Annotated in this window: 35 protein-coding genes; 10 read left to right on the forward strand and 25 right to left on the reverse strand. The window is 47.9% G+C overall.

What is annotated here, in order from left to right; all coding sequences use genetic code 11:
• Positions 1 to 229 precede the first annotated feature (229 nt).
• Entirely contained in the window at positions 230 to 781 is a 552-nt protein-coding gene (locus tag CIK98_RS02615) for a porin family protein (protein WP_094382734.1), read from the forward strand.
• Positions 782 to 1095: 314 nt separating this feature from the next.
• On the forward strand, positions 1096 to 2517 hold the full coding sequence (locus tag CIK98_RS02620; protein WP_094382735.1) for an ATP-binding protein: 1422 nt from the start codon (positions 1096 to 1098) through the stop codon (positions 2515 to 2517).
• A 92-nt stretch (positions 2518 to 2609) separates the two neighbouring features.
• Here the strand turns inward: CIK98_RS02620 and CIK98_RS02625 are convergent, their stop codons facing one another.
• A complete protein-coding gene (locus CIK98_RS02625; RefSeq protein ID WP_094382736.1) occupies positions 2610 to 4763 on the reverse strand; it encodes a helix-turn-helix domain-containing protein in 2154 nt (717 codons plus the stop codon).
• Between the two features lie 145 nt (positions 4764 to 4908).
• Between CIK98_RS02625 and CIK98_RS02630 the strand changes: the two genes are divergently transcribed.
• The 3 genes from CIK98_RS02630 (at position 4909) to CIK98_RS02640 (ending at position 8713) form a co-directional block, all read left to right on the forward strand.
• The gene (locus tag CIK98_RS02630; protein WP_094382737.1) at positions 4909 to 5436 is read left to right on the forward strand and encodes an RNA methyltransferase; all 528 of its coding nucleotides are present in this window, start codon (positions 4909 to 4911) and stop codon (positions 5434 to 5436) included.
• A 93-nt stretch (positions 5437 to 5529) separates the two neighbouring features.
• On the forward strand, positions 5530 to 7035 hold the full coding sequence (locus tag CIK98_RS02635; RefSeq protein ID WP_094382738.1) for a succinate CoA transferase: 1506 nt from the start codon (positions 5530 to 5532) through the stop codon (positions 7033 to 7035).
• Between the two features lie 25 nt (positions 7036 to 7060).
• Positions 7061 to 8713 (forward strand): RluA family pseudouridine synthase, encoded by a 1653-nt coding sequence (locus tag CIK98_RS02640; RefSeq protein WP_094382739.1) that lies wholly within the window; start codon positions 7061 to 7063, stop codon positions 8711 to 8713.
• Between the two features lie 218 nt (positions 8714 to 8931).
• Here CIK98_RS02640 and CIK98_RS02645 read toward each other — a convergent pair whose 3' ends face one another.
• The 5 genes from CIK98_RS02645 to CIK98_RS02665 form a co-directional block, all read right to left on the reverse strand.
• On the reverse strand, positions 8932 to 10512 hold the full coding sequence (locus CIK98_RS02645; protein ID WP_253249618.1) for a S41 family peptidase: 1581 nt from the start codon (positions 10510 to 10512) through the stop codon (positions 8932 to 8934).
• Positions 10513 to 10554: 42 nt separating this feature from the next.
• Positions 10555 to 12507, reverse strand: a complete 1953-nt coding sequence (locus CIK98_RS02650; RefSeq protein WP_094382740.1) for a DNA topoisomerase IV subunit B — start codon at positions 12505 to 12507, stop codon at positions 10555 to 10557.
• A 36-nt stretch (positions 12508 to 12543) separates the two neighbouring features.
• Positions 12544 to 13695 (reverse strand): N-acetyltransferase, encoded by a 1152-nt coding sequence (locus tag CIK98_RS02655; protein WP_094382741.1) that lies wholly within the window; start codon positions 13693 to 13695, stop codon positions 12544 to 12546.
• Between the two features lie 88 nt (positions 13696 to 13783).
• Entirely contained in the window at positions 13784 to 15037 is a 1254-nt protein-coding gene (locus CIK98_RS02660; RefSeq protein WP_094382742.1) for a class I SAM-dependent methyltransferase, read from the reverse strand.
• The gene (locus tag CIK98_RS02665; RefSeq protein ID WP_094382743.1) at positions 15034 to 17550 is read right to left on the reverse strand and encodes a DUF3943 domain-containing protein; all 2517 of its coding nucleotides are present in this window, start codon (positions 17548 to 17550) and stop codon (positions 15034 to 15036) included. Before CIK98_RS02665 ends, CIK98_RS02660 begins: the two co-directional genes overlap by 4 nt.
• Positions 17551 to 17671: 121 nt before the next feature.
• On the opposite strand from CIK98_RS02665, the gene CIK98_RS02670 reads away from it, so the two are divergent.
• Entirely contained in the window at positions 17672 to 18040 is a 369-nt protein-coding gene (locus CIK98_RS02670) for a thioesterase family protein (protein ID WP_094382744.1), read from the forward strand.
• A 7-nt stretch (positions 18041 to 18047) separates the two neighbouring features.
• On the opposite strand, the gene CIK98_RS02675 is transcribed toward CIK98_RS02670, so the two are convergent.
• Complete coding sequence (locus tag CIK98_RS02675; protein WP_253249619.1) at positions 18048 to 19844, reverse strand: heparinase II/III family protein; 1797 nt, start codon at positions 19842 to 19844, stop codon at positions 18048 to 18050.
• A gap of 234 nt (positions 19845 to 20078) precedes the next feature.
• Between CIK98_RS02675 and CIK98_RS02680 the strand changes: the two genes are divergently transcribed.
• Complete coding sequence (locus CIK98_RS02680) at positions 20079 to 22100, forward strand: ATP-binding protein (protein WP_094382745.1); 2022 nt, start codon at positions 20079 to 20081, stop codon at positions 22098 to 22100.
• 32 nt (positions 22101 to 22132) lie between these two features.
• Here CIK98_RS02680 and CIK98_RS02685 read toward each other — a convergent pair whose 3' ends face one another.
• The 12 genes from CIK98_RS02685 to CIK98_RS02740 all read right to left on the reverse strand — a co-directional run bounded on the left by CIK98_RS02685 (position 22133) and on the right by CIK98_RS02740 (position 38129).
• On the reverse strand, positions 22133 to 23047 hold the full coding sequence (locus CIK98_RS02685) for a glutaminase (RefSeq protein WP_094382746.1): 915 nt from the start codon (positions 23045 to 23047) through the stop codon (positions 22133 to 22135).
• A 157-nt stretch (positions 23048 to 23204) separates the two neighbouring features.
• Positions 23205 to 24254 carry a hypothetical protein gene (locus tag CIK98_RS02690; RefSeq protein WP_094382747.1) on the reverse strand — a complete coding sequence of 350 codons (1050 nt, stop codon included), beginning with the start codon at positions 24252 to 24254 and terminating at the stop codon, positions 23205 to 23207.
• Positions 24255 to 24312: 58 nt separating this feature from the next.
• Positions 24313 to 25413, reverse strand: a complete 1101-nt coding sequence (locus tag CIK98_RS02695; RefSeq protein ID WP_172409788.1) for a TlpA disulfide reductase family protein — start codon at positions 25411 to 25413, stop codon at positions 24313 to 24315.
• A 28-nt stretch (positions 25414 to 25441) separates the two neighbouring features.
• Positions 25442 to 27037, reverse strand: coding sequence for a PKD-like family lipoprotein (locus tag CIK98_RS02700; protein ID WP_094382749.1), 1596 nt, complete (start codon positions 27035 to 27037; stop codon positions 25442 to 25444).
• Between the two features lie 42 nt (positions 27038 to 27079).
• Positions 27080 to 27862 (reverse strand): DUF4843 domain-containing protein, encoded by a 783-nt coding sequence (locus CIK98_RS02705; RefSeq protein WP_094382750.1) that lies wholly within the window; start codon positions 27860 to 27862, stop codon positions 27080 to 27082.
• A 20-nt stretch (positions 27863 to 27882) separates the two neighbouring features.
• Positions 27883 to 29307 (reverse strand): RagB/SusD family nutrient uptake outer membrane protein, encoded by a 1425-nt coding sequence (locus tag CIK98_RS02710; RefSeq protein ID WP_094382751.1) that lies wholly within the window; start codon positions 29305 to 29307, stop codon positions 27883 to 27885.
• Between the two features lie 18 nt (positions 29308 to 29325).
• A complete protein-coding gene (locus CIK98_RS02715; RefSeq protein ID WP_094382752.1) occupies positions 29326 to 32658 on the reverse strand; it encodes a SusC/RagA family TonB-linked outer membrane protein in 3333 nt (1110 codons plus the stop codon).
• 66 nt (positions 32659 to 32724) lie between these two features.
• Positions 32725 to 33714, reverse strand: a complete 990-nt coding sequence (locus CIK98_RS02720; RefSeq protein ID WP_094382753.1) for a FecR family protein — start codon at positions 33712 to 33714, stop codon at positions 32725 to 32727.
• Between the two features lie 27 nt (positions 33715 to 33741).
• The gene (locus CIK98_RS02725) at positions 33742 to 34275 is read right to left on the reverse strand and encodes an antiterminator Q family protein (RefSeq protein ID WP_094382754.1); all 534 of its coding nucleotides are present in this window, start codon (positions 34273 to 34275) and stop codon (positions 33742 to 33744) included.
• Between the two features lie 229 nt (positions 34276 to 34504).
• Positions 34505 to 37048 carry a TonB-dependent receptor gene (locus tag CIK98_RS02730; RefSeq protein WP_141210372.1) on the reverse strand — a complete coding sequence of 848 codons (2544 nt, stop codon included), beginning with the start codon at positions 37046 to 37048 and terminating at the stop codon, positions 34505 to 34507.
• 4 nt (positions 37049 to 37052) lie between these two features.
• Positions 37053 to 37634, reverse strand: coding sequence for a FecR domain-containing protein (locus tag CIK98_RS02735; protein ID WP_094382756.1), 582 nt, complete (start codon positions 37632 to 37634; stop codon positions 37053 to 37055).
• 6 nt (positions 37635 to 37640) lie between these two features.
• Positions 37641 to 38129 carry a sigma-70 family RNA polymerase sigma factor gene (locus CIK98_RS02740; RefSeq protein WP_094382757.1) on the reverse strand — a complete coding sequence of 163 codons (489 nt, stop codon included), beginning with the start codon at positions 38127 to 38129 and terminating at the stop codon, positions 37641 to 37643.
• A 191-nt stretch (positions 38130 to 38320) separates the two neighbouring features.
• Here CIK98_RS02740 and CIK98_RS02745 point away from each other — a divergent pair, with 191 nt between their 5' ends.
• The gene (locus CIK98_RS02745; RefSeq protein WP_253249621.1) at positions 38321 to 39274 is read left to right on the forward strand and encodes an SPFH domain-containing protein; all 954 of its coding nucleotides are present in this window, start codon (positions 38321 to 38323) and stop codon (positions 39272 to 39274) included.
• 1 nt (position 39275) lies between these two features.
• Here CIK98_RS02745 and coaD read toward each other — a convergent pair whose 3' ends face one another.
• From coaD to pnp, 3 genes are all read right to left on the reverse strand, one after another.
• A complete protein-coding gene (gene coaD / locus CIK98_RS02750) occupies positions 39276 to 39710 on the reverse strand; it encodes a pantetheine-phosphate adenylyltransferase (protein WP_094382758.1) in 435 nt (144 codons plus the stop codon).
• Positions 39711 to 39756: 46 nt separating this feature from the next.
• Complete coding sequence (gene ruvB, locus CIK98_RS02755) at positions 39757 to 40791, reverse strand: Holliday junction branch migration DNA helicase RuvB (protein ID WP_094382759.1); 1035 nt, start codon at positions 40789 to 40791, stop codon at positions 39757 to 39759.
• Between the two features lie 152 nt (positions 40792 to 40943).
• Positions 40944 to 43301 carry a polyribonucleotide nucleotidyltransferase gene (gene pnp, locus CIK98_RS02760; RefSeq protein ID WP_094382760.1) on the reverse strand — a complete coding sequence of 786 codons (2358 nt, stop codon included), beginning with the start codon at positions 43299 to 43301 and terminating at the stop codon, positions 40944 to 40946.
• Positions 43302 to 43535: 234 nt separating this feature from the next.
• Here pnp and CIK98_RS02765 point away from each other — a divergent pair, with 234 nt between their 5' ends.
• A complete protein-coding gene (locus tag CIK98_RS02765) occupies positions 43536 to 44567 on the forward strand; it encodes a family 43 glycosylhydrolase (RefSeq protein WP_094382761.1) in 1032 nt (343 codons plus the stop codon).
• Between the two features lie 58 nt (positions 44568 to 44625).
• Here the strand turns inward: CIK98_RS02765 and nhaD are convergent, their stop codons facing one another.
• From nhaD to CIK98_RS02785, 3 genes are all read right to left on the reverse strand, one after another.
• Complete coding sequence (gene nhaD, locus CIK98_RS02770) at positions 44626 to 45969, reverse strand: sodium:proton antiporter NhaD (RefSeq protein ID WP_094382762.1); 1344 nt, start codon at positions 45967 to 45969, stop codon at positions 44626 to 44628.
• 345 nt (positions 45970 to 46314) lie between these two features.
• Positions 46315 to 47319 (reverse strand): bile acid:sodium symporter family protein, encoded by a 1005-nt coding sequence (locus CIK98_RS02780; RefSeq protein ID WP_253249622.1) that lies wholly within the window; start codon positions 47317 to 47319, stop codon positions 46315 to 46317.
• Between the two features lie 250 nt (positions 47320 to 47569).
• The gene (locus CIK98_RS02785; RefSeq protein WP_094382764.1) at positions 47570 to 48523 is read right to left on the reverse strand and encodes a S9 family peptidase; all 954 of its coding nucleotides are present in this window, start codon (positions 48521 to 48523) and stop codon (positions 47570 to 47572) included.
• Positions 48524 to 48884: 361 nt separating this feature from the next.
• Here CIK98_RS02785 and CIK98_RS19000 point away from each other — a divergent pair, with 361 nt between their 5' ends.
• Positions 48885 to 49262, forward strand: a complete 378-nt coding sequence (locus CIK98_RS19000; protein ID WP_094382765.1) for a hypothetical protein — start codon at positions 48885 to 48887, stop codon at positions 49260 to 49262.
• The last annotated feature ends 291 nt before the right edge of the window (positions 49263 to 49553 follow it).

Consider the following 49553-nt stretch of genomic DNA (forward strand, 5'->3'; position numbering starts at 1 on the left):
TTAAAAGCGCGGCTGAATCTTCTTCTTGCCATTTAATTATTTAACTTTTTTAGAAGTGGAGAGTCAGCTTATTTCAGTACAAGACAAAACAAAATTAACTATATATTAGAAACAAAAATTTTAGTAAATTTTCTTGCATAAATGGAATATATATATTATCTTTGCACCCAGTATAAATAATGATGCAACTTTAGTAAACTTATTATCAATAATTTTAAAAAAAAAGATTATGAAGAAATTTATGATGATGGTTGCAATGGCATTTGCAACACTTACAGCAAGCGCACAGGCAGAGGCTGGTAAACTTACTCTTAAGCCTCTCGTTGGTATTAACGTTGCCAATATCACCGATGGTGATGGTGATGCAAAGGTTGGTCTTGCAGCCGGTGCAGAGCTTGGCTATCAGCTTAACGAGTCTTTCGCCGTTACCGCTGGTGCTATCTACTCTATGCAGGGTGCAAAGTCTGAAGGAGTAAAAATGAATCTTGATTACATCAACATCCCAATCCTTGCTAATTACTATATCACAAAGGGATTGGCTGTTAAGGCAGGTATTCAGCCCGCATTTAAGGTAAAGTCTGAGGCTAAAGTAGATGTTGTATCTGTAGATATGGATGGTTTTAAATCATTTGATTTCTCAATTCCTGTAGGTCTGTCTTACGAGGTTTCAGATTTCGTAATCGATGCCCGCTACAACTGGGGTATGACCAAGGTGCTTGAGGGATTCGACAGCAAGAACACTGTATTCCAGTTCACTGTTGGTTACAAGTTCGCCCTCTAATTTGATTATACATCAACACAATAAGGCTGCACCCAAATGAGTGCAGCCTTTATTATCTTATGAAAAACTATGTGACTTCTGAATGATTAGAAGAAGAGGTAGCGGTTGTCAACAACCTTGGCCTTCATGTTATAGTGATTCAGAATCTTATTATCGACCGCAAAGTTAGCAAAAAAAAAAGACGAAAGGGACAGGTCCCTGTCTCGTGACAAAAATCGTTAATAAATCAGCGGAAACACAAAATATCTATTAGTTTCCGCATGTTTTTGCACGAAAATCATTAACTTTGCACCATATTTTTAGACATTACGACAATGCTTATAGGTAGAGACAAAGAAAAACAACTACTGCAGAACGCTCTTTCTGAAGAGTATTCACAGTTTATTGCTGTGTATGGAAGACGTCGTGTAGGTAAGACCTTTCTTATACGAGAAGCTTACGGGTACAAATTCGACTTCCAGTTTACTGGTGCAGCAAAACTGACAGCAAGAAAGCAATTGGTAAGATTCCGCAGGACATTAAAAGAACATGGTCAGAAAGATACACCAGAATTAACCAATTGGGGGGATGCTTTCAGCGAACTTAAGCGTTTCATCATAAACTTTCCGGAAGGTAAGAAGGTGATATTCCTTGATGAACTTCCATGGATGGATGCACCGCGTTCTGGTTTCTTGTCAGAATTGGAGTCGTTTTGGAACGATTGGGCATCTGCTCGCAAAGATATTGTTTTTATAGTTTGCGGAAGCAGTACATCGTGGATGGTCAAGAAGATCATCAAAAACAAAGGAGGTCTGCACAATCGCTTGAATCATCGTATATCTCTCAAGCCATTCCCGTTGGGATTGTGTGAGAAGTTAGCACAGTCCAGGGGTCTCGTACTAAATCGCAAGCAGATGCTTGAAGCCTATATGATATTCGGTGGCGTACCTTATTATTGGAGTCTGTTACAGAAAGGAGCAAGCATCACCCAAGAGATTGACAGACTGATATTCTCATCTGATGGGGAACTGCATGATGAGTTTGAGATGCTGTATGCTTCTCTGTTCAAGAAACCAGAACCATACATTAAGGTTATAGGATTGCTGGCAAAAAAGAAGATGGGCATGACTCGACTGGAGCTTCTTGAAGCTGGTGGCTTTGATGATAACGGAGCGTTTACTGAAATTCTGAATGATTTGGAATGGTGTGGGTTTATCCGCAGTTACACCATGATGGGGTATAGAACCAAGTCGGACATCTTCCAGTTGATAGACCACTACACCCTGTTCTATTACGAGTTTATTGATGGGTCACGTCAAGGCTCAAACTATTGGAAGACAATGCTTGGAAGTCCCAAATACAATACATGGTGTGGTTTGGCTTTTGAACGTGCTTGCCTCTGGCATACGGATCAGATCAAGAAAAAGCTGGGCATCAGTGGAATATTGACTAATGAGTATGCATGGCGTTGTCTCCCTAATGAAAAGGAGAACAGGCGTGGTGTTCAGATTGACCTTTTGATCGATCGCAGTGATGGCATTATCGATGTTTGCGAGATGAAATACTCGAAGGAGCCATATTCAATAACATCCGATTATGCAGAGGAACTTGCACGAAAGCGAAATGTTTTCCAAAGCGTGACAGGTACTAAAAGCGCTGTTCATTCTATTATGATCACTACTGATGGACTGGTGCAAAACGAGCATTGGGGTGAGGTACAAGCAGATATACAATTGAACGATTTATATGAACTCTAAGCAATGGCAAACTACGGAACAATACTCGTTGTAGAAAGGGGACACGGACAGGTCCCCTGTCCTGGTTAATTAAAAAATTAAAGAATTAAAAATTAAAGTTTAAAAGTTAACAAGACATTTTCAATCTCATCGTATGTAACATCGGCAGGACAGAGGGCCTTTATGGCACCACGTCCATCGGCAGTGCCAGCCTGTTGTATGGCTTTGCGTATTATTGAGATATGTTCGGGCGAGACAAGCTCTTCAAGGGCTATCTCGCCCGTTTGAATATAACGTCCGAGATGACCTGAAATGGTGGAACGGTTTAGGCCGCGGATGGCTGCCACTTCTTCAACACTATTTCCTTCCTTATATAATTTGAAGCTTGTGACCCAGGTCTTTTCCTTCTCCTCCTTTGGTTTCTTCTCCCTTTCCCTTTTTTTCCTCTCTGGCTTCTCCATCGCCATCACCTGTGCCATCTGTTTCTCCTTAAGGTAAATCTCGATGGAAAAACCTTTTTGCTCGATGGCTTCAAGCAGCAGCATGTGAAAACGGCAGAGCAAGGTTAGCGTAGACAGTGTGTCGTCATATCGGCGTGTGGCTTCTTTATTGTTCGACTGCAACTTTTTCGACACCTCAAGCAAGTGGTCAAACACCTCTTCAATTTTCTTGCGGAAATAGTTCGCACTGTTTCTTACCCTGTCGAGCAACGGCTCGCTCGTTAGTTTCTCGTAACTCATGGAGGCAAGGCCTGCGGTCCATTTGGCGGCTATGTCTGCAATGTCTGTACGGAAAGTCTCCACTGTCTGGCGGTGCATTTGCAACAATTCCGGATTCATCGATGAGAAAAACTCCATCATAAGCCTCAACATGTAGCTCTCGGTAGTCTGTAGCCTTGTAAAGTCGAAAAGCTCCACTATCAGCTTCCGGTAGTAGTCTCTTTTCAGGTCGGGCAGTTGGGCTATGCTTCTTTCTGCCTCAATCTCCTGCCTGTCGATATATCTATCCACTGTCTCGTCGCTGATGATGGCCGACGGTGTAATTTTCGACGCTATCACCACCCCTTGCAGACTTCTGCATCGGCTGAGCGCCACATACACCTGTCCCGGGGCAAACGACCGGCCTGCGTCTATTATTGCCCTGTCGAAGGTCAGTCCCTGACTCTTGTGAATGGTTATTGCCCAAGCCAATCGCAGCGGATATTGACGGAATATTCCCATCACCTCGGTTTTTATTTCCCGCGTCTTCTCGTCTATCGAATAGTGTGCGTTTTCCCATTCCAACGGTACAACTTCTACAGGAGTCTCTTCGCCGGTACACACTACCTTCACCGAATCCTCGTCAAGTTCCACCACCCTTCCAATCTTTCCATTGAAGAACTTCCCGTCGGTGTCGTTTTTCACAAACATCACCTGAGCTCCCACCTTCAGCGTAAGATATTCGGCCGTAGGATATGACATTTCAGGGAACGAGCCCTCTATCTCAGCCCTGTAGGTGAACGGTTTTGTGTTGAGTTTCTTCATCTCGGTGTCGTTATAGTCGTCTGCCATCCTGTTGTGTGTGGTAAGTCGTATATATCCCTCTTCCACCTTCGGACTGAAGGCAGGATTATACCTTGAGTCGAGCATTCCCATGTCTTCTGCCGTTGGCACACCGTCGCGTATATGGTTGAGTATATTCACGAAGGCGGCATCTGCCTGTCGGTATATTTTCTGTAATTGGATGGTCACATAATCAATCTTCTGCAACGCCTTGCTGCCAAAGAAGTAAGGTGTGTCGTAATATCCGTGCAGCATCTCCTCGTCTTCGGGAGTCACCACAGGCGTGAGCTGTGCCAAGTCGCCTATCATCAGCAGCTGGACACCGCCGAAAGGCTGTCTTCCATCGCGGTATCGTCGCAATACGTTGTCGATGGCGTCGAGCAGGTCGCTCCTCACCATACTTATCTCGTCGATAATGAGCAAATCGAGCGAGGCGATAATCTTGCGTTTTTCCTTGCTGAAATCATATTTCTGCTTCATCTTTGCACCAGGAACGTATGGCGAGAGAGGCAGTTGGAAGAAGGAGTGAATGGTCACTCCGCCGGCATTAATGGCAGCTACACCAGTCGGTGCCACTACCACCATCTGCTTTTTGCTTCTCTCCACCACGGTTTTGAGGAAGGTCGTCTTTCCCGTTCCTGCCTTTCCTGTAAGAAAAATACTTTTTCCTGTATGCTCGACAAAGTCCCATGCCTGCCTGAGCTGCTCGTTTCGTTCTTTACTCATAAAAATATAATCTGGGCTTCTCATGCAAAGGTAATGAAAATCATCAACAAAAGATTAGTAATACAAGAAAAAAGACAGTTCATATAACATTATTTAGCATTTATGTTTCTCCATCTCGTTTTTTCTTTGTACTTTTGCAACCGATATGGCACACAACAGAAAACTCCGAACCGTCGAGATGCAACGTCTGACGGTAGAACAATTCCGCGAGGCGGGCAAGACACCGCTTGTGGTAGTACTCGACGACGTCCGCTCGATGTACAACGTGGGCAGCGTATTCCGCACTGGCGACGCTTTCCGCATAGAGGCCCTTTACCTCTGCGGCATAAGCGCGACTCCACCAGCCACAGAGATTCACAAGACTGCCCTCGGCGCCGAGGACAGCGTGGCATGGCGACACTTTGACAACGCACTCGAAGCAGTAGAGCAACTGAAAGGCCAGGGCTACGAGGTGCTGGCCGTAGAACAATGCGATGGAAGCACCAAGCTCAACGAGTTCATTCCCCAAAAGGGGAAACCCTATGCAGTAGTGCTCGGCAACGAGGTAAAGGGCGTACACCAAGAAGTGATAGACCGATGCGACGGATGCCTCGAAATACCACAATTCGGCACAAAACACTCGATGAATGTAAGCGTCACGGCAGGTATTATTATGTATAAGTTCGTTTTTTGAAAGAAAAAACGGAAAATATTTTGTAAGTAGACCATTTTTGACTAATTTTGCAACGTTTTTTTATACAAGCAGTAAATTAACAACGATAATATTATGGCATATACACGTATGACCGCTGCCGAAGCCGCAGCGCTGATCAAGAACGGAGAGAACATTGCCCTTAGCGGATTCACACCATCAGGTGCCGCCAAGGCCGTGACTAAAGAGTTGGCCAAGATTGCCCTCGCCGAACACGAGGCAGGCCGCGAATTCCAAGTGGGCATCTTCACCGGTGCCTCAACAGGACAGAGCACCGATGGTGACCTCGCCAATGCACAGGCCATCCGCTACCGCGCACCTTATACCACAAACCCTGACTTCCGCAAGCACGTGAACATGGGCGAGATAGCCTATAACGACATCCATCTCTCACAGATGGCACAGGAACTGCGTTACGGATTTATGGGACAGGTGGACTGGGCCATACTCGAAGTGTGTGACCTTGAGGAAGGAGAGACCACATGTAAGGCTTATCTCACCTCCGCAGGAGGCATCAGCCCTACAGCCGCACGTTTGGCAAAGCACGTCATTCTCGAACACAACCACTTCCACAGCCCCGATGCCAAATACCTTCACGACGTTTATGAACTGCAAGACCCTCCATATCGCCAGTGGATACCAATCACCAAGGTGGACGACCGCATCGGTACTCCATACGTGGAAATTGACGCATCGAAAATCGTTGGTGTCGTAGAGTGCAACATTCCTGACGAAGCCCGTGCGTTCAAAGACCTCGACCCCGTGACTACACAGATTGGAAACAACGTGGCAGAATTCCTTGCCGCAGACATGAAGCGTGGCATCATACCTTCTACATTCCTCCCGCTACAGAGCGGTGTGGGCACAACGGCTAACGCCATACTCGCAGCCCTGTCGATGGACAAGAACATTCCTGACTTCAACATCTACACCGAGGTGCTTCAGGACGCTGTTGTAGACATGATGCTAAACGGCCGTGTAAAAGTGGCTTCTGCCTGCTCACTCACCGTGACCAACCCAAGCCTCATGAAGGTATATGAGAACATCAACTACTTCAAGGATCATCTCACTCTTCGCCAAAGCGAGATATCCAACTCTCCTGAAATAATACGTCGACTTGGCGTCATCGCCATCAACACCGCACTCGAGTGCGACATCTACGGCAACGCCAACTCAACCCACATCACAGGAACAAAGATGATGAACGGTATTGGAGGTTCAGGCGATTTCGAACGCAACGCCTACATCAGCATCTTCACATGTCCTTCAGTGGCCAAGGGCGGAGCCATCAGCTCTATCGTGCCGATGGTAAGCCACCACGACCACACCGAGCACGATGTCAACATCATCGTCACCGAGCAGGGAGTGGCCGACCTTCGTGGCAAGAGCCCAATCCAGCGTGCAGAGTGTATCATCGAAAACTGCGCTCATCCCGACTATCGTCAACTATTGTGGGACTATCTGAAGATTTCCAAAATGGGACAGACACGCCACAACCTTCCTGCAGCCTTCGCATTCCACGACACTCTCATACGAAAAGGCGACATGCACCTCACCGACTTCGCCGAATACGTGAAATAAGGAGATTAAGGAGTTAACATATTGAATGACAGACACAAAATTTCATAAAATCATAATCTCAGGAGGCGAAGGACAACTACCTTCGCCTCCTGAACATTTTAACAACCCTTTCGACTACAATCCCCATCCCCTTTGCCTGATTGCAGCCGAACAGACTGCCTCATTCATCAATAACAACAATGAATGGAACACCACGCTGTCAAAAGGGAAGATGCTCGGAGTGCTGGTAGTGGAACACCAAGGACAGACAGGATTCCTCGCGGCTTACTCCGGACAAGTGGACATCGCCGACACGACAGGTTTTTTCGTGCCTCCCGTGTTCGACTATCTCCAGCCCGACGGTCATTTCAAGCGCCACGAGGCAGAGATAAGCCTTATCAACAAAAAGATATCCGAACTTGAGAGCAATCCCAAACGCCTGCAGCTGTTCAGGGATATACAAAAAGCCCAAGGCGACGCCCTTCACGAAATAGACGCTTATCGACAGGTGATGTACAAGTCGAAGGCCACACGCAATTTCCTCAGACAGCAAAATCCGAGCGAAGAAGAACTGCTGCGACTTGAACACGAAAGCCAGCACGAGAAGGCCACCTTTGTACGCATAAAACAAAAATGGAAAAAAATCCAGGCTGAACTCGATGCCCAAATGGCAGATAATGACTTAGAGATAGAAAACCTTAAGCACGAGCGCCAACAACGGTCAGAAGAACTTCAGACATGGCTCTTCCGCCACTTTATTATAAGAAACTGTCGAGGCGAGGAACGCGACTTGATGGACATCTTCAAATATTCTCCCACAGGCATGCCTCCCTCGGGTTCAGGCGAATGCTGCGCTCCCAAGCTCTTGCAGTATGCCTTCACCCACGACATGAAGCCGCTCTGTATGGCAGAGTTCTGGTGGGGCGAATCACCCAAGAATATCATCCGCCGCCATTTCGACTTTTATCCCTCGTGCCGCGGCAAATGTTTCCCCATACTCTCTTTCATGCTCGACGGCATGATGCTGGAAAACACTAATGTCAGATACCGCAAAGTGAAAGACATTGAGATTATTTACGAAGATGAGAGCCTATTAGTAGTGCTTAAGCCGGCAGGATTGTTGTCTGTACCAGGGAAAAACGACAGACTATCATTGTTCAGCTTGCTTCTCGAACGTGGATACACTCCGAAGGTCGTACATCGTCTTGACATGGACACCTCCGGCCTCCTTGTCGTGCCTCTCACTGTAGAAGCCCACCACAACCTTCAGCGTCAGTTTTTCAACCGTACGGTCAAGAAGCGCTATGTGGCGATTGTGGAGCCAATGATAGGCATTACACTCGAAGAGGGCGACCACGGCACGATCGACCTCCCGTTGTGTCCCGATCCTTTCGACCGTCCCCATCAGATGATAGACTACGAGTACGGCAAGCGCGCCATCACCGAGTGGCGTGTTGTCAGTCCTCAGCCTTCTTATCTTGGCAGCGGCGAAGTGATGCTTTCTCTCGTGCCTCACACAGGCCGCACCCACCAGCTTCGTGTCCATTGCGCCTCCAGCGAAGGTCTCGCCTCTCCCATCAAGGGCGACCCTCTCTATGGTCATCGTGCCGAGCGCATGTATCTCCACGCCGAGTATCTGGAGTTCTCCCATCCAGTCACCGGCAAGCGAATGCGTTTCACCAGTCCTCCCGGGTTTTAGCTAACTCAACTTTCGTAGGAAAGGGAAGTTAAAGAAGAAGTTTCCTTGAGCGAAGCGAAAAAAGGAAGTTAAAGAAGTTAAGGAAGTTAAAGAAGTTAAGGACGTATGTCAAAGCCCAGAGAACTCCCGAAAGGAAGCGAAAAGACTATTGTCTTTAACTTCCTTAACTTCCTTAACTTCCTTAACTTCTTTAAATACTATAAAAAGGGTGGGAAACCTCAATTCGTTATTTCCTCAATACCTTTTTTCACGATTTCGCTTTCCTCGTTGATTATGGCGAAATATTCGCTCATGTCCCACAGGTCTCGGGCAACGAGGGCTTTTAGCTGTAGTTTTAGTCGAGGCATCGACTTTTCAAGCTCTTCATCGTCCTTTGGCTTTAGATTTTGCTTTGCGGCATCGGCCACCATGCGGTCTATCTCCTCCTGCGGGAACTCGTAGTTCTGCTTGAAGTCGTTGAAGTCAGAGAAACGCTTCTGCAGTGCCTTGCGATTAGCGTCGACATAACGAAGGTTGGTGTTGATGATGAAGCTACGGGCTGACAGCTGACGGTGGAAGTTAGTATATGTCGTAGTGTCAAGTGGCACGAAATGGTCGGGCATGATGCCTCCTCCGCCATACACTGTGCGATGCTTTCGCAAGGTGTAGCACTTCAGCGAGTCGGCAAAATGTATGCTGTCGGCATTGGTAAGCTCACCGTGTTTCAGTCTATTGAGAACGTCCATGGCATAGTCTTCGGCCTTTCCTTTCTCGTATGGCTTTTGTATGCAACGTCCTGAAGGGGTGTAGTAGTGGGCTATGGTGAGACGTATCATCGAACCGTCGGGCAGGTCGATGGGTCGTTGCACGAGTCCCTTTCCGAAGGTTCGTCGTCCTACCACCACTCCGCGGTCTTGGTCTTGCACTGCACCAGTGACGATTTCCGCAGCCGATGCTGTGTATTCATCCACGAGCACAACGATTTTTCCATCCTGAAGTATTCCGTTGCCCTTTGCCCTGTATTCCATTCGTGGCACTCTCCGTCCTGTTGTGTAAACGATGAGGTCGTTTTTTGGCAGCAGTTCGTTTGCGATGTCCACTGCCGCCTGTAGATATCCTCCACCGTTTCCCTCGAGGTCGAGTATAAGGTCGCGCATGCCCTGTTTCTCGAGTTTCATCAGGCTTTCCACAAATTCACGGTGTGTGGTTGCTCCAAAGTTTCCGATACGAATATATCCCACGTTGGGACGAATCATATAAGTGGCGTCGATGGAGTTTACAGGAATTTTGTCGCGTGTGACCTTAAAGGCGAGAGTATCGCTGATGCCTCTTCTCACCACACCGAGCATAACCTTTGTTCCCTTAGGTCCTCTCAGTCTCCTCATGATTTCCTCCTTAGGCATTTTCACGCCGGCAATGGCGGTATCGTTGACACTGACAATTCTGTCGCCGGCCACGATGCCGACTTTTTCTGAAGGACCTCCAGTGACAGGCTGGATAACGAGAAGAGTGTCGTCTATCATGTTAAACTGCACACCGATGCCTTCGAAATTACCAGCCAGTGGTTCGTTCATGGCTTTCACTTCTTTCGGTGTGGAATAGGAGGAGTGAGGGTCGAGTTTTTCGAGCATTCCTCTTATTCCGTCTTCCACGAGTTTTTTTTCGTCGACGCTGTCGACATACAAGCTTTTGATAGCCATTTCTGCAATCTGCAGTTTTCTCAACTGGCTGTCATCGCCAAAATTTAATCTCATCTGTGCCATTGCCGAGATGGAAGTCATCATCATCATGGCCAAACAAAAAGTTTTTATCTTATTCATATTTAATTATTTACATAATTTAAGTTTCGCAAGAAAGGGAAGTTAACTCCCCATCTCCTCCGGCATATCCTCCTCAATCACCAGATTGTCGATGATGAAGTTTTGGCGTTCCATGGTGTTCTTTCCCATGTAGTATTCCAGGAGTTTCTGCACTTGGTCAGTTTTGTGAAGCGTGACTTGTTCGAGACGCATGTCCGGACCAATGAAGTTTACGAACTCTTCAGGAGATATTTCTCCAAGACCTTTAAATCTGGTTATCTCCGGTTCTGGTCCGAGCTGCTCTATTGCCTTCAGTCTTTCCTCTTCGCTATAGCAATATCGTGTTACGAAGTCGCTTTTTTTCTTGTCCTTGACCTGTGCCTCAGCCACTACGTTCTTGTTTTTTATTTTTGTCTTCTTGTTTCTTACTCTGAACAATGGTGTCTGCAACACATAAACGTGTCCTTTCTTTATAAGTTCCGGGAAGAACTGCAGGAAGAATGTGATGATGAGCAGTCTGATGTGCATTCCGTCTACATCGGCATCCGTTGCCACAATCACCTTGTTGTATCTCAGGGTGTCGAGTCCGTCCTCAATGTCGAGTGCAGCCTGAAGCAGGTTGAACTCCTCGTTTTCATACACCACCTTTTTTGTCAATCCGAAGGAGTTGAGTGGTTTTCCGCGCAATGAGAACACAGCCTGAGTGTTTACGTCTCGGCTTTTTGTGATGCTTCCGCTTGCCGAGTCTCCCTCGGTTATGAAAATGGAGCTTTCCTCCTTGCGTTCGTTTTTTGCGTCGCTATAGTGTATGCGGCAGTCGCGTAGCTTTCGGTTGTGCAGGTTAGCCTTCTTTGCCCGTTCCCGAGCCAGTTTTGTGACTCCAGCCATTGCCTTACGTTCCTTTTCGCTTTCCTGTATCTTCTGCAGCATTACGTCAGCCACTTCCTGATTTTTGTGTAGGAAGTTGTCGACTTCGGTTTTTATGAAGTCACCCACATATTTGTTTATGCTCACACCACCTCCAGGAGTCATGGTGAGAGATCCCAGTTTTATTTTTGTCTGACTTTCGAACATCGGTTCCTCCACGTTGATTGCTATTGCCGCAACGAGTCCGTTTCTGATGTCTGTATATTCGAAGTTTTTACTGAAGAATTCCTTTATTGTCTTTGCGATATGCTCTTTAAATGCGCTTTGGTGAGTGCCTCCCTGTGTGGTGTGTTGTCCATTGACAAACGAGTGGTATTCCTCTCCATACTGGTTTGCGTGGGTGAATGCGATCTCGATATCCTCTCCTTTTAAATGGATGATGGGATAAAGTCCGTCGCCCGTCATGGTGTCGTTGAGCAAGTCTTTGAGTCCGTTTCGGCTTAGTATTCTCCTTCCGTTATACATTATGGCAAGCCCCGTGTTAAGGTAAGTGTAGTTGCGGAGCATTGTCTCAATGATATCGTCGTGGAACTGGTAGTTGATAAACAAGGAGTTGTCAGGTTCGAAGAAGATGTAAGTTCCGTTTTCGTCGTCTGTAGGTTCAGTGTTGTCAGATGTGATGATACCTTTTTCGAAAGTAGCCGTTCTTACCATGCCGTCTCTATACGATCTCACCTCAAATCTTGAGCTGAGAGCGTTCACAGCCTTCACGCCCACACCGTTTAGTCCCACGCTTTTTTTGAAAGCCTTTGAGTCATACTTTCCACCAGTGTTGAGCACGCTTACAGCCTCAATCATCTTTCCCTGCGGTATTCCTCGTCCGTAGTCTCTCACCGAGACTCTCAATTGTTCGTCAACATTAATTTCTATTCGGTCGCCTGCGTGCATTTTAAATTCGTCGATAGAGTTGTCTATCACTTCTTTTAGGAGCACGTAGATACCGTCTTCAGGCAGCTGTCCGTCGCCTAATCGTCCGATGTACATACCAGGTCTTGTACGCACATGCTCCATGTCTGACAGGTGTCTGATGTTGTCGTCGGTATATTCTACCGTAGACTGTTGTTGGTTATGAAGTAATTCGTCGTCCATAAATTTCAAATAAAAAAACCGCTCCTCTCACCTCACTTAAAAAATCTTCTTCACATAACATCTGCGTCGCTTGTGGTTTTCAGGTTTCAGTGGTCCCCACTGGCTCTGCACGTTTTCGTTGGTTTCCATCTCCACTTGGCTTTCTCCCCACTTGTATCCATATTTTTGGTACCAAGGAATGAGGTCTGCAAACATCAGTGCGTTTGCGCCTTTAGCCCTGTATTCTGGCAGCACTCCCATGAGCAGCAAGTCCACGCCCTCAGTCTTTTGGAATTTCAGTGCTCTGATCACATGCCACCATCCGAAAGGGAATAGACGTCCGTTTCGGCATTTTTGGAATGCCCTTGAAAGTGAAGGAATTGTGATTCCGACTCCCACCACCTTTTTGTCTTCGGTGTTCCAGTCTTCTACGAGTGTGATAAGGTTGAGGTCAGCCATCGGGAGATACATTTTCACATAGTGGTCTATCTGTTTCTGCGATAGTTCAGAATATCCGTAGAGGTCTTTGAAAGTATCGTTGATGATAGAGAAGATTCTCTGTCCGTATCCTTCCTTAAACACTTCCCTTCGTGTGAGTTTTTTTACATGAAGGTTGTATCTTTTCTCAATCATCTGTGCGATTTTGGTATATTTCTCAGGAATCTCCTTTGGCACATACATTTTAAACTCGACATAGTCGTTGTCCTTTTCCCATCCATCCATCTGTTCCATGTGTTTTGGATAGTAGTCGTAGTTGTATATCGTGGCCTGTGTTCCGAGCTGGTCGAATCCCCATGTGAGCATTCCTTCAGGGTCCATATCTGTAAAACCGAGCGGTCCTACAATTTCCTTCATTCCCTGTTGTCTTCCCCAATCCTCAACAGCCTTTAGGAGCGCCTTTGACACATTGGTGTCGTCGATGAAATCTATCCATCCGAACCTTACTCTGCTTTGGTTCCATCGTTTGTTAGCTTTTTCGTTGATGATGGCAGCCACTCGTCCCGCCACCTTTCCGTCCTTGTATGCAAGGAAATATTGCGCCTTGCAGAAGTCGAAAGCGGGGTTTTTATCTTTCGACAGAGTGTTTATTTCGTCGCTATGCAGGTTTGGAACGTCATATTCGTTTCCACGATAGAGGTCGTAGTGGAACTGGATGAATTTCTCCAATTCTTTTTTGTCATTAACTTTTACAATTTTTATTTCTGACATGATTGGCAGTATTTTCAATGTTATAATTGCGTGCAAAGATAGCGAAAAAAGCTATGATAACAAAATAATTGAATGTTTTTTTATGTTTTCACGTCTTTTTCAACACTTTCTTGCATATTATGAGTCTATGCTGGTTGTCTTCAAAGGTAGTGGCAAATATGTAGACATCTCCGCCGTCCTTTAGTTTTAGTTTTTTGCGCAGTTCAGCGGTGGTGAGAGGGAAGTTGCGTACTGTAATGTTTGCACTCTTGATATCCGCCAGTGCATCCTTCATTTCACGCTTGTTCATCGTTGTTATCCTTACGATATGAAAACTCCTTCCCGGAAAGTCTTTCACCTCATGGTCTGACACAAACAGATGGCTGTTTGCCGACACTTGGCAAACTCCAAACCTCTCTGCTATCATGTCGAAACATCCTATTTTCATCAGCGAGGAGTTGGGCTCGTAGAGGAAAGAGGGATTTTGGAGGGTGGAGAATACCGAATAGTCTAATATGTTTCTACGGCTCTCGGTATTGTCTTTAACTTCTTTAACTTCCTTAACTTCTTTAACTTCCCCATCATTACCCCTTATATCCACACACACGATTTCTATCGCCTCCGCTTTTTCGGGTGTCATTACCAAGAGGAGTTCTTTGCACTCGTTGTTCACCGACACTGCATGCACCTCGCTCACGTTCTCCTCTCCAAGGTCGCTTACGGCTTTTCTCCAGTCGAGCATGGGCGAGAGTTTTATCATGACCTTGCTGGCCTTTTCCAACAAAAGGGATTTTAGGGTCACGACATTGGGAGTGCAGTCGGCAATGGCAAATGTGCGGGCGCCATGGGCATCGCGACGTGCCGGATCGAGATAAATAAGGTCTACACGAGGCATTGTCTTTAGCCACGACTCCGCTTCGTCACACACCACTTCAGCCTGTGTGAGTCCCAACAATTTGAAGTTATGTGTAGCTATGTCACAAAGCCTTTGCTGGCGCTCCACGTATATAGCCTTGCCAAATCGGCTTGCGAGGAAAGAGAAGTCTACACCGAAGCCTCCTGTCAAGTCGGCAAAAGATGAAATGCCGCCATCTTGACATACAAAACGCTCTAAAAGGCTTTGCTTGTAAAGGGCTGTGGCTTCGCTGGAACACTGCTCCATGGAGAGATGTGGCGGGAAGATGATGCCTTCGATGGCATGCCACGAAGGCAGTTTCTTGCGTGCCGACTGTCGCCCCGCAATCTGGTCGAGGGCAAACGGGAGGTCGATGTCCGGCTTCCCGTGTGCCGCCAGTGCCAATGTCCTTATGTTGTCGTTGGCATGTCGTGATATGAATAGTCTTGTAGCCTCGTTTGTTATCATAGTCTGAAAGTTAGTCCAAGGCTCACCTCGTAGGTCTTTGCCTTCACATTATCGTGATACTTATAGAATGTGTCGCGGTAATAGTATGAGCCTGAAAGGTTTAGGGCTACATTTTCGCCCAGTGTAAGCAACATTCGCGGATTAATGACAAGTAGCGTGGCGTTGCCCTTGTCGCCTTGGGCATTGAGATATATGGGGTCGATGGTCTCCAGGTCCTTGCCCTCGTAGCCCTTCCATGTGTAGATGCGATAATAGTGGGCGTTGAGGTACAGACATCCAACACGTCCGAAATCGAGAATGGTGTTTGCCTTCACGCTGAATCCGCTGCCGAGGTTGTAGTCGCGGTCTATCACGTTATAGTGGTCGCTGAGCGAACCGCCGAGCAGTATTCCGCTGAGGAAGATGCGCTGTTCGAGACTTGAGAGATTGCCGATGCGGGGGAATTTGTAGATGACTCCAGGACCTACCGACGCTGCCTCTGAGATGCGGAACGGCACGAGATTGGTGCCGTCCTTCACTGGCTGTGAGTCGAAGTAGTTGAAATGCTGGAAGATACCTATTTCGGTTGTCATGTTTTTGCCTGCCGCAAGAGGTACTCCCCATAGTCGTCCAAGCAGGTGTACACCACTGATGAGCGGCTGGTTGCCACTGAAGTTTAGGGTAAGGTCGGCGGTGAAATAGTCGTAAGGCTTTGTTGTTTCCTCGTTATACGGGTCGCCATACTGCAGGAGAAGGTTGACAAACGGCGAGTGTTCGCCCCGCGAAAAAGAGTTGTTGTCGGCAAGATAACGGTCGCCCACGGTGATGCCGAGTCTCACGGGTATACTGTTGTAGTCGTGATACTTGGCATTGTCGTGTCTCACCCTCCATGCGTCGCCGTGGATGATTCGGTTCAGCCCCTTTATTGGACAGACAAGTGTGCTCAGAAACTCACGCATGAATCGCGGGAAGCCACGCTTACTGTCGTCGAGAATAAGGTCTGAAAGCCTATACGTCACCTCTCCGATGCAGATGCCGCCCATGGTTGTGGCCATGAGGTCGTTGATGGCAGGCGGCTCTATCTCGCAGATGGTTTCCCACATAAGGCTTCCGCAGAACGAGAATGGTGCCGACTCCCAGAATGTCAAGCCGTTGCTGCGTGCCGCGTTAAAATACAAGCCTCCGTGATAGGGATGTGCGAAGAGATTGGTGGAAAACTGGTCGTTGTCCCACACAAATCCCGTCTCTAAATTATGTTTTACGGTATGTATGCTGATTTTCGCAAACTCCTCGTTCATCACATAACTGTCAAACGCCCACACTCCGGCATTGATGCCAAACACCTCAAGGGCTGCAAGCCAGGGGCGTTTTGGGGAGGATAGAGGATAGTTGGCAGTAGATAGATAAGACGATTCTCTATCCTCTTCACTCTTCCTTCTACCGTCTTTATTAAAATACTTCAACGTCACTCCCGCCTCTAAGATGGCTCGGGTGCGATAGTGCGAGGCATGGTGATAGTAGCGGGTGTCGCCTACGCCTATACTGGCAAAGGCACCAAGTGTGGGAGTGATCTGACAGTCAGCGTTAATACGGGCCTGAAGCGAGTAGAGGCGTTCGGGGGTTGAGGCAGCCTCGTCGGCAAAGGTCTCTATATGATAGAAGCCCACATCGCCACTCAAGCTCCAACGGGGCGACAGCTGGAAGTACTGGCCTATGCGGTAGAAGAGTGCGGCGGAGAACTTCTCGTCGAGACCCATGAAATGGGTTCCCACACCTAATATATTATATGTGGAACGGTTGCGGAAACGGACGCCAATGTTTCCTTTCGTCGACGTGCCGCCATAGAGAAGCATGTCGATACGGGTCTTTGGATTGACGTTCACAAGTCCTATCTTGTGTGCCACCGTGTCGCGACTGTAGTTTATGATACCAACCTGTACTCCTCGGGGATGGCTGTTGCAGGCATTGAACAGTCCGAACTGCGAACCATTAAGGGTGTCGGCAAAATTATAAATGGCAAACTGCGCGCCTCGCATATACGACGAACTGACATTCGCCACGCTTGCCAGTTGCAGTCCCTTTTCCACACCCATCGACACATTGGTGAGTCCAGCCAGCTGTACTCCGCGCATCGGTGTGGCAGAAGCATTGGTGAATCCGGCCATCTGCAGTCCGTTGACATGCTTTGCAATGTTTGACACTCCAGACCATTGCACGCCACGCATGTCGCCATCTACACCGTTGACGAATCCAGCCACTTGCAGTCCGGAAGCCTTTCCCCTGGTCAGGGCAGAGAGCATGCCGAAGTTCACTCCCTTCATCTCGCCCCTTGCCACACTGGTAAAGACGCTTGCCTGCACGCCGTTGAGTGTGTCGACATTACCGAAAAGGGCTATATTGAACTTGCTATTGAGAAGAGAGTCGGCAGTCTTCTTGTTCACGCCAACACCAATATTCCCGAACCTGTATTTCTGTGCGGATACACTAACGGTCATGATGACCAAAACAGCCAAAAACAATCTTCTGTTCCTCATAAACGTTACTTTTTTTAGGATTTACGCTGCAAAATTAGCAAAAAAATCCTTTTTCCCCAAATAATAGAAATAAAATGCCTACCTTTGCACCAATTATTATATACAAACAGGATAAAAAAAAATGGAAATAGGTAAATCACACACCAGTTATTTGACAGTGGACGAAACAAACACTGCCATTGCCATCGGTTCGGGCGACATGCCCGTGCTGGCCACACCAGCCATGATGGCACTTATGGAAAATGCTGCCATGCTGGCAGTAAAGGATTGTATGCCGGAAGGACGCACCACCGTGGGCGGTCACATAGAGTCGTCACACCTGAAGCCGTCGCCTATAGGTGCGAAGGTGGAAGCCACGGCTGTGCTTGAGAAAATCGACGGAAAGAAGCTGCATTTCAAAGTTTCCGCCCGACAGGGTGAAACGCTCATCGGTGAAGGCACTCATCTGAGGTTCATCGTAGACCGCGAGCGTTTCATGAGTTCGTTATAAAAACAGCTCAACTTCCCTCTGCCTCCTTTATTACTTTAATCACGCTCCTGCCCTTGACGGATAGCACAATACGCCACAGGCCGTCGGGCCACATCGACTGCATCATCGGGTCAAACTTGTCGGCAAGGGGTTCCACCTTCACGTCTACCACGGCATTGTTCATGCGCAGGCGACAACTGCCGAGAAGTATGCCGCTTTCATCCACTTTCGGCTCAACGGCGGAAAGGAGCATAAGCTGCTGCGGAGCATTGCCGCGTGAGAGTTCATAACTGTCGTCTATGGTGACTATGCCACGACGGTCTATTGAAACCTTGCGCGTCCAGCGCTTCACGCCGGCACTGTCAGGATAAGCACCGGCAATGTCCATCTCCAACGCGCCTTTCCTGTATTTCACGTTGCGTGCGGCATACCGCTTGCCGTTCTTCTGGTCGCAGTTGTTTATCTTTGGAAGATTGTGATAGGCCGACTGCATGGTCCAGATGTCATATCTTCCCTTGCCGAAGGTTTGGGAGGTATACTCCCCTACTCCAGGGTCGACAAGCACAGGTTTTCCTCCGTCGTAAACCACAAAGCTGCCCACGTCGTTATGGTTGTGGCTCTCGTCGTTGTGGCCGCCCTTCATTGCCACAAACATGCCGTTTCGGCGCGCTGAGAATATCTGCAGGCGTGGCAGCCAGTTGTCAGCCATCTGCGGTTCGCGAGGCTCCACCTTGCTGAACTTGTCGAGCATGCTCAGAAACACCAGTTCCCGGCCGAGAGTAGGATAGTTGCCGCTTTTGTCATACATTCCCGAAGCGTCGCTCCAAAAGCCTTTTTCCCGGGCCACATAAGCGGCAAACTCCTGCATCGTCACGTCGCCGGTCATCACTCCGATGACATACATCACGTTTGGCTGCTGCACAAGGCGGTTACCATGAGAATCGGCGAAATTAAGGCAGTATCCGTCGGCAATGTATGTGGAATAGCAGTAGGAAGCCATACGCAGTAGCTTTGGAGATAGTTCTACCCTCTTCCCTCTACCCTCCAACGACAATATACAGTCGTACATCGAGGCGGCGGCACGGTCCCAATACGTCGGGCCCTCGTCGCATCCACCATCGTCGGGATAAGCATCCACAAAACATTTCATGGCGGCCTCTATCTGCGAGAAGGCTCTGTCGGCTCTCAACGTGTCGTGCTCACATTCAGTCACGCTTACCGCCCAATTTGAGCATATCCAGGGATTCCAGTTCATGCCGGCACGCTTCCACCAGTGGTCGTGCTCCAAGGCTGGAACAAGTATTCTACGCTCCATCTCTGTGTCTATCCTCTTCATCAAGAGCGGCGAAAACTCCTCCAGCTGCTTTGCGAGGGCTCTTTTTGTCCATGCCACGAGACCCGCCGTCTCGGCATTAAACAAATCGACGTTCTGGTCGTCTGGCAGCATTATCTTCGTACCGTAATGGGCAGGCAGTCCCCACCACGTCTCCTCCAGTGTACTCATCAGCCCATCTATGATGTCGCCCATGAAGCGTCCCTTGCCTTCAGCCACCTCTGCCATGACCAAAGCGGCAAGCTGCCTGCGCTTGGCAAACGTGGCAGCCTCATAACGGGTGCGGTTGCCATTGGTCTTGAACTCTGAAAACAACCGGGCACTGGGCGAAAGCCATGGCTTGCCCGCATACTGCTCGCCATAGCGTATGTAACTCTCGCGTACGTCAGGCCAAAGAGCAAGATTCCTTCTCACGGCATCCATCATCTCGTCGGCCATCACGTTCATGACCGACAGTGCCAATAAGGTAAAAGTAATGAATAGTTTGCGCATAGTTCTATATAAATTAATACAATATTGCCGTGCATATTAATACACGCCAATGCAAAAATACTGCTTTTTCTGATATTATAACCACACCTATTTGTTAAATATATATAAACGAGGAACAATTCCATTGAAAAAAATAACACTTTATCAGTTTTATTATTACATTTGCAGAAAAAACGAACAATATCCTACTCATTTCAACCATAACTGAAACAATATATATTAAAACAAAACAATATGAGATATAAGGAGAACAAATCATACCAACTCCTGAAAGAAATGGCATCCACAATGACAAGAACAATGAGGAAAATACTTGAAACGGACGATGTGGATGCTGTTGGGGACGAACTACTTCGCGACGTACTTAAAATGTACGGTGCAGGTAGGGTCTTTGTCATATATGAACAAAAAGGAAAACTCAACATTATTGAAACAGTTGCAGATGGAGTAGAGCCGTTCCCGAAAGATTTCTACAAAACATTCAAATGGCATGCCATTTGGAAAAACGCCATAGAAAACAATACTTATGTCATGATTGACGACGTGGAGACGCTTGGCGACGAATATGCCGATTTGCGCAGTGAACTCCTGAAACTCAAGGTGAGGTCACACGCGTCAGTCCCACTGAAGATAAAGCAACACGAAATAAAAGGAGTGCTCGGCATCGACTTCATGGACCAGACATACCACTGGGAAACCGACGACCTCGAATGGCTGTTCAACACTGCCAACACAATGCTGATGTGGCGACAACTCAAACTGTCGCAGGAAAAGGTAAAGGTAGAACGAGCCAATTCTGAAGACGTGCTTGAAAAAATGCCTATCGGACTGATCTCATTCGACATCGACGGAAATGCCACTCGCATCAATTCCAAGGCACTCGAACTGTTTGGGTTCAAGGACTTCAGCGTGCTTTCAAACTTCAACATCTTCACCTCGCCATTGCTGTGCAGCCAGACGAAAGACGAGATAAGACGCCGGCCGTACTACGACTCCTTCTTCTACTACCACCAAGGCTACTCGCCCGAGTCGCAGTCAAACGTGCCGCCCGAAAGCCGGACAATACGCATCGACACAAGATACAGCAAGATATACGACAACGACGGCAACCACCGCGGCTACCTCGGAGCATATATCGACCGCTCCGTCGAGACATCAACCGACGAGAAAGTGCGCGACCTCGACGATATCATATCCATGACCGCCGAAGTGGCACAGATAGGATATGCCAGAATAAACATCATGACCGACGTGGGATATGCCACCCGACAATGGTATGTCAACAACGGAATGGCAGTCAACGACCAGTATCGCGGACTCGATTTCTTCACCAGAGCCCTTCATCCCGACGACCGGCATCTGATCACCGACTTCCGCGAGGCGGCAAAACGAGGCGAAAACCCCAAGCTGCAGGCACTGGTTAGAGTAAACGAAAAAGACGGCCACTGGGACTACCAAAAAGTGTTCTCGGCGGTCACGAAATTCGACCCCGAACACAACGTGGTGGAAGTAAGCGCAATAACACAAAACGTGACCGAACAGATAGCCATGGAACAAAACCTCATTGAGGCAAAGGAACGAGCCGAGTCGGCCGACAAGATGAAGACGGCATTCCTCGCGTCGATGAGCCATGAGATACGCACACCGCTGAACTCCATCATAGGCTTCTCACGACTTCTGTGCCAGGACGACATAAACAAGAAAGACAAAGGTGAAATAGTACAAATAGTAGAGAAAAACAACCAAATGCTGCTGCAGATCGTCTCCGACCTGCTCGACCTTTCGCAACTCGAGGCGGGAAGCATGCAATTCTCACAAGACGACGTTGACGTCAACAAGCTCTGCAACGACGTTGCCATGTCTACTATGCTGAAGGTGAAACAAGGCGTAAAGGTCATCACCCACTGCGGCAAACCACAACTTACGATAAAGAGCGACCTCGGCCGTCTGACCCAAGTATTGGTAAACTTTGCAAGCAACGCGGCGAAGTTCACATCCGAAGGCCATGTGAAGATAGGATACTTCTTAGTGGGCACCGACACCATACACTTCTACGTGGAAGACACCGGCATCGGCATTCCACCCGAGATGCACTCCCGCATATTCGACCGTTTCACCAAGGTCAACGCCTTCTCCCAAGGAGCGGGCATAGGACTTGAGATAAGCCGCGCCATCACCCACCACCTCGGCGGCGAGATTGGCGTCGACAGCGAACCGGGCAAAGGCTCCACATTCTGGTTCGAGCTGAAGATGTGATTTACTGTATCCTCAACGAATGGCTTTACCTCTCAGAACACCGACTCCTCAGTCATGGTAGTGAGCAGCTCAAGCATCTTCATGCCCACCACCGAATTACCCTTGGCATTGAGCCTTGGACTCCACACCGCCACCGAATAGTTGCCCGGACACACGGCGGCAATGCCTCCCCCCACTCCACTTTTCCCGGGAAGTCCCACAAGGAAGGAGAAGTCGCCAGCCTCGTCGTAAAACCCGCATGTCTGCATCACGGCATTCATGCGCTTCACCTGCGACGTGGTAAGCCTCACGCCCGAATGACAGAACTCACGCCTATGGTCGGCAAAGGGCAGGAAAGCCTGCGCAAGCTGGCAGCACGTCATCTCTACACTACAAATACGATAATAAAGCCTCAGCACACGGTCTATGTCGCCTTCGAGGTTGTTATGAAACTTCAGCACATTGGCTATTGCCGCATTAAGATAGCCACAGGAATATTCAGAAAGGGCCACCTCATCGTTATAGCCGATGGAAGTGTCGTTTGAAATGGAACGAACGAAACATATAAAATCCTCTTCAGGATTCTCCAGGCGCGAAGCGAGAATGTCAGCCACTACTATCGCCCCCGCATTGATAAACGGATTGCGTGGCTTTCCGAATTCCAGTTCGAGCTGCACGAGCGAGTTAAACGATGCACCCGACGGTTCCCTTCCCATCCTTTTCCACACCTTGTCGCCTTCGAGGCTCAAAGCCATGGCGAGCGAAAACACCTTTGATATGCTTTGAATGGAGAATCTCACGTCAGAGTCTCCCACTGCATATCGTCTCCCGTCGAGCGTCTCTACACACATTCCCGTCTGTTCGGGGTTTACCTCGGCAAGAGCCGGGATATAAGTCGCCTGTCGTCCCATTGCCTGCATCGGCAACACAGTCTCATAGATTTCATTGATTATTTTCTGGTAGTTCATAGACTTCATGGTTTTTCACTTGTTTTCTATTTCTTTTTTTGGTTGGTGCAAAGGTAATGTCTTTTTCCGTTATAAACAACATTTTCCCATTATTTTTTATAAAAGAAAGCTCCCCGTTTTTACTCGGAGAGCTTTCGCGTGTATAATAAAAGAGTATTTACTTAGCAATGTATTTCTTACCATTGCGGATGTAGAGACCGCCACTCACCGGCTTCACTTTCATGCCTGAGAGATTGTAAACAGGAGCGTCGGCATTGTCTGTTGACTCAACAGAAGTGATGCCTGTTGAAGGACCTCCATCACCCCATTTGATAGTAGCTGTGTAGACAGCGGCAGGATTGAGGTCGTTGTAGTACTTGTAATAATCAGAACAGATGACCATTGTGCCACCCTCTTCACCGATGTCGAATGATGAATTTTTGAAATCGGGAGAGAAGGCTATGGCGTCGTTTTCAACAACAAACGACAGATACCATGCTCCATTACCTGGATTTACATAGCTTGGCGAACCCCATGTGTATACAGCATCCTTCATGGATATTTTCTTTGTCTCGGCATTGTAGGTGAACTTAATCTCCTTGCCTTCCTTCACATAGTCTCTGAGCACATAGTGGTCGTCGAAGACGTCGATGTAGCAATTGCCACTCTGTGCAGTGGTCCATGTGCCGTTGTCGTAGGTGGCAGTGAAGGTCTTAAGAGGAGCATCGCCAGCTGTTTGGGGAGTGAGGGTGGACTTTCCGTAAGCATAAGCGGTTCTGCTTCCTTTTGCGCCATAGAACGCAGCCCACTCATTAATTTTAATTTCAGAGGCAGAGGCATTGAACGAACCTGTAACCAATGCGTCCTCAACGGGAGTTACCGTGCTTCCTTCCATAGTGTAGGGACGGAATGCGAAACCTATTCCACCGCTAGGGAACTGTTTGTCGGTGATGCTGAATGTCATCGTTGCGAGGTCGACAGTAGCGGTCATGTCAACATTACAGTTTGCGAAGTTGGTAAAAGTGATGGTCTTGTCGTCAACCTTCTTGATGGTCATAGTGTAGGTGTCAAAAGAGGATTCAACGCCCTGGATGCCTCCAGCCGTAAGCTTTGTCTTGCCTTCGGTAACGGTTTTGTACTCTCCCACGAGGTCATCCACTGTGATAGCCATCGACTTTGGAGCTGCTGCCACGAGCAGCGCTGTGATAAATAGATAGAATTTCTTCATAATGTAATTTTGTATAATTTTGATTATTTAATTACTAATATGTTGTTTTTCTCTTTTTTTACTTAAACAAGCTGGCAATGAACTTCTCAAGTTCCTCACCCCTTAGTCCCTCAGCCAATATGCGGTTGTCGGCATCAAGGATGAAGAGCTGCGGTATGGCGTGAATCTCATACACGTCAGTGACCACCGAGTTCCATCCCTTCAGGTCGGAGATGTGAATCCATGGCAGCTGGTCTTTTTCTATTGCCTGCTTCCAAGGGTCAAGCTTAGCGTCGAGCGAGACGCTTATGATTTCGAGTCCCTGGTCGTGATACTTTGAGTATATCTTCTTCACATTGGGATTTTCAGCACGGCATGGGCCGCACCACGACGCCCAAAAGTCGAGTATCTTCACCTTTGCCTTCACTCCATGGATGGAGAGAGGTTTGCCTTCTGGAGTGTTCATGGTGAGGTCGGGAGCTATGCCTCCCACTACAATACTCGAGATTTTGTCGTACCAGGGCTTCATCAGTTTTCCATACACGGTGGCACGGGCGTGTTCGCCCAGCATCGCGTATTTTGCGGGAAGTGTCTTGGTGCCCACGAGCTCACGCAGCCTGCGTCCGAGGATTGTGGCACTTACGATGTTGTCGTTAGCTTTGATAAACTCATCCTCCAATGCACTGTATTTGTCGTTGTACATCTGCATCATGCCCTTCACCTGTATGCGTCCGAAGGCAGGGTCGGAGGCATATTCTTTCTCCATCATGCGCTTCACTGAGTCTGCCTCATAAATGAGTGCGTACTCTTTTTCGCGGAATGACGTAGCGAGCTGCTGCATCTCTCCTCCGCCTTTTACCTTATAGGCTGCAGGATGCTTTGCGTCTACCGACACTTCGGCTGTTGCAGCCTCAAGAATCAAGGGCACGGCTACACGAGTGTCGTAAGCACGCAGTTCTGCCGACACGGGCTCGCTAATGTTGCCTTTGTAATCGAAAGAGCCATCAGCCTTTACCGATGTGGCGAGTGTGTCGATACCGCCTTTTAGATTGGGCGCCACAAGCACTATGCGGCCACTGTGGTTTGCCACCTTTCCCTTTACCCTGTAAGTTGCCGCCATAGCGTGGCTCATGGCCACGAACGACAATGTCGTTACGGCAATAATTGCTTTGTGTTTCATCGTATTTCTTTTTATTGTTTTAAGTATGTTATTTTTTACGTTCCTTGTATGCAATGTCGACAATGTCGCCAAGTCCCTGATACTCCTTGAGCTTAACAAGTGGAGCCATGAGGTTTGGCACCTCATACATTCTCACCACTCCACAGTCGGCCTTGTCGGCACCGTCTTTTGTAGTGCCCACAACGAGCTGATAGCCACGCTGGCGCTCCCAGTCTTCGTAAGACTCCCATGCCACCATTGGACAGAACTTGATGCACTTGATGGTTTCTCCCGGGAAGGAGAGCACCTCCTTGGCCTGCTCTTCGGGATGACCCATGTCAAACTGGTAGATGGTGTTGTTTGATACATAGAAGATGTATGGGAACTGGTGGTTTATGGCATACATTGTGGCAGTGGCGAGCCCGTTGCCGAGTACTTCGCCATAGTAGTGCTGCACGTTGTACTCCTCGTATGTTCCCTCTTCCCACCAGTAAGAGCCTGGAGTATAGTTTGCCCTGAGTTCGAAGCAATAGAAATACAGGCGGTTGTCGGCAGGGTCACGCAACAGTGAATATATGCGGCCGTCCTTGGCAGACTCCATCCACACTATGTCGCGGCCTGTCTGGGCAGTGAACATGGTGGCACCGCTGAAAGCGATGGGCGACGGATAATGGGAGTTGTTGCGGATGACGAGAAACTGGCGGTTGGTCATGTCATAGAGTACGGCCGGTGCACAGCCATATCCTCCGCTATATACATTATTATAACTTACGCCAACAAACGGGGCGGCCTTGAAATCCTTAGTGCCGTCAACCTTGTTTACAGGAAACTCAAACACACTGTTGTTGACCGAGCGGTCGAGCACATAAACCTCATTCTTCTCGTTCACCAATACCCAAAGGTTGTTGATGGAGAATTGCGACATGGCCGAAGCTTGTACTCTCAGTCCCTCAGGCGGAATACCGAAACGCCATTTCAGTTCGTTGTCCTCACCTGCATGAAGGTCGGTGACATCAAGATTGTATGTTGACTTGTCGGTCACGAGCAGTGCGGCAGTCTCATAAATAGTATAATTGAAGATGATCTTTTCCGGACGTCCTGGGTTGAAATCCGACGACTGCCAAACATCGTGGGCAATGAGGTCGTTGTCGGCGTCTACATTAAAGATGATGTCCATACGCGAGCGTCCGTTGTTGTCGCAGAGCACCATCCATCCCTCGCTGGTAGTCGACTTCACACGCAGTTTGAAACTTGCAGTGGTACATAGTCCGTTGTCTTTGTCCTTTACAATAAAGAACACCGAATAGTCTCCCGGTTCCCATGTCACAAGTTGGTCTATTTTCCTCTCCCGTGATATTATGGTGGCATCAATGTCTTCTATTTTGTCGAAGTCCACTCCTGCCGGCATCATCTTCCAAGTATACTCATAGTCATTCTCAGAGTTCTTCCCCATAGAAGAAGAGATTTGCGGGTCGATGACAAGATGGTCGATAAACGACACCTTTGTCATTGTCTCCCCTGTCTTTATGCCGCTGATGGTAACCTCGTTGATGGCATGATAGTCGTAGTTGCCCTTATCTTCTGCACAGGAGATAGCAAGAGCCGCCACAACGGCCGCTATGATTGCAATAAACGTTTTTCTCATGATTGTAATCTTTTTCTTGTTCGTGGAATACTGTTATATGAATCAAAAGCCCTGGGAGTCGGGTCCCATGACCATGAGGCTGCCGTCGTCCTCGTACTGAGGATTCTCGTTCAGCCATCGCTGCATGTACCTTCCTGCAAATTTCAGGTAACCGGCCGACAGGCCAGTGACGATATCCTTCATCCATAACTCACGGTCGATCTCCATTACATCACAGATGAGAATGGCCTTCTTCATGCTCCATGTGCCGAAATATTGCACACCATAGTACGACCACCACGTAGGTATCGGAAAGTTCTCGTCGATATAGATGGCGCGCTGATAGTCGAGAGCTCTTGATTCGACTGTAGTGTCGTTGACTATCTGCGACCCATATCGTGTATATATGAAGGCGAGTTCGTCGTTCTCGACAAGTTTTATAGCAAACCGCACTGGCTTGTTCTGTATATCGGCAGAACGCTTGAGTTTCACACTGATGGTGGTCTCTGCCTCTCCGGCCTTTATGGTATGTTGTTTTGCTATCGGCTCATAGTGAATGCCTTCTATGGCAGCACTGTCGTCGCCTTCCCTTGTCACCACCTCAACGTTGAAACTTCTGTCGTGGTCGGCTACATTGCCTATTAGCAACACCTTCAGGTCGATAGTCTGTTCGGTGACTTCACTGTTTTTCAGTCCCCAGTGTACACTTACTGTGTCGTCAATCATTCCGTCTGTATCGAAATAGATGCCGTCTTTACCTGTGTAGTTCATCAGTTCCTTCTCACACGATACCAGAGCCGTGGCAAGAAGTATTGCTCCGAATGTATATAAAATGATTCTTTTCATGCCTGTTTTCTCCTTATATGTTAGTTGTATTTCGTTTCACTGTCAGGTATTGGCAGCACATATTTGTCTACGCTAATCTTTGTCTCGCCGTAGGCTGAGATGGCATCCTTGATACTGGTCATCTGGCGTCGCTTGTACCAGAACCACAACTGTCCCTCGCCCCAAAATTCCTTTCGACGTTCTATTTTGATGTCGTAGTCGTCAGCAAAGTCCTGGCTACGTATGCCACGATGGTTGCGGAACTCGTTGAGATAGGCCAGACGCTCGCTTTTCACCGTAGATAGTTCGGCGGCAATAAGGTAGGCCTCGCTGACACGGAGCATCGGTATAAGCTGGTTGCAGAGAGAGTCGGACGACTCACCCTGATACTTGTTGAACACACTGTATTGAGTACCAGAAATCTCCACCTGATTCTTCAGTGACGAAGAGTATCTGTAGTCCACCTGGTCGTTTTCAAATATCTGCTTTGCCACGTCTGTTCTTGGGGCAAGGAGTGTAGAGAGTTTCAGGTTGGAACCATCGAAAAGACTTGTGTAAAGATTGTTTCGCTGAAGGTTCTGCAAGCCGAAGATCACCTCTGAAGTAAATACCCTGTCAGGTGTTGCGGCGGTAAGCCTGCCTGGTTTTATCCAAGGGAAGTGGCTTTCCTGCACTTCTATAACCTTCTTTGCATACTCTAATGCTTTCTCGTCGTCGCCCTTGGTGTAGTATACACGCATGGCGAGAGCCTGTACTGCATAATAGTTCATACGCAGGTTGCGGTACTTTAGGAAGTCGTCTCTGGTATCGCCGGCAACACCATATTCTATCACTGGGTCTATTCCGTTGAGAAGACTGTCTGCATCGTGTATGTCCTTTTCGAGTCGAACGAAAAAGTCCTTCGGTGTGAGCTGCGGCTCCACGTCGAGGGAGAACAAAGTGCGGTAAGGTATGGTCTTCACCGTAGACTCCTCGTCATATGCAGGCCCGAAAAGTCGGAAGAGGTCGAAATGCAGATAGGCGCGCAGGGCCAGTGCTTCTCCGCAGATAAGGCGATAGTTATTGCCTGTGAGCACATCCTTGTGGGTTTCAGCATTGCTGATGATGGCATTGATGTTTGCAATGAGCGTATACGACGTGTTCCAGATGTTCTGTATGATGCTTTTGGCATCGGATCCGTCGTATCTGAAGAGCATATATTCCTTCACCGACTTGTTTTCGTCGCTCACTGCATATCTCTGTGCAAGCACTTCCACGAAGCCACAGCTCAGGTTACGCCCGTAGATGGCGTCGCGGTTGAGTTCCACGTATACACCGTTAAGCGCTTTCTTGAATCCTGACTGGGAAGAGAAGTTGTTCTCCTCGGCAATGCGGTCGCTTGGCTGTATGTCAAGCCAATCGTTGCACGATGTGAGGAAGGCGGTAAGAATCGCGGCAGCCAATATGTGATTTATTATTCTTTTCATCGTTATTGCGTTTTGGAATTAGAAATTCAGTGACAAAGCCATAGAGATACTGCGTGAGAACGGATAGCTCGTACCACGTTCTTCCTTCACTGTGGCCCAACGGGCAATGTCGTTCATGTATGCGCTGAACGTCATGCCTTGTAATCCCATCTTCTTCATCAAGGTATAGGGCAACTCATACGACACGCGTATGGACTCAATGGTGAGATAATTATTGACAGAGACAAAACGTGACGACATCGGCGTGGATTCGGTTCTCGAAATGCCTTTGAACTTTGCTATGTCTCCAGGTTTCTGCCATCGGTCGTAGAGTGCACGACGGTCTTGGTTCTTTGCAAGTGCCGAACTTGAGATATTCTCCACTTTGTCGTAGAGTGTGCTGAGGAAGGTGTCGCCTCCAAGACTATATCTCATATAAATGCTGGCCGAGAAGCCTTTGTAATAAAATACATTACCGAACACTCCTTCTACATCGGGACGTGTGTCGCCCACCTCCACCTCGTCGTCGTAGGAATGGGAGAATGTGTAGTTGCCGCTCTTGGTTATGAAAATTTCCTTACCTGTGGCGGGGTCGATGCCTGCCGACCTTACTGCCCACAATGCCGAAGGGCTTCCACCGTCGTAGTAGCGGGTCATGTTTTTGGTAAGGTTCTCGTTGTTATACTGGGCAAGTGTTGAACCAATATTCTCATAGTGAGAGCGTACATGGCTGAACGAGAGCGATGTCGTCCAGTTCATCCTTTCCTTCGGACGATAGATGAAAGAGTAGCGTATGGTTCCGTTGAAACCGTCGGTCACTTGCTTTCCGATATTTGCAAGACGGCTGGTTACGCCGACAGAGGCTGGTATACCAATTGAGGCAAGCAGCGGGTCGGTATTTTTGTGAAACACGTCGATGTTGAGGTGCAGACGGTTTAAAAGGCTGACATCAAGACCGACGTTCATGTCGATGGTCTTTTGCCATGCAAGGTCTGGATCGCCGATGGCGTCGATGAGAAGTCCGGTACCGAAGTTATTGGTCATCCAGTTGTTAAACTTATAGGTGGTGAGCGTGTTGTAAGAACCGAAGTTCTGGTTTCCCGGATTACCTATCGAACCTCTTATTTTCAACATCTGGAAAAGCTCTGTGTCCTTCATGAATTTCTCATTGTGGATATTCCATGCTAAACCCACAGCCCATGTGTTGGAGAACTTTCTGTTTGTGCCGAACACAGAAGAACCGTCCAGACGATAGTTGACATCCAGAAGATAACGGTTGTCGAAAGAGTAACCGCCATTGAAATAGAAGTTTGCCGTACGGTTTTTGGAGTCATAATAGGTGGGCTTGCCACTTTCGGTATACTGGTTGGCGAACCCCGGAGTGGTGAAGTTGCCTTCAGGGAATCCCACTGCCGAGAATCCCTTTGACTGGTCGCTGCTTTCACGTATTGACGCTCCTAATACAGCATTAATCTGATGTTTCTTTGCAAGCAGCTGGCCGTAGGTTGCTGTAACGTCGCCGTCGTAGCTGAACCCGTCGCTGCGTTGGTTGGAATAAGAGCCCTTTTTCAGCACGTCAACTTGGTCGTAAGCTGTATTTTCGGGAGACACGAAATTCTCGCTTTCGTTTGTTTCCTTGGTAAGCCCTAAACGGGCACGTATCCAAAAGAAGTTCCATGGTCGGTATTCCATGCTGAAATTGTTTCTCACCCCAAAGCTCTCGCCCCTGTCATAGCTGTTCAGCTGGTCGTTGTACATAGGGTTGCCCACAATTACTGAAGCATCGGTAGTGCTCATGGAGTTTTCCTTATATTCTAGCCATTTGCCTATTGTTCCGTCTTCCTCATACTTTGGATAATAAGGGTTGGCTGAAGCATATTCTGAGAAAGAGACGGTAGGATTGGTATGCTTTGTCACGTTGACGGTCATTTTGTTTGAAAACGTCAGTTTGCCTACACGATAGAGCACGTCGATGTTTCCGCTGAGGATGTCACGTCCAGACTTCTTCATCACACCATCGATCTTGTTGTAGCTTACTCCTAATGAATAGCGGAGTTGCTCGTTACCACCCTGTGCGCTTATGAAATGGCGTTGGTTGAGACCTGTGCGGAGAGGCTCTGACAGCCAATAGGTGTCTACACCCTTAAGCACGTTTGACAGGAGTTTGTTATAGCGAATCTCCTGAAATTCCTGATAGTCTGCTATGTTTGAGGTGAAATTGCCGGCAAGGCGTTCAAACTCCAGTTTCTCCGCAGCATTCATAAGATTGTAGTCGGTAAGGTCGGCCCACGACACGTTGAAGTTGCCGCTATATGAGAACTTCAGTTTACCCATTTCCGGAGCCTTTGTTTCTACTACAACGACACCATTGGCTGCCTTTGCTCCATAGATGGCGGTAGAGGCGGCATCTTTCAGCACTGTGACAGAGGCGATGCGGTCCATGCTGAGGTCCATAATGCTTTGGAGGGTGGTCTCAAAACCGTCGAGGATGAACAATGGTTGGTTTGGGTCTTCGCCAAACGTCTCCTTCAGTCCCACAATACTTGTCTTTCCACGTATTTCCAAGTCAGGAAGACGGTTAGGGTCAGAACCGAACTCATTGTTCTCAAGCACGGTAAAGGCAGGATCGAGGGTCTTGAGACTCTGGATGAGGTTTTGGTTACCCACAAGTTTCAGTTCTTCAGCATTATATGTCTGTGAAGAACCGGTAAAGCTCTCCTTCTTTCTTGAATAGATACCGGTAACCACCACCTCGTTGATGGTAGTGGCATCGTCCTTCATGTTAATTACGAGATTGTTGATGTCGTGCTTGCCGTTGAAAATGTAAGTGGCATCCTTCATTCCAATGAACGAAAACTGAAGCTTTGTAGTGCGGCCTTGTGGAAGGTAAAGCGTGAAACTGCCGTTAGCTCCTGTTACAATGGCAGTCTGCATACTTGGTACTTTTACAGAAACACCAGGTATGCCTTCACCGTCTTGATCATACACTTTTCCACGCACAGTCAACTTATTAAGAGTGGTGACTTTAGGCGTGGCTTCAGAATTTGTGTCTTTCTGCTTCTTGGGGAATACGGTGACAAACTTTCCTTCAACACTATATGCAAGCGGCAGATTACCGATGACAGTGTCGAGCGCCTTGTGGATGTCTTTTGACGATGTATTCCCCTGAGCCTTAAGGTTCTTGACGTCGCTTTGGGCATAGCTGATACGATAGCCCGTTGTTTTCTCGATTTTCCGGAATGCGGAAACTAACGGCTCGCCTTCTTTCTGCTGAACTGAGTTAACTGCAGCTGTCAAGACGGGCATGACCGACGGAGAAACCAATAATAAAGCGGCCAATAAGACCTTTTTGATGGTGGATGTCCTTGTCATACTATTTTTGTTTAGTTACTAATTTGTACGATATGAAATCGGACAAATTGTAATTTCGGGCACCCCCTAATCAACAAAAATAGTGTTTTTTTCTATATTTACCTTAATATTTGCAATTGTTGAGAGCATATTTACGGCTTCTTCCACATTTTTACGACGATCGTAAACGAAATGGTATCGATTATTGAGTTCAGGAATGTCACGACTCACTACCGACATATTGTACCAACTGCCAATGCTAACGAGTATATTCTCAAGGCTATCGTCTTCGAACAGTTCTATACCATCGCGCCAGCATATTATGTTCTCAACGTCAACTTCTGTCTTGAAAACAGTATCACGAGACACTACTGCCGACTCGTTTGGCAAAAGACTTGCCAATACTATGCCCTCGGCATTATCCACATCTACACGACCGCTCACCAAGGTAATTCGTGGACTGGCATCTGTTGCATCAATATTAAACTCTGTACCGACAACCCTCGTCGCAATATTTCCGGTTGTCACTACAAAAGGATGCGCTGCATCAGGAGCAACTTGAAAATACGCTTCACCCTTCAGCCTTACCTCTCGACGCTTTCCAAAGCGAGTAGGATACGATAACTCTGCTCCTGCATTCAGCCAAACCTTACTGCCATCGGGCAAATGAAGATGAAAGTCTTTTGTAGAAGGCACAGTGATTGTCTTCCATTCAATTTCCTTGTTTTTGGCTACGGTCTCTGTCAGCGAGTCCTTTTCCACTATTACTGTCTTGTTTCCTGCAGTCATTACGACAGTACCTTGGTTGGCTTTAGCAGTATACACCACCACATCATCCTTATACTTATCCACATATCTCCATACCAAGACACTGACCGCCGCCACGAGAGCAATACAAGCGGCACTTCTCATTATATTAATAATATATCTCCTTCGCTTCTGTTTTGAAAGCCTCTTGGCAAGACGATTCCATTCCCGTTGCGATTCTTCGCTGCGGTCAATATTATTTAGTAAAGCCTCGGTAACAATTTGTTCTACTTCAGGCGACATTTCTTCATTAAATTCTTCAGTACTCATATTCTATATTTTATAATGAACTCGTTGTCATTGCCAAAATAGGTACCACAAGATAAGGTTTTTTATCATATTTTCACGAATGAACTTAAGTCCTTTCATTATATGCTTTTTTACAGCACTCTCGCTAATTTCCATTTCAGCAGCTATATCACTATACTTCATACCACTCAAATAATGAGTGGTGAGAATTTTTCGGGTCTTGGGGGTTAGTTTTGCAATAAGGCTTAACACTTCGTCTATTCTGCTGTCATGTTCATCAGCTGTCTCACTTTTGGAAGCGAAATGCTTGACGTATTCGCTATATCGGTCGTGGACAGACAATTTTCGGAAATAATCGGCACATTTGTTTCTAACTATCATGTAGAGATAATTGCGCATTTCCTCCTCACTCAAGTCACGACAAGAGTGAAATAGCTGCTCAAACGCGTCCTGGACGATATCTCTTGCCACTTCCTCATTTTTCACAAGGCTTAGGGCTTGACTGATGGTCCGTTGGTAGTTTGAGATAAAAAAGTGTTTAAACGCGTTCTCTCCCATTAGATTCATTAGTGCTGAAAACATGGTTATATAACCTTGTTTTAATTTATTCGGCAAAGATAGGTACTTTTTTCCTATTTCTCAAATCTTTTATGATATTTTTTGCAATACAATATGAAATTGTATCATTTGCATAAGTTTGAAAAGACGTTGATGAAATACATAAAAAAAACGGTCTGCCTTTACGCATGCCAATAAAAACATGCGTATGCAGACCGTAATAATTGGAAAATTGAGGGTCTTTCGTGACTTTTCAGAGTGTTCCCTTGTCCCAGTCGCGGTTGTCGATCTTCTTTTCTACATTCTTCTGCTTGCCGGAGAAGAGGTTGTAACTCAGGCTGAGACACACCATGGAGCGCTGGTCGGGTATCTCGTTCCAGTGGCGGAACTGGAGGATGTCGTTGGGCAATGTCTCTGACTCGTAGTGAGGAGTACGCAGGAAGAAGACGCTCGTAAGCTGGAGTTTCAGCTGCTTGTGCTGATAGAAGGCGGATAGCTCGCTGTTGTTCTCACACTTGTGAAGGAACGGGCCGTTGATGCTTTTCGTCACGGTGTTGTAATACCAAGAGGCACCGAAGCGTCCCTTGCGGAATCCTATCTCCCAGTTGACGGGAAGACGGAAGTGGGACTGGCGGCCTACGATGTCGCTCTTGTATGTGTCGTTCCATGCGCCTACATACACTCCGATGGTGAAGAGTTCGGACTTGAACGGCTTCAGCCTGCCCCACACCATTCCGCCGTACTGCAGCTCGTAGTTGCCGTTGAGCGGCGACATGACGATGCAACGGTCGTCGCCCACCTTGTCCCACTTGAAACTGCTGCAGATGGGGTTGGAGATGTAATCAAAGAGGGCTTGGGTGTAGAGGTCGAAATAGGGATGGGAGAGATTGAGCGAGAGGATGGCGCAGTTGTCGTTGCCTGACTCGAGATATGGATTTCCGGTCTCGACGAGTCCGGGGATATATATCTTCGCGCTGTTGCTGAGCTGGGAGATGGACGGCAAAACGGGGTTTGACCTTACCTCAAACTGCACTTGGCCGTTCTTTATAGGATAGGACAGAACGAGCTTGGGGGTGAAGTAGAACTTGGAATAGTCGGTCACGTCGTTGTCGGTGTTGACGTATGTTCCTCCTACGCCGAGCCTGTATGACATCTTGTTGAGTTTTCCGCCGATTTCACCGTAGAAATAGTGGTTGTCGTTGTGGGATGTGTAGGAATACTCGTTGTAGTCGGAGAGCATGTTGCGTATCTTGTAGTCTGATTTGGCGAGAGTGGCTTTATATCCAAGCGAGAGATTGGTTGGGCCCCAGGTCTTGGTGTATGCCACTTCGCCGATGAGAGAGATTTTGTCGTTTTTGGCACGCATGTCGTCGTCTATCAGCACTTCATTGGCATCTGAAGTCCACTGCTTGTTATGGTCGTTCTGGGAGTTGTGATAGTAGGTTCCGATTACGTCGACGGTGAGTTCCTGGTTGCCGTTGAGCTTCTTGTTGAGGTATAGGTCGAGCGAGGGGCCGAAGCTGCGCACCTTTCTCTCCTGGCGTCCTTCTCCGTCTTGCCACAGCGGGTTGTTGTGTGCCTCTATCTCGTTGTCGGTGCGCCAGAACTGCGTGAAGATGTTTGGCGAGAACTTTGTCTGGAATGTCAGGTCGTTGTCCTTATTATAAATATACTTGAGGTTGAAGTCTTGGGTGCAGTAGCCGAAGTGGTAGTTGCCACGGTAGAGATAGTCGGATACGGTGGTTCCATCGGTGAACACATACGTGTCTTCGCTCTCGCAATTGGAGTTGTTGCGATACTGCATGCTGTAGTCGAAGGCTATCTGGTGGTTGCCTTTGTTGTAGCGCACGTAGAGGTTGGTGTTGTTGAATGCCACCCAGGCTGCCTGCATCACGTCGAAGCCTGTGGCATAACCGGCGTCAAGGGGTTGGGTCTTGATGTTGATGAGTGTGCCTACATCGGCATATCGTGCCGGTGGAACGGTGTAGTATTCCACATTCTTGATTTTGTCTACTGGTATGGACTTGAGGTCGTTGTCGGTGGCTTCCACGCCGTTTATGAGTATCTTCAGCGTCTTGCCGGTCATGGTGTTGAGCTTGCCCGTGAGTGCGTCGAAGCGGAGGCCTGGAAGGGAGGTGAGTATTTCCTGTGTCTGTCGTGCGTTCTTCTTCTGTTCGTCGGTGAAGGTGAAGATGGAGCGGTCTACCTTGTCCACTCGGTGATGTCCCTTCACCACCACGCCGTTGATGGCATACTGGTCGCCTTGCATGTCTATCGTTCCGGCATCGCCGATGGCGACAGTGCGCTCTACGGGCTTGAATCCGATGCAAGTGACGCGCATGAGGGCCTTGCCCAGGTTGCATGGAATGACAAACTGGCCGTTTTCGTTGCTCACGCCTCCGGTTACGAATGTCGAGTCTCCAAGCGCGAAAAGCTGGATGTTGGCAAACACTACAGGTCTTTGGTTTTCATCGACGAGCTGCCCCGTAAGCCTTCTTTGGCTTTTGTCGATACACTCCACCGAGATAAGGCTGTCGCCAATGTGCATGGATATTGGGTAAAAGCCTATCACGTCGCGTAGGGCGTCTACCACTGGGCGGTCGTCGAATTGCTTGGTGACCGTGAAGTCCTCAAGCTCGTTGTAGATGAAGCTGATATGGTAGTGTGATGATGCGCGGTCGAGGTCGATGAGTACTTTCGACAACGATGTGTCATGATAGTTTCGTGACAAGCGCTGGGCATTTCCCGTTAAGGGCAGTGCCATAAAGAGTAGTATTATTGATAAAAAATGGTTCATAATGTTAATCCACCGTAAGGGTGTCTCCGTTTTTTGTTATATTGATATTGTCGAATGAGTTGAGGTCCTCTATTACCTTTTCCAGTCCGCGTCGTGTGTCGAGGCGGAAATACAGGCGGAGGCCATCAGCCTTTGCCGACTTGTAGTTTACATTTAGATGATACACGGCAGCCAGTTCTGTCAATATCTGCTTTAGCGTGACGTCTTCGTATGTCTTCACTATTACAGTTGGTTCAGCGCTTTCTGTCGTTTGTTTCCTTACGTTTTTTTCCACTTGCTCAACAGTTGTCGGGGCGGCTTTGTCGGTTGTCTTTTGTTCTGTTTTGCCAAAAAGTCCTGTTGAGACGGCGGCGTAAGCCAATCCGGAGAGCAGGCACACTCCCACGAAAACGGCGGCAATCTTCCGTATCATCGTCCCTCTCGATGTCTTAACATTAGTATTGAGTTCGAGAGCGGCATTTATCTCGCATATTGTGCGATAGATTTTCCGTCCTTCATCGTCGTCGATAAGGAGTTGTCTGAGTTCATCTTCCGAGTATTGGTCGGGATGTTCCGTCATGTGAATTATTTTTCTTGTCTTGTCCATTGTCGTTTAAGGATTAAATTTCTGTTTGAGTTTAATAATCGCTTTTGATAGATGCTTATAGACAGCTGTTTCGCTGATGCCTAATTCGTTGGAAATCTCACGGTATTTGAGACGCTGTTGGTAGTGCATCCTTACGATGCGTGCTGTTTGTGGCGAGAGTTTGGTGTCGATATACCTGCTAATCTCTACCACCCTGTCGGTTTCTTTGTCGAAGGAAGGTGGTTCGACATTATCGTCGAGCCTTGCGAGTTGCCTGACGCGTTCGTATATGGTTTTCCTTTTCAGTATGTTCATACACCGATTGCGGAGACAGGTCATGAGCACTGCTTCCACATTATCGTCATGCAAGGTTATCTTTCCGTTAGCCATGTCGGCAAACACATCGGCCACAGCATCCTCAGCCTCTTGTCGGTTGCCGAGAATGAGTTGTGCCACGATGTTCATTTTTGTTGAATGGTCAACGAAAACCTGTCCAGCGTCTATACTTACGTTCATTTTTTTCTTTTTGTATCTATAACAATCGAAAAGGGAAAAACCTAACCCCCAAACTGCTTTTTTTTTAATAAAAACGCAGAAAAAGTTCTAATATTATTAAAAAAGAGGATTATTCTGTAGTTTTTGTAGTAATTTTGAAGTCAAAGAGATGAGTACATGTGAAACTAAATATATAATATAATAGAATAAAAATGGAAGAAAAGAAAGAATTTGCCTTTGGTGGCATGACATTAAACGGTTTTCTGATGCTCTTCGTGGCATTGTTTATGACATTCGGTTCTATAGGATTAGGTATATGGGCCGGAATAGAAGAAGTGGTGGCATTTGTGGTGTTGGCCATTATCGTGTTCATCACAAGCCTCTTTGTTTGGGGCGGATTTCTCATGCTGGAGCCTAACGAGGCTCGGGTGCTGCTGTTTTTCGGTAAGTACAGGGGTACATTCACACGCACGGGCTACTTCTGGGTGAACCCGTTTCTCACCTCAAAGAAGTTGTCGTTGCGTGCACGTAACCTTGACGCGGAACCGATAAAGGTGAACGACAAGACTGGTAATCCGGTGATGATTGGCCTGATGCTGGTATGGAAACTCAAGGACACTTATAAGGCAATGTTTGAGATTGACTCGCAGACCATTGCCGGTGATCCTGCAAAAAACGGACAGGTGGTCGGGGCTAATGTAGCAGGAGTGATGAAGGCATTTGAGAATTTCGTGAAGATTCAGAGCGACGCCGCCCTGCGCGAGGTGGCAGGAAAATATGCCTATGACGACGATTCTGACAACGCCGACGCCATCACTCTGCGCGACGGTGGAAACGAGATAAACCAGCAGCTTGAGGAAAAGCTCGACGAACGTCTGTCGATGGCGGGAATAGAGGTAGTGGAGGCACGCATCAACTATCTCGCTTACGCTCCGGAGATAGCCGCCGTGATGCTACGCCGACAGCAGGCAAGCGCCATCATCACTGCCCGCGAAAAGATAGTAGAGGGCGCCGTGTCGATGGTAAAGATGGCTCTCGACAAACTTTCTGCCGACGGAGTGGTCACTCTCGACGACGACAAGAAGGCTGCCATGGTAAGCAACCTTATGGTCGTACTCTGCGGCGACGATTCCGCCCAGCCTGTAGTAAACACGGGAACAAACTAAGTCAAGGCAGGAAGCGGCTTACGTCCTGTCCGAAATGTATGAGTTCGCGCACCATGCTAGACGACACCGCGGAATATCTTGGGTCGGCATAGAGCAACAGTGTTTCTACGCCCGACAACTGGCGGTTGATGTCAGCCTGGTCGCGCTCATATTCAAAGTCTTTTACTGAACGTACACCTTTTATTATATAGCTTGCATTCTCACGACGGGCGAAGTCGATGGTAAGGTCATTATATGTTTTCACCTCAACCTTCGGCTCGTCGGCATATATGGCCTTTATGGTCTTCATACGTTCTTCTTCACTCTGCATATAACTCTTCCGCTCGTTCACCCCAATGCCAATGACAATGTGGTCGAAAAGAGGAAGGGCGCGACGCAGTATGTCGTCATGCCCTATCGTATATGGGTCAAAACTGCCTGTAAATATTCCGGTCATACATCAACTTTCAACTTTTAAACTTTCAACCTTTCAACTTTTCAACCTACTCGAACTCCAGTTCCAACTCTTGCGAATAGATATTTCGTCCGAAGTGCTTGTAAGCGAGCTCGGTCACCATTCGTCCACGTGGAGTGCGCTTTATGAAACCTTCCATAATGAGGTATGGCTCGTATACCTCTTCCACTGTACCTGCATCCTCGCCAATGGCAGTGGCGATGGTGGTGACACCCACAGGTCCACCCTTGAACTTGTCGATAATGGTAAGGAGTATCTTGTTGTCGGTCTCGTCAAGTCCATAGCGGTCGATGTTGAGTGCCGTGAGCGAGAGTTTTGTGATGTCGGTGTCTATACGTCCGTTACCCTTCACCTGTGCGAAGTCGCGAACTCGCCGCAGCAGGGCGTTGGCAATACGTGGCGTACCTCGGCTACGACGGGCAATCTCCATTGCCGCCTCATAGTCAATGGGCACCTTCAATATGCTGGCCGACCGAAGCAGTATGCGTGCAAGGGTTTCGGGATCATAATACTCCAAGTGAAGATTGATGCCGAAACGGGCGCGCAGAGGAGCGGTGAGTAGTCCGCTTCGTGTGGTTGCCCCAACAAGGGTGAAAGGATTGAGGTCTATCTGGATAGAGCGTGCTGAAGGGCCTTTGTCTATCATGATGTCGATGCGGTAGTCTTCCATGGCGGAATAGAGATATTCTTCCACCACAGGAGAAAGACGGTGTATTTCGTCTATAAACAACACGTCGTTTTTCTCTAATGATGTCAGAATGCCGGCAAGGTCGCCAGGTTTGTCGAGCACCGGACCGCTTGTAATCTTGAATCCCACTCCCAGTTCGTTGGCAATGATGTTGCTCAGCGTGGTCTTTCCCAGTCCCGGAGGTCCGTGAAGAAGCGTATGGTCAAGTGGTTCACCACGATATTTGGCAGCTTCGACAAACACCTCAAGGTTCTCAACCACCTTGTTCTGTCCGCTGAAGTCGCTGAAGTTTAGAGGTCGCAAAGCATTCTCATAATCCTTTTCCGCCGGAGTGAAATGCTGCTCTTCGTGTATATCGAAATTATCGTTTGCCATAGGTAAATGAAGAATGAAGAGTGAAGAATGAAGAATGTTTTAAATGAAGAGTGAAGAATGAAGAATGAAGAATGAAGAATGAAGAATAGGCTGCGCACAATCTGCGTTTATCTCATTCTTCATTCTTCATTCTTCACTCTTCATTTACATGCTTAGAAATCCAACTTGTCAAGAGAGTCGTTGAAATCTCTTGGCTCGCGATTCTCAGGATATTCATTGAAGTCGGGACGAGGACGACGCTCAGGACGCTCGCCACGAGGACGACGCTCGCCTCTCTCAGGACGCTCAGGACGAGGACGACGCTCTCCTCTCTCCGGGCGCTCGCCTCTCTCCGGGCGCTCGCCACGAGGACGACGCTCAGGACGCTCCTGATAGTCGGCTGGCTTCTCAATCAACACGCGGTGAGACAGTTTGTACTTGCCTGTCTTCGGGTCAATCTCAAGCAGTTTCACCTTTATCTTGTCGCCTTCCTTGATTCCAGCCTCTTCAACAGTCTCAAGGCGCTTCCAGTCTATCTCGCTGATGTGCAGCAAGCCATCCTTGCCCGGGAGAATCTCCACGAAACATCCGTAAGGCATTATGGAACGTACTGTTCCCTCATATATCTCGCCTACCTCAGGAATGGCCACAATGGCGCGAATCTTTGCCAAGGCTCCGTCGATGCTCTCCTTGTTTGGACCGCTCACCTGCACCTTGCCCACGCCGTCAACCTCGTCGATGGTGATGGTTGAGCCAGTGTCTTCCTGCATCTGCTGGATAATCTTACCGCCAGGGCCGATGACAGCACCGATGAATTCCTTCGGAATCTCGATCTGCACGATGCGTGGAACCTGAGGCTTCAGTTCAGCACGAGGCTCTGCAATAGTGTCGGTAAGGCACTTCAGGATGTGCTCGCGTCCGGCCTTAGCCTGCATGAGCGCCTTCTCAAGTATCTCGAACGACAGTCCGTCGCACTTGATGTCCATCTGTGTAGCAGTAAGACCATCTATGGTACCAGTGGTCTTGAAGTCCATATCGCCGAGGTGGTCCTCATCTCCAAGGATGTCGCTCAGCACAGCATACTTCTCCTCTCCAGGATTCTTGATAAGACCCATAGCTATACCGCTGACAGGCTTCTTCATAGGCACACCTGCATCCATAAGGGCGAGAGTACCGGCACAAACGGTAGCCATTGAAGAAGAGCCGTTTGACTCGAGAATCTGGCTCACGAGACGCACTGTGTAAGGATAGTCCTCAGGTATCTGTCCCTTCAGGCCGCGCCATGCGAGGTGTCCGTGGCCAATCTCGCGGCGGCCTACGCCACGCTGTGCCTTTGCCTCTCCTGTACAGAATGGAGGGAAGTTATAATGAAGGAGGAAACGCATGTATCCCTTGTCGAGCACGTCGTCCACCATTTTCTCGTCGAGCTTGGTGCCAAGCGTACATGTGGAGAGCGACTGTGTCTCACCACGGGTGAAGATAGAGCTTCCGTGTGGCATTGGCAGCGGGCTAACCTCACACCATATAGGACGTATCTCGTCGGTCTTGCGGCCGTCAAGACGAATGCCCTCGTCGAGAATGCAACGGCGCATGGCGTCGCGCATCACATCGTGGTAATAGCGGTCGGCCTCGGCAGCTTTCTCCTCGAGTTCGTCTTCGCTGAGATCGCTGTGAGCCTCAACATACTTAGCCTTAAAGTCTTCAATAATCTTGTCGAAAGCTTCCTGACGGGCATGCTTGTCAAGAGCTTGTTTTGTAACATCGTAAACGGGCTGATAGAGTTCCTCGTTGATTTGCTTGCGGAGTTCCTCATCGTTGATTTCATGGTCATACTCACGCTTCACGTCCTTACCCAGCTCCTTTGAGAGCTCAGCCTGCAACTCACACATAGGCTTGATGGCCTCCATTGCAGCCTTCAATGCTCCGATCATGTCTTGTTCCGACACCTCTTTCATCTCTCCCTCCACCATCATGATGTTTTCAGCCGATGCACCGACCATGATGTCCATGTCGACATCTTTCATCTGCTGGAAAGTAGGGTTGATGACATATTCACCGCCAATACGTGCTACACGCACTTCACTGATCGGGCATTCGAAAGGAATATCTGAACATGCCAGTGCTGTTGAGGCGGCGAAGCCTGCAAGGGCATCGGGCTGGTCAACACCATCGGCTGACAAGAGCATCACATTGACATACACTTCAGCGTGGAAGTTGGAAGGGAAGAGCGGACGGAGCACACGGTCGACAAGGCGCGATGTGAGAATCTCATTGTCACTTGCCTTGCCCTCGCGCTTGGTGAAACCACCAGGGAAGCGTCCTGCTGCTGCATACTGCTCTCTGTAGTCTACCTGCAGAGGCATAAAATCTGTACCCGGAACGGCATCTTTTGCGGCACAAACGGTGGCCAAAAGAACGGTGTTGCCCATGCGGAGCACACAAGAACCGTCGCACTGTTTTGCCACTTTTCCGGTCTCGATGGTGATGGTTCTTCCATCAGCCAGCGAAATTGTTTTCGTAATTACGTTCATCTAAAATTTTAACTTATTGTTTAGTTACATCAAAAATCGCACAAAAGTAATAATAATAAATGTAATAACACCATCTTTTCACACATTTCTGCTTGTTTTTGTGTTTTTTTATGAAATCGGCTTCTTTTTGGATTTAAGAATTGAAATGCTAACATTTTATAATTTTTCGGCGAAATAACACTTCATCTCCGCAATAATTCGTACATTTGCAACTGATTTACACATTATATTATTATGAAACTTACTAACTTACACCTAATCGCGCTGACTGCCTCAATGGCGGTCGCCACTGTGGCTATTGCACAAGGCAACAATCACAAGGAAGAGAGAAAAACTGATTTTGTAACTGAAAAACCCATGGTTCACGACCCTGTAATGGCTGAGGAAGACGGGACATACCACATCTTAGCCACTGGCATGGGCATTCAGCGGATGACATCGAAAGACAGGAAACAGTGGACAGTGACCAGCAATCCCGTGATGACCGTAATACCGAAATGGACTCACGACTCGGTGCCTGGATTCGACAAGCATGTATGGGCTCCCGACATCATCAAGTGGCACGGAAAATGGTGGCTCGCATACAGTTGCTCCACATTCGGCAAAAACGGATCGGCCATCGGACTGCTCTCTGCCAAAAGACTCTCATCGCCAATATGGAACGACGAGGGCTGCATAGTCACATCACGCGAGAACCGCGACAACTGGAATGCCATCGACCCGAACTTCGTGATAGACGAAACCGACACGCCATGGCTCGTGTGGGGCTCGTTTTGGGACGGAATACAGTTGGCCAAGCTCGACACCACCATGCACATTGCCAAAGGCGAAAAGCCCCGCACCATTGCCCGACGCCATGCCCCTGGCACCACTACAGCCGAGCCCAACCCCACATCTGCACATGCCGGCACCAATGCCATCGAGGCACCGTTTATCTTGAAGCACGACGACTACTATTATCTCTTCGTGTCGTGGGACTACTGCTGTCGGGGAAGCAAGAGCAACTACCGTGTGGCAGTGGGTCGCAGCAAGAGCGTTGAAGGCCCATATCTCGACAAGACAGGAAAAGACATGAGTCTTGGCGGCGGCACACTGTTCATCGAAGGCGACAAGGTGAACTATGAAGCCACAGGCCACTGCGCCGCCTATTCCCTCAACGGTCAAGACATCTTCATCTGCCACGGATACAGTACGGAACTAAAAGGAGCCCCAGTGCTAATACAGCGCACCATCAACTGGAGCAACGACGGATGGCCGTCTCTTTAACTCCTTAACTCCTTTAACTTCTTTAATTTCTTTAATTTCTTTAATTTCTTTAATTTCTTTAAAAGAACACCCACCTTTGGACGCCATAAACAAGCATACCCGAGAGATAGCCTACAACTACTATCCATGAAATCTTCTTCATATACCACCCGAAGGTTATCTTCTCAAGCCCCATTACAACCACGCCGGCGGCACTGCCCACGATGAGCATCGAACCGCCCACACCGGCACAATAGGCAAGAAGTTGCCAGAAGATGCCATCCATGGCAAAGTCGCCGGCCGCCGCCACGGGATACATTCCCATACATCCTGCCACCAATGGCACATTGTCTACAATACTCGACAATACGCCGATGATGCCTGTTATAAGATAATGATTGCCGTCGAACACCTTGTTCAGGCCGTCGCCAAGAAGCTCAAGGGCCCCGATGGTCTCAAGGCATGCCACAGCCATCAATATTCCAAGGAAGAAAAGAATAGTGCCCATGTCTATGCGCGAAAGCATGTTGGTCACACGCTTCTGCATGCCGCCCTTCTCCTCTTCGCCCGACAAACGGGAGTAGAACACCTCTGTCACAGTCCACAGCACTCCCAGCACGAGCAATATGCCCATAAACGGAGGCAGGTGGGTGATGGTCTTAAACACAGGCACAAATATCAGTCCGCCTACGCCAAGGAAGAACACTGTCTTGCGCTGCACCTCTGTAAGATGGTCTTGCACACGCTCGTTCTCGCCGTAGTCCTTCACCTCCATCTTTCCCTCCAAGCTAAGCGAGAGGATATACGCCGGCACCAGCATCGACACCACCGAAGGCAGGAACACTTCCATGATGACACCCGCCGCAGACAGCAATCCCTTGTTCCACAGCATGATAGTGGTCACGTCGCCTATAGGGGAAAAGGCACCGCCGGAGTTGGCTGAGATAATCACAAGAGCTGCATAAATCAGACGGTCCTCACGGTTTTCTACCAGTTTTCTGAGTATCATTATCATCACAATGCTCGTGGTGAGATTGTCGAGCACGGCAGAAAGGATAAACGTCATGAACGCGATTCTCCACAACAGTTTTTTCTTCGTTCGTGTCTTCAGAGTGTCTCTCACGAAGTTAAAACCACCATTCTGGTCAACGAGCTCCACTATGGTCATGGCTCCCATAAGGAAAAACAGCGTGGTGGCAGTGCTGCCCAAGTGTCGTTCCATCACCTCAGCCACGGCAAGCGCCTTTCCGCTCTCCGCAATGCCTGGAATATACTGCGACGGATCAATCATAAACAAGGTCCAGCACAACACAAACATCAGCAGGGCTATAGCGGCCTTGTTGATTTTCGTAACGCTCTCAATGGCTATAAAGAAATAGCCAAGGCAGAAGACTGCCACGATAATGATACTCAAAGTAGTCATATTGCTTATTAATAATTATTCATTGTCATTATCTTCCCATATCTTCTTGTAAATAAACTTGTCGATAAAGGAAAAAAAAGACTTCGGCATGGTATGACAACTACCACACCTTGGACAAGGCATCGGCTGCGAATAAGGCGTCCCCTGCCATTTGATATCTGGAGCCAAAAAGGTATGGCGACAAACATCACATATAAACTTTTTTTCCCCTCTCAACATAGTATTCTATTTCTTTTTGCGGCAAAGTTATGCTTTTTTTTCATATCTTCCAAACTTTTGCCTATATTTTCCCCATTTTTACAAAAGATTTAGAATACCTAAAAAAAGTAATATTTACATTACTAACTACTTATGTCGTGTCAACTTCTCGTCGTATTTCACGTATATCCCGGCGAGCACTGTGCCCGAGATAGAGTGATAGGCACAGCTGATGGCACAGGGCACCACACAGAGGATGGCCTCTGGATTGCGGGCGAGGATATCGTCGTTGGCAAAGAAGGCGGTGGCAAGCACTGTCGCCATACCGGCGTTCTGCATTCCCACCTCAATGGATATGGTGCGCTTCTTGGGAAGCGAGAAGCGGAAAAGGCGGCCTACGTTATAACCGAGGATATATCCGAGGGTGTTATGGCAGAACACTACGGCAAGCATAAGCAAGAAGAGTCCCATGCCGTGAATCATCAACTGGGGCTTCACCTGCGACACCACGCCTCCCACTATCAAGGCAAGACACGTGACACTCACTCCCGGCATCATCTGCCTCACATCCTCATACCACTTACGGCTACTGGCATAGTGGTTAACCAAAAATCCTATGCCTACGGGAATGATCGTAATGAGCAATATGCCTCGAAACATTCCGAGAGTGTCAACCTCTATCCTTGTGTCGGCAAGCCACCACACAAGCAGCGGAGTCATGAATGGAGCCAACAGTGTGGAGGCTGTGGTCATGCCCACCGAAAACGCCACGTCGCCCTTGCACAAGAACGACATGATATTGCTCGACACACCGCCAGGACAGCAGCCCACGAGTATGATACCGATGGAGAGATAGGGATTAAGACCGAATACTTGGGTAAGCGCGTATGCCAACAATGGCATCAACGTAAACTGTGCACAAGCGCCAATGAAGATGTCCCACGGACGACTGAACAGTATGCGGAAGTCCTCCGTCGAAAGAGTCAGTCCCATTGTCAGCATTATCACTCCGAGGATGACGCTCGACACGTCTCCCCTCACCCACCCGAACAAGTCGGGCACGAGAAAAGCCAAAACGGCAGCGGCTATTACGTATGTCGATGAGTGTGAAACCATCCACGCACTCACCCCTGTCACAATTTCTTTCATCATCTTCGAAAAAACAACTGCAAAGGTACTAAAAAGATAGGAAACATCTACCGATGTTAACGTAATTTTACCATAACCAAGAACATTGTACAAAGGTTAAATTATTGGAAAAACGGACAAAATGACGTATATTTGCATTGGAAAAACGGACAAATTATGATTAAACGCAAAATTACCAATAAGTTAAGTGAAAGTGGATTTACCTGGACCATGAAACTCTGCACATCGAGATTAATTTCGTGATTGATCACACTTATTTATCTGATTTCAGGAAACTTTCCACTATTGGCAGTACAACAGAGTCATAGTCGGCGGAGGCTCCCATCATACTGCCCATGCTGCCAAGGTTGGCGGCATTGAACCCATGATTGGCTCCCTCTATCTTGTTGAGAGTGGCAGAAGGATAGAGACCTACTGCCTTCACTGAATTTGAGATAGGAACTATCATGTCGGCCGTGCCATGGATGATGCACACAGGCTTCGAAAACTTACCGATATGCGACCACACGTCAAAGTCCTTTATACTATTGATATATGCCTCACTCATCGACATCATTCCGCCGAAATCGCCGAAACCACCGAAACCGCCGAAGTCACCAAATCCACTGAACATCTTCACCATATCAGGTATGTTGAAAGCAGGATAGAAGAGTATCATTCCAGCAAAGTCGTCAGGACACTCGTCGGCAAGCAAGGCCGACACCAATCCACCCTGACTGCTTCCAAGCAGACAGACATTAGAAGAATCGACATAATCTAATGACTTTACTGTCTTAACAACAGCACGCAGGTCTTCCACCTCGGTAAAAACAGTCATTTCATCGGTTTTCCCGTCGCTTTTGCTCTTATCGCTTCCACCGCAGAAGTCAAAGCAATAAGCAGCAAATCCCATTTTGGCAATCGCTGAAGCATATCCTTTCATAGCCTCATGGGTAAGAGAACTGCTATGCGAGAGTATCACGGCCGGCTGTTTTTTTGACGATGTAGAATTATAATACATCATGCCAAAAATCCTGTTTCCATCGCGTTCGCTCCACACCTCGGCACTGTCAACCACCATCTCCGCCCCCGTCAGGCCAGAGTCGGTATTCTCCTCATTCTCAGTATTCTCGGGAGTCGTAATACCATTGTCGTCATCCGATGAACAAGCGGCAAAACACATAGTTGCCGCAATAAAACCTATAAATACAATCACAGTCTTTTTCATATCCTAATATTTTACTCAAGTGGACGAGTTGACGAGTTATTACTTTTGCAGTTGTTTTGCGGTTAGACTATCAACTCGTCAACTCGTCAAATTTCGGTTGCAAAGGTACACTTTTCCACACATATCACCAAGCATTTACCCCACCTTTCCACACCTGGTTAATATAGTTTAACTCAACATTCGCAGGAAAGCGAAAAAAGGAAAAGTTTCCTTGAGCGAAGCGAAAAAAAGACAATAGTCTTTTCGCTTCCTTTCGTAAGTTTTCAAAGCTCAGACATTCGGCTTAACTCCTCCCACCTTAACTCCTTAACTCCTTCCCCCCTTCCCTCCATTATATTATTTAAGTTAATAATTCATCAACATGACATCCATAAAATTAAAATTCAGGCCTTCCACCCTTAAGGATAAAGAAGGCCGCCTGTACTTCCAGGTTATAAACAGCCGCAAGGTCAGACAGATACAGACCGAGTGTCTCATTTTCCCCTCCGAGTGGGATGAAGAAACAGAGATGGAAAACTTCATGCGCATGGTAGGCGATGCAGAGAATGAAGTCACCATCGACCCCACCCGCATCCATGTAGGCGACAGAGTCCGCATCAAGACCGGCAGTCTCGCAGACTTGGAAGCCAACATCTGTAAAGAGCCCGACGGTCGCACCATGCTCGCCCTCCGCGTCGATTTCCTCGGCTATGCCAAAATGGAATGTCCCATCGACAACCTCGAACTGGTCAAAGAATAATCTTTAAGCTTTATCCTTTTAATTTTTAATCCTTTAATCCTTCTTTAAGGTTTTACCTTTTAATCTTTAATTTTTTAATCCTTCTCGTATTATTATGAATCCGCGCAGAAAGCCAATAAGATTAAAAATTAAAAATGTAAAGAGTAAAAGCTTGAAAGCTTAAAGAAATCATCCGTGACAGGCGTGTGAGGTGTGTGGGGTGTGTAGGGTTTATATACTAACATTTTTATAATTTCTATTGAAGCCCTACTATATAGTAACCCTTTAATTCAATTACGCGAAAATAATATA

The organism is Prevotella sp. P2-180 (assembly GCF_002251435.1).
In the GTDB taxonomy this organism is placed as follows: Bacteria; Bacteroidota; Bacteroidia; order Bacteroidales; family Bacteroidaceae; genus Prevotella.

Excerpts from the sequence above, each read along its gene's own strand:
- CIK98_RS02670 (WP_094382744.1), top strand. The coding sequence starts at position 17,672 with ATGGAAATAGGTAAATCACACACCAGTTATTTGACAGTGGACGAAACA.
- CIK98_RS02645 (WP_253249618.1), bottom strand. The coding sequence starts at position 10,512 with ATGAATAAGATAAAAACTTTTTGTTTGGCCATGATGATGATGACTTCC.
- CIK98_RS02780 (WP_253249622.1), bottom strand. The coding sequence starts at position 47,319 with ATGATGAAAGAAATTGTGACAGGGGTGAGTGCGTGGATGGTTTCACAC.
- CIK98_RS19000 (WP_094382765.1), top strand. The coding sequence starts at position 48,885 with ATGACATCCATAAAATTAAAATTCAGGCCTTCCACCCTTAAGGATAAA.
- CIK98_RS02630 (WP_094382737.1), top strand. The coding sequence starts at position 4,909 with ATGGCACACAACAGAAAACTCCGAACCGTCGAGATGCAACGTCTGACG.
- CIK98_RS02680 (WP_094382745.1), top strand. The coding sequence starts at position 20,079 with ATGAGATATAAGGAGAACAAATCATACCAACTCCTGAAAGAAATGGCA.
- CIK98_RS02635 (WP_094382738.1), top strand. The coding sequence starts at position 5,530 with ATGGCATATACACGTATGACCGCTGCCGAAGCCGCAGCGCTGATCAAG.
- CIK98_RS02720 (WP_094382753.1), bottom strand. The coding sequence starts at position 33,714 with ATGAGTACTGAAGAATTTAATGAAGAAATGTCGCCTGAAGTAGAACAA.
- pnp (WP_094382760.1), bottom strand. The coding sequence starts at position 43,301 with ATGAACGTAATTACGAAAACAATTTCGCTGGCTGATGGAAGAACCATC.
- CIK98_RS02665 (WP_094382743.1), bottom strand. The coding sequence starts at position 17,550 with ATGAGGAACAGAAGATTGTTTTTGGCTGTTTTGGTCATCATGACCGTT.
- CIK98_RS02660 (WP_094382742.1), bottom strand. The coding sequence starts at position 15,037 with ATGATAACAAACGAGGCTACAAGACTATTCATATCACGACATGCCAAC.
- CIK98_RS02715 (WP_094382752.1), bottom strand. The coding sequence starts at position 32,658 with ATGACAAGGACATCCACCATCAAAAAGGTCTTATTGGCCGCTTTATTA.
- CIK98_RS02735 (WP_094382756.1), bottom strand. The coding sequence starts at position 37,634 with ATGGACAAGACAAGAAAAATAATTCACATGACGGAACATCCCGACCAA.
- CIK98_RS02675 (WP_253249619.1), bottom strand. The coding sequence starts at position 19,844 with ATGCGCAAACTATTCATTACTTTTACCTTATTGGCACTGTCGGTCATG.
- CIK98_RS02700 (WP_094382749.1), bottom strand. The coding sequence starts at position 27,037 with ATGAGAAAAACGTTTATTGCAATCATAGCGGCCGTTGTGGCGGCTCTT.
- CIK98_RS02710 (WP_094382751.1), bottom strand. The coding sequence starts at position 29,307 with ATGAAAAGAATAATAAATCACATATTGGCTGCCGCGATTCTTACCGCC.
- CIK98_RS02685 (WP_094382746.1), bottom strand. The coding sequence starts at position 23,047 with ATGAACTACCAGAAAATAATCAATGAAATCTATGAGACTGTGTTGCCG.
- CIK98_RS02695 (WP_172409788.1), bottom strand. The coding sequence starts at position 25,413 with ATGAAACACAAAGCAATTATTGCCGTAACGACATTGTCGTTCGTGGCC.
- CIK98_RS02650 (WP_094382740.1), bottom strand. The coding sequence starts at position 12,507 with ATGGACGACGAATTACTTCATAACCAACAACAGTCTACGGTAGAATAT.
- CIK98_RS02730 (WP_141210372.1), bottom strand. The coding sequence starts at position 37,048 with ATGAACCATTTTTTATCAATAATACTACTCTTTATGGCACTGCCCTTA.
- CIK98_RS02725 (WP_094382754.1), bottom strand. The coding sequence starts at position 34,275 with ATGTTTTCAGCACTAATGAATCTAATGGGAGAGAACGCGTTTAAACAC.
- CIK98_RS02785 (WP_094382764.1), bottom strand. The coding sequence starts at position 48,523 with ATGAAAAAGACTGTGATTGTATTTATAGGTTTTATTGCGGCAACTATG.
- ruvB (WP_094382759.1), bottom strand. The coding sequence starts at position 40,791 with ATGGCAAACGATAATTTCGATATACACGAAGAGCAGCATTTCACTCCG.
- CIK98_RS02740 (WP_094382757.1), bottom strand. The coding sequence starts at position 38,129 with ATGAACGTAAGTATAGACGCTGGACAGGTTTTCGTTGACCATTCAACA.
- CIK98_RS02620 (WP_094382735.1), top strand. The coding sequence starts at position 1,096 with ATGCTTATAGGTAGAGACAAAGAAAAACAACTACTGCAGAACGCTCTT.
- coaD (WP_094382758.1), bottom strand. The coding sequence starts at position 39,710 with ATGACCGGAATATTTACAGGCAGTTTTGACCCATATACGATAGGGCAT.
- CIK98_RS02615 (WP_094382734.1), top strand. The coding sequence starts at position 230 with ATGAAGAAATTTATGATGATGGTTGCAATGGCATTTGCAACACTTACA.
- nhaD (WP_094382762.1), bottom strand. The coding sequence starts at position 45,969 with ATGACTACTTTGAGTATCATTATCGTGGCAGTCTTCTGCCTTGGCTAT.
- CIK98_RS02655 (WP_094382741.1), bottom strand. The coding sequence starts at position 13,695 with ATGTCAGAAATAAAAATTGTAAAAGTTAATGACAAAAAAGAATTGGAG.
- CIK98_RS02625 (WP_094382736.1), bottom strand. The coding sequence starts at position 4,763 with ATGAGTAAAGAACGAAACGAGCAGCTCAGGCAGGCATGGGACTTTGTC.
- CIK98_RS02705 (WP_094382750.1), bottom strand. The coding sequence starts at position 27,862 with ATGAAAAGAATCATTTTATATACATTCGGAGCAATACTTCTTGCCACG.
- CIK98_RS02745 (WP_253249621.1), top strand. The coding sequence starts at position 38,321 with ATGGAAGAAAAGAAAGAATTTGCCTTTGGTGGCATGACATTAAACGGT.
- CIK98_RS02640 (WP_094382739.1), top strand. The coding sequence starts at position 7,061 with ATGACAGACACAAAATTTCATAAAATCATAATCTCAGGAGGCGAAGGA.
- CIK98_RS02765 (WP_094382761.1), top strand. The coding sequence starts at position 43,536 with ATGAAACTTACTAACTTACACCTAATCGCGCTGACTGCCTCAATGGCG.
- CIK98_RS02690 (WP_094382747.1), bottom strand. The coding sequence starts at position 24,254 with ATGAAGAAATTCTATCTATTTATCACAGCGCTGCTCGTGGCAGCAGCT.